Annotated in this window: 48 protein-coding genes and 4 pseudogenes (2 of these 52 only partly in view); 29 read left to right on the top strand and 23 right to left on the bottom strand. The window is 73.9% G+C overall.

Annotated elements, in window-relative coordinates:
- On the bottom strand, positions 1–381 hold the beginning of the coding sequence (locus ACN27A_RS18665) for an SDR family NAD(P)-dependent oxidoreductase (RefSeq protein ID WP_421455125.1). 381 nt of this gene lie to the left of the window's left edge; the window shows 381 of its 762 coding nt (coding positions 1–381); its start codon is at positions 379–381; the stop codon falls past the left edge of the window.
- A 182-nt stretch (positions 382–563) separates the two neighbouring features.
- Between ACN27A_RS18665 and mshA the strand changes: the two genes are divergently transcribed.
- From mshA to ACN27A_RS18650, 3 genes are all read left to right on the top strand, one after another.
- Positions 564–1928: a D-inositol-3-phosphate glycosyltransferase gene (gene mshA, locus ACN27A_RS18660; protein WP_421455122.1), complete on the top strand. Its 1365-nt coding sequence runs from the start codon at positions 564–566 to the stop codon at positions 1926–1928.
- 198 nt (positions 1929–2126) lie between these two features.
- A complete protein-coding gene (locus tag ACN27A_RS18655; RefSeq protein ID WP_421455120.1) occupies positions 2127–2654 on the top strand; it encodes a YbjN domain-containing protein in 528 nt (175 codons plus the stop codon).
- 532 nt (positions 2655–3186) lie between these two features.
- On the top strand, positions 3187–4059 hold the full coding sequence (locus ACN27A_RS18650; RefSeq protein WP_421458521.1) for a hypothetical protein: 873 nt from the start codon (positions 3187–3189) through the stop codon (positions 4057–4059).
- A 449-nt stretch (positions 4060–4508) separates the two neighbouring features.
- Here ACN27A_RS18650 and ACN27A_RS18645 read toward each other — a convergent pair whose 3' ends face one another.
- Together ACN27A_RS18645 and ACN27A_RS18640 are read right to left on the bottom strand one after the other, a co-directional pair.
- On the bottom strand, positions 4509–5912 hold the full coding sequence (locus tag ACN27A_RS18645) for an MFS transporter (RefSeq protein WP_421455117.1): 1404 nt from the start codon (positions 5910–5912) through the stop codon (positions 4509–4511).
- A 248-nt stretch (positions 5913–6160) separates the two neighbouring features.
- Positions 6161–7483, bottom strand: a pseudogene (locus ACN27A_RS18640) (MDR family MFS transporter); the annotation flags it as partial.
- A 149-nt stretch (positions 7484–7632) separates the two neighbouring features.
- On the opposite strand from ACN27A_RS18640, the gene ACN27A_RS18635 reads away from it, so the two are divergent.
- Positions 7633–8400: a phosphoglyceromutase gene (locus tag ACN27A_RS18635; protein WP_151453377.1), complete on the top strand. Its 768-nt coding sequence runs from the start codon at positions 7633–7635 to the stop codon at positions 8398–8400.
- Between the two features lie 63 nt (positions 8401–8463).
- On the opposite strand, the gene phoU is transcribed toward ACN27A_RS18635, so the two are convergent.
- A complete protein-coding gene (gene phoU, locus ACN27A_RS18630) occupies positions 8464–9117 on the bottom strand; it encodes a phosphate signaling complex protein PhoU (RefSeq protein ID WP_421455114.1) in 654 nt (217 codons plus the stop codon).
- 296 nt (positions 9118–9413) lie between these two features.
- On the opposite strand from phoU, the gene ACN27A_RS18625 reads away from it, so the two are divergent.
- Positions 9414–10700, top strand: coding sequence for a sensor histidine kinase (locus ACN27A_RS18625; RefSeq protein WP_421455112.1), 1287 nt, complete (start codon positions 9414–9416; stop codon positions 10698–10700).
- Positions 10701–10723: 23 nt separating this feature from the next.
- Positions 10724–11407, top strand: a complete 684-nt coding sequence (locus ACN27A_RS18620) for a response regulator (protein ID WP_392998164.1) — start codon at positions 10724–10726, stop codon at positions 11405–11407.
- Between the two features lie 56 nt (positions 11408–11463).
- On the opposite strand, the gene ACN27A_RS18615 is transcribed toward ACN27A_RS18620, so the two are convergent.
- The gene (locus ACN27A_RS18615) at positions 11464–12273 is read right to left on the bottom strand and encodes a hypothetical protein (RefSeq protein WP_421455108.1); all 810 of its coding nucleotides are present in this window, start codon (positions 12271–12273) and stop codon (positions 11464–11466) included.
- A gap of 74 nt (positions 12274–12347) precedes the next feature.
- Between ACN27A_RS18615 and ACN27A_RS18610 the strand changes: the two genes are divergently transcribed.
- Both ACN27A_RS18610 and ACN27A_RS18605 read left to right on the top strand, forming a co-directional pair.
- Entirely contained in the window at positions 12348–13292 is a 945-nt protein-coding gene (locus tag ACN27A_RS18610; RefSeq protein WP_357579313.1) for a Ppx/GppA phosphatase family protein, read from the top strand.
- A 77-nt stretch (positions 13293–13369) separates the two neighbouring features.
- Positions 13370–14176, top strand: coding sequence for a sugar phosphate isomerase/epimerase family protein (locus ACN27A_RS18605; protein WP_207913771.1), 807 nt, complete (start codon positions 13370–13372; stop codon positions 14174–14176).
- 110 nt (positions 14177–14286) lie between these two features.
- On the opposite strand, the gene ACN27A_RS18600 is transcribed toward ACN27A_RS18605, so the two are convergent.
- The 3 genes from ACN27A_RS18600 to ACN27A_RS18590 are packed head-to-tail and all read right to left on the bottom strand — an operon-like array spanning position 14287 to position 16316.
- Positions 14287–14859, bottom strand: coding sequence for a CGNR zinc finger domain-containing protein (locus tag ACN27A_RS18600; protein WP_421455104.1), 573 nt, complete (start codon positions 14857–14859; stop codon positions 14287–14289).
- A 19-nt stretch (positions 14860–14878) separates the two neighbouring features.
- Positions 14879–16045, bottom strand: coding sequence for a glutathionylspermidine synthase family protein (locus tag ACN27A_RS18595; protein WP_421455101.1), 1167 nt, complete (start codon positions 16043–16045; stop codon positions 14879–14881).
- Position 16046: 1 nt separating this feature from the next.
- Positions 16047–16316, bottom strand: coding sequence for a hypothetical protein (locus ACN27A_RS18590; RefSeq protein ID WP_225852019.1), 270 nt, complete (start codon positions 16314–16316; stop codon positions 16047–16049).
- Positions 16317–16447: 131 nt separating this feature from the next.
- Between ACN27A_RS18590 and ACN27A_RS18585 the strand changes: the two genes are divergently transcribed.
- Positions 16448–17368 carry a proline dehydrogenase family protein gene (locus tag ACN27A_RS18585; RefSeq protein WP_311413165.1) on the top strand — a complete coding sequence of 307 codons (921 nt, stop codon included), beginning with the start codon at positions 16448–16450 and terminating at the stop codon, positions 17366–17368.
- 1 nt (position 17369) lies between these two features.
- On the opposite strand, the pseudogene ACN27A_RS18580 reads toward ACN27A_RS18585, so the two are convergent.
- Positions 17370–17504: pseudogene (locus ACN27A_RS18580) on the bottom strand (VOC family protein); the annotation flags it as partial.
- A gap of 62 nt (positions 17505–17566) precedes the next feature.
- On the opposite strand from ACN27A_RS18580, the gene ACN27A_RS18575 reads away from it, so the two are divergent.
- The 8 genes and pseudogenes from ACN27A_RS18575 (at position 17567) to ACN27A_RS18540 (ending at position 24162) form a co-directional block, all read left to right on the top strand.
- Positions 17567–18364 (top strand): alpha/beta fold hydrolase, encoded by a 798-nt coding sequence (locus tag ACN27A_RS18575; protein ID WP_421455097.1) that lies wholly within the window; start codon positions 17567–17569, stop codon positions 18362–18364.
- Positions 18357–18935, top strand: coding sequence for a TetR/AcrR family transcriptional regulator (locus ACN27A_RS18570; RefSeq protein WP_421455094.1), 579 nt, complete (start codon positions 18357–18359; stop codon positions 18933–18935). Before ACN27A_RS18575 ends, ACN27A_RS18570 begins: the two co-directional genes overlap by 8 nt.
- A 193-nt stretch (positions 18936–19128) precedes the next feature.
- Positions 19129–20775, top strand: a complete 1647-nt coding sequence (locus tag ACN27A_RS18565) for a hypothetical protein (protein WP_421455092.1) — start codon at positions 19129–19131, stop codon at positions 20773–20775.
- A gap of 92 nt (positions 20776–20867) precedes the next feature.
- Positions 20868–21032 (top strand): annotated as a pseudogene (locus ACN27A_RS18560) (ABC transporter ATP-binding protein); the annotation flags it as partial.
- Positions 21033–21307: 275 nt separating this feature from the next.
- Complete coding sequence (locus tag ACN27A_RS18555; protein ID WP_007465625.1) at positions 21308–21517, top strand: helix-turn-helix domain-containing protein; 210 nt, start codon at positions 21308–21310, stop codon at positions 21515–21517.
- Positions 21518–21733: 216 nt separating this feature from the next.
- Positions 21734–21835: a 30S ribosomal protein bS22 gene (locus tag ACN27A_RS18550; RefSeq protein WP_007465623.1), complete on the top strand. Its 102-nt coding sequence runs from the start codon at positions 21734–21736 to the stop codon at positions 21833–21835.
- Positions 21836–21955: 120 nt separating this feature from the next.
- On the top strand, positions 21956–23029 hold the full coding sequence (locus tag ACN27A_RS18545) for an NAD-dependent epimerase/dehydratase family protein (RefSeq protein ID WP_421455088.1): 1074 nt from the start codon (positions 21956–21958) through the stop codon (positions 23027–23029).
- A gap of 275 nt (positions 23030–23304) precedes the next feature.
- Positions 23305–24162, top strand: a complete 858-nt coding sequence (locus ACN27A_RS18540) for a lysophospholipid acyltransferase family protein (RefSeq protein ID WP_421458520.1) — start codon at positions 23305–23307, stop codon at positions 24160–24162.
- 72 nt (positions 24163–24234) lie between these two features.
- On the opposite strand, the gene ACN27A_RS18535 is transcribed toward ACN27A_RS18540, so the two are convergent.
- From ACN27A_RS18535 to ACN27A_RS18525, 3 genes are all read right to left on the bottom strand, one after another.
- Entirely contained in the window at positions 24235–25110 is an 876-nt protein-coding gene (locus tag ACN27A_RS18535) for an HAD family hydrolase (protein WP_421455085.1), read from the bottom strand.
- A 127-nt stretch (positions 25111–25237) separates the two neighbouring features.
- Positions 25238–26119, bottom strand: coding sequence for a DUF5667 domain-containing protein (locus tag ACN27A_RS18530; protein ID WP_421455083.1), 882 nt, complete (start codon positions 26117–26119; stop codon positions 25238–25240).
- Positions 26120–26409: 290 nt separating this feature from the next.
- Positions 26410–27366, bottom strand: coding sequence for an ECF subfamily RNA polymerase sigma factor, BldN family (locus ACN27A_RS18525; RefSeq protein ID WP_421455080.1), 957 nt, complete (start codon positions 27364–27366; stop codon positions 26410–26412).
- Between the two features lie 555 nt (positions 27367–27921).
- Between ACN27A_RS18525 and ACN27A_RS18520 the strand changes: the two genes are divergently transcribed.
- The 3 genes from ACN27A_RS18520 to ACN27A_RS18510 are packed head-to-tail and all read left to right on the top strand — an operon-like array spanning position 27922 to position 30572.
- Entirely contained in the window at positions 27922–29655 is a 1734-nt protein-coding gene (locus ACN27A_RS18520; protein ID WP_421455077.1) for an AMP-binding protein, read from the top strand.
- A complete protein-coding gene (locus ACN27A_RS18515; protein WP_121399981.1) occupies positions 29648–29899 on the top strand; it encodes a glutaredoxin family protein in 252 nt (83 codons plus the stop codon). Before ACN27A_RS18520 ends, ACN27A_RS18515 begins: the two co-directional genes overlap by 8 nt.
- 22 nt (positions 29900–29921) lie before the next feature.
- The gene (locus tag ACN27A_RS18510; protein WP_421455073.1) at positions 29922–30572 is read left to right on the top strand and encodes an HAD family hydrolase; all 651 of its coding nucleotides are present in this window, start codon (positions 29922–29924) and stop codon (positions 30570–30572) included.
- A 105-nt stretch (positions 30573–30677) separates the two neighbouring features.
- Here ACN27A_RS18510 and ACN27A_RS18505 read toward each other — a convergent pair whose 3' ends face one another.
- Positions 30678–31331, bottom strand: a complete 654-nt coding sequence (locus tag ACN27A_RS18505) for a response regulator transcription factor (protein ID WP_132230803.1) — start codon at positions 31329–31331, stop codon at positions 30678–30680.
- A gap of 24 nt (positions 31332–31355) precedes the next feature.
- Entirely contained in the window at positions 31356–32657 is a 1302-nt protein-coding gene (locus ACN27A_RS18500; protein WP_421455070.1) for a sensor histidine kinase, read from the bottom strand.
- Between the two features lie 400 nt (positions 32658–33057).
- Here ACN27A_RS18500 and ACN27A_RS18495 point away from each other — a divergent pair, with 400 nt between their 5' ends.
- The 6 genes from ACN27A_RS18495 to ACN27A_RS18470 all read left to right on the top strand — a co-directional run bounded on the left by ACN27A_RS18495 (position 33058) and on the right by ACN27A_RS18470 (position 40310).
- Entirely contained in the window at positions 33058–33828 is a 771-nt protein-coding gene (locus tag ACN27A_RS18495; protein WP_151453397.1) for a redox-sensing transcriptional repressor Rex, read from the top strand.
- Positions 33825–35246 carry a glutamyl-tRNA reductase gene (locus ACN27A_RS18490; protein WP_421455067.1) on the top strand — a complete coding sequence of 474 codons (1422 nt, stop codon included), beginning with the start codon at positions 33825–33827 and terminating at the stop codon, positions 35244–35246. The genes ACN27A_RS18495 and ACN27A_RS18490 overlap by 4 nt, the downstream gene beginning before the upstream one ends.
- Complete coding sequence (hemC, locus tag ACN27A_RS18485) at positions 35243–36238, top strand: hydroxymethylbilane synthase (RefSeq protein ID WP_357579596.1); 996 nt, start codon at positions 35243–35245, stop codon at positions 36236–36238. The genes ACN27A_RS18490 and hemC overlap by 4 nt, the downstream gene beginning before the upstream one ends.
- Positions 36235–37815: a bifunctional uroporphyrinogen-III C-methyltransferase/uroporphyrinogen-III synthase gene (locus ACN27A_RS18480; protein WP_132230808.1), complete on the top strand. Its 1581-nt coding sequence runs from the start codon at positions 36235–36237 to the stop codon at positions 37813–37815. Before hemC ends, ACN27A_RS18480 begins: the two co-directional genes overlap by 4 nt.
- Before the next feature lie 19 nt (positions 37816–37834).
- Complete coding sequence (gene hemB / locus ACN27A_RS18475; RefSeq protein ID WP_421455062.1) at positions 37835–38818, top strand: porphobilinogen synthase; 984 nt, start codon at positions 37835–37837, stop codon at positions 38816–38818.
- Between the two features lie 964 nt (positions 38819–39782).
- Positions 39783–40310, top strand: coding sequence for a helix-turn-helix domain-containing protein (locus ACN27A_RS18470; RefSeq protein ID WP_421455060.1), 528 nt, complete (start codon positions 39783–39785; stop codon positions 40308–40310).
- A gap of 65 nt (positions 40311–40375) precedes the next feature.
- Here the strand turns inward: ACN27A_RS18470 and ACN27A_RS18465 are convergent, their stop codons facing one another.
- From ACN27A_RS18465 to ACN27A_RS18455, 3 genes and pseudogenes are all read right to left on the bottom strand, one after another.
- Entirely contained in the window at positions 40376–43654 is a 3279-nt protein-coding gene (locus ACN27A_RS18465; RefSeq protein ID WP_421455057.1) for a lamin tail domain-containing protein, read from the bottom strand.
- Between the two features lie 97 nt (positions 43655–43751).
- Entirely contained in the window at positions 43752–44768 is a 1017-nt protein-coding gene (locus ACN27A_RS18460) for a GNAT family N-acetyltransferase (protein ID WP_421458519.1), read from the bottom strand.
- A 72-nt stretch (positions 44769–44840) separates the two neighbouring features.
- A pseudogene (locus ACN27A_RS18455) lies at positions 44841–46160 on the bottom strand (lytic murein transglycosylase); the annotation flags it as partial.
- Between the two features lie 341 nt (positions 46161–46501).
- Between ACN27A_RS18455 and ACN27A_RS18450 the strand changes: the two are divergent.
- Together ACN27A_RS18450 and ACN27A_RS18445 are read left to right on the top strand one after the other, a co-directional pair.
- Positions 46502–46720, top strand: a complete 219-nt coding sequence (locus tag ACN27A_RS18450; protein WP_421455055.1) for an FmdB family zinc ribbon protein — start codon at positions 46502–46504, stop codon at positions 46718–46720.
- Positions 46721–46819: 99 nt separating this feature from the next.
- Positions 46820–49672: an ATP-binding protein gene (locus ACN27A_RS18445; RefSeq protein WP_421455052.1), complete on the top strand. Its 2853-nt coding sequence runs from the start codon at positions 46820–46822 to the stop codon at positions 49670–49672.
- 78 nt (positions 49673–49750) lie between these two features.
- On the opposite strand, the gene ACN27A_RS18440 is transcribed toward ACN27A_RS18445, so the two are convergent.
- Together ACN27A_RS18440 and ACN27A_RS18435 are read right to left on the bottom strand one after the other, a co-directional pair.
- Positions 49751–50287, bottom strand: a complete 537-nt coding sequence (locus tag ACN27A_RS18440) for a phospholipase (protein ID WP_421455049.1) — start codon at positions 50285–50287, stop codon at positions 49751–49753.
- A gap of 180 nt (positions 50288–50467) precedes the next feature.
- The gene (locus tag ACN27A_RS18435; protein ID WP_421455046.1) at positions 50468–52132 is read right to left on the bottom strand and encodes a family 10 glycosylhydrolase; all 1665 of its coding nucleotides are present in this window, start codon (positions 52130–52132) and stop codon (positions 50468–50470) included.
- Positions 52133–52454: 322 nt separating this feature from the next.
- Here ACN27A_RS18435 and ACN27A_RS18430 point away from each other — a divergent pair, with 322 nt between their 5' ends.
- Positions 52455–53948 (top strand): amino acid permease, encoded by a 1494-nt coding sequence (locus ACN27A_RS18430; protein WP_421458518.1) that lies wholly within the window; start codon positions 52455–52457, stop codon positions 53946–53948.
- 21 nt (positions 53949–53969) lie between these two features.
- On the opposite strand, the gene ACN27A_RS18425 is transcribed toward ACN27A_RS18430, so the two are convergent.
- The 4 genes in view from ACN27A_RS18425 to ACN27A_RS18410 are tightly spaced (at most 10 nt apart) and all read right to left on the bottom strand, a layout consistent with a single transcriptional unit that may run on beyond the window.
- On the bottom strand, positions 53970–54986 hold the full coding sequence (locus tag ACN27A_RS18425) for a glycoside hydrolase family 43 protein (RefSeq protein WP_421455043.1): 1017 nt from the start codon (positions 54984–54986) through the stop codon (positions 53970–53972).
- Complete coding sequence (locus ACN27A_RS18420) at positions 54983–55876, bottom strand: carbohydrate ABC transporter permease (RefSeq protein WP_421455040.1); 894 nt, start codon at positions 55874–55876, stop codon at positions 54983–54985. The genes ACN27A_RS18425 and ACN27A_RS18420 overlap by 4 nt, the downstream gene beginning before the upstream one ends.
- Positions 55877–55886: 10 nt before the next feature.
- The gene (locus tag ACN27A_RS18415; protein ID WP_421455037.1) at positions 55887–56852 is read right to left on the bottom strand and encodes a carbohydrate ABC transporter permease; all 966 of its coding nucleotides are present in this window, start codon (positions 56850–56852) and stop codon (positions 55887–55889) included.
- A gap of 6 nt (positions 56853–56858) precedes the next feature.
- Positions 56859–57263, bottom strand: partial view of an ABC transporter substrate-binding protein gene (locus ACN27A_RS18410; protein ID WP_421455034.1) — the 3' end only. 921 nt of this gene lie beyond the right edge of the window; 405 of the gene's 1326 nt are visible here — the last part of the coding sequence; the start codon falls outside the window, past its right edge — the gene reads right to left on this strand; the stop codon is at positions 56859–56861.

Genomic DNA, 57263 nt, shown 5'->3' with positions numbered 1-57263 from the left:
CGCCTCCAGCGCGGGCAGCAGCGCCTGGGTGACGCGCAGCGTGCCGAGCACGTTGACGTCGTACATCCACTGCCAGTCGCCGACCGACCCGGACTCGACCGGGTCCAGGCCGCGCGCGCCACCGGCGTTGTTGACCAGGAGGGTGACCGGGCCCAGGGCCGCCGCCGCACCGGCCAGGCCGGCCACCGACTCGTCGGAGGTGACGTCGCAGGCCACGGCGGTGGCCGCGCCCCCCGTGGCCTCGATCTCGGCCACCAGGGCGGCCAACCGGTCGGTACGCCGCGCGGCGGCGAGGACGTGGAACCCCTCGGCGGCGAGCCGGCGGGCGGTGGCCGCCCCGATCCCGCTGGAAGCTCCGGTGACGACGGCGACAGAGGTCATCCGGCCATTCTCCCCCGGGCCACCGGGGCGGGTGCGGGCGGCGTGGTGATGAGGTCCGTCACGCCCGGGCGCCGCCCCGGCGCATTACGGGTGCCCGATGGGGAAGATGACATCGGCCGGGGACGTTGTCCGAAGGGCGCCGGGCGTGCGGACGGCATAAACCGTGACAAAGGGGAGCGGACGTGGCGGAGTTGCACACCGGTGTGGGTCGTCAGCGCGGTGCGCGACCGTGGCCCCGCCCCCGGCGGATCGCGACGCTCTCGGTGCACACCTCACCCCTGCACCAGCCGGGCACCGGCGACGCCGGCGGCATGAACGTCTACATCCTGGAGGTCGCCCGGCGGCTGGCCGAGGCGGACGTCGAAGTGGAGATCTTCACCCGGGCCACCTCTGGCGACCTGCCCCCGGTGGTCGAGACGGCGCCCGGCGTGCACGTCCGGCACGTCACCTCCGGCCCCCTCGAAGGGCTCACCAAGGAAGAGCTGCCGGGGCAGCTCTGCGCCTTCACCGCCGGCGTGCTCCGCACCGAGGCGTCCCGCCCCCCGGGCCACTACGACCTGATCCACTCCCACTACTGGCTCTCCGGCCAGGTCGGCTGGCTGGCCAAGGAGCGCTGGGGCGTGCCGCTGGTGCACACCGCGCACACGCTGGCGAAGGTCAAGAACGCCCAGCTCGCCGCCGGGGACCGGCCCGAACCGAAGGCCCGCGTCATCGGCGAGGAACAGGTGGTCACCGAGGCCGACCGGCTGGTCGCGAACACCACGGTCGAGGCCCGTGACCTCATCGACCGGTACGGCGCCGACCCGGCCCGCGTCGCCGTGGTCGAGCCCGGCGTGGACCTGGACCGGTTCCGCCCGGCCCCGGGCAACCGCGACCGCGTCGCCGTCGAGGCCCGCCGCCGGCTCGGGCTGCCCGCCACCGGCTACGTGGTGGCCTTCGTCGGCCGCATCCAGCCGCTGAAGGCCCCGGACGTGCTCATCCGCGCGGTGGCCGCGCTGCGCGAGCACGACCCGGTCCTCGCCGACCAGGTGACCGTGGTGATCTGCGGGGGCCCCAGCGGCAGCGGGCTGGACCGGCCGACCGCCCTGATGGAGCTGGCCGGCACGCTCGGCGTCGCCGACCGGGTGTGTTTCCTGCCCCCGCAGACCGGTGACGACCTGCCCGCCCTGTACCGGGCCGCCGACCTGGTCGCGGTGCCGTCGTACAACGAGTCCTTCGGCCTGGTCGCGCTGGAGGCGCAGGCCTGCGGTACGCCCGTGGTGGCCGCCGCCGTCGGCGGCCTCGTGACCGCCGTGCGGGACCAGGTCAGCGGCGTGCTGATCGACGGCCACGACCCGGCCGACTGGGCCCGAACGCTCGGCCGCCTGCTGCCGGACCGGCCCCACCGCGCCGAGCTGGCCCGGGGCGCCGCGCGGCACGCCCGCAACTTCTCCTGGCACCGCACCGCCTCCGGGCTGCTCACCGTCTACGGCGAGGCGATCGCCGCGCACCGGGCCCGGCTCGCCTCCGAGCTGGCCTGCGGCCCGGCGATGTCCTGCTCCTGGTGACCACTCGCGCGCCGGCCTGCCGCCCTGCGGTCGCGCGCCGACCCTCGTTGCCTGGGCCGGCCGCTCTCGTGCCGGCCGCCGTCGCCTGCCGCTGTCGCCTGGTGTCTGCCGCTGTCGCGTTGGCCGCTGGTGCCGGCTGCTGTCGTGCCGGCCGTCGTCGTCCGGTGCCGGGGCGGTGCCGGCCGTAGAGTGGATCCGATGAGCGGGAAGAGTGATCTTGCGGCCCTGATCGAGTCGGTCTGCGACGAGCGGGAGCTGGCCTGGGAGTCGACCGGCCCGGGCTCGTACGCGGTCACGCTGCCGGGCACCCACAAGCTGAAGACGGTCTGCAACCTCATCCTCGGCGAGCACGCGCTGCGGATCGAGGCGTTCGTGATGCGCCAGCCGGACGAGCGGCGCGAGGAGCTGTGGGCCTGGCTGTTGCAGCGCAACGCCCGCATGTACGGCGTGTCCTTCTCCGTCGACGCGGTCGGCGACGTCTACCTGACCGGTCGCGTCAACCCGGCCGGGATCGACGCCGACGAGCTGGACCGGCTCCTGGGCGCGGTGCTGACGTACGCCGACGAGTCCTTCGACACGATGCTGGAGATCGGCTTCGGCAGCTCGATCCGGCGGGAGTGGGAGTGGCGGGTCAAGCGGGGCGAGTCCACCGCCAACCTCGCGGCGTTCGCCCACCTCTTCGAGCCCTCCCCGGGCACGGCCGGGCAGCCGGGCACGGCCGGGTAGTCGGTTGCCGTCGGGCTTTCCGATGCCGTCGGCAGTCGGTCGCCGTTGGGCAGCCCGGTGCCGTCGGGCAGCCTGGGTACCGCCGGGCAGTCGGCTGCCGTCGGGCCGTACCGGTGCCGCCGGGCCGACCGGGAGTGTCGCCGGCGACCGCCTCGGGCCGTGCTCGCCGGGATGGTCCTGGCCGCGCTCGTCGCCCGGGCCTGCACCACGGGTGCCCCGGTCGGAGGTTCGGACCGGTCCTGACGGGTATGCCGCACCGCGCGGTGCGGCACTGGGACCCGCCGCGCGCCGAGGACCAACTGTCGAGGAGCGTGAGCGTCCCATGGCTCAGCGGAACAGCTCAGGTCGCGGCGGGACTGCGACCAGGACGAAACGGCAGCCGGGCAACCAGACCCCGAACACCCCGTCGATCTCCGAATCCGAGATCTCCGGGATGAAGGTGGACGAGATCCGGGGGCAGCTGCGCAAGCGCGGGGTCTCCGGCATCTCCGCCCTGCGCAAGCCGGAACTGGTGAAGACGCTGGCGAAGACCCTGCGGGCGGAGCGTCCCTCCGGCGGTGCCGCGCGTCGCAGCACCGGGCCCGCCGGTCGGGCGACGGGGACACGGGCGTCCGCCGGACGGGCCGCCGCCACGAAGAAGGCGGCGTCGGGCCGGGCGGCTAACAAGGCCGCCCCGGGCCGGGCGCAGGCGGCGAACAAGGCCGCTCCGGCGAAGAAGGCGGCTGCGAAGAAGGCAGCGGCGAAGAAGGCAGCGGCGAAGAAGACGGCCCCGGCGGCGAAGAAGGCACCCGCGGCGAAGAAGACGGCCCCGGCTGCGAAGAGGGCACCGGCGGCGAAGAAGACGGCTGCGGCGAAGCGGGCTCCGGCTGCCAAGAAGACGGCGGCGGCGAGGAAGACGGCTCCGCCGGCGAAGGCCGCCGCGAAGGCGGCCCCGGCGAAGAAGACCACGTCGGCGGCCCGGAAGTCCACGGTGGCCCGCGCCTCCGCACCAGCGTCGTCGCGGGCGGGCACGACGCGCGGCGGTACGGCGACCGGTGTCCGGACCGGGCGGAGCACCTCGCGGTCGGTGCGTTCCTCGCAGCTCATCTCGTCCACCGCCGACCGGCCGGAGCGCCCTGGCCGAAGCCTGGTGACCACCAACCACGACGTGATCCGCAACTGGGCGCGGGAGCGCGGCGCCGCACCGGCGACGATCGCGGGGACCGAGCGGGATGGGCGGGTCGGCGTGCTCACCTTCAACATGCCCGGTTACCGCGAGAGCAGCCGGGTACGTGAGATCACCTGGGACGAGTGGTTCCGGACCTTCGACGAGCGGAAGCTGAACCTGATCTACCAGGAGCAGCTCCGTGACGGCCGGCCGAGCAACTTCTTCCGTACGGAATCGCCCGATCGTGAGGACGCCTGACGTGTTTGGGGGAATGGTCGACGGGTAAGCGCTGTTGGCCACCACCGAGGCCCGAAGTGACGGTACTCCCGGTGGGACACCGGAGCTGTGACCGGCGAGACAGCCCCTCCAGGTTGTCTTCGTAATCCCGGGCGAACTAACTTTATTGCACCGCGCCACGCTTGGAACCGTTCGGGGGAGCGGTGGATCGATCAGATCCGTGCACCGAGTGAGGCGCAGGGGACGGGTGGAACAACACCGTTGGGGGACGGTGGCCACCTGTTTGGACCGGCGGCGCGAGCGGGCGACGCCTACGGGGGTGGGCTTCGCCCGCCGCCGCCGGTCATACGGTGCGAACGCCCATCGCGATCACGAGTCGCGGTGGGCGTTCTGCTGTTCCTACCCCCTGCCCCTTCCCGCCCGCCGCCTGTGGTGATCATGGTTGATCTCCTAGGGCGCCGACCTGATGATCACCGCACCGGGGACGGGGTGGGGGTCGAGGAGTGGGGCAGCGGGGTGGAGAGCTGGCGGAGGGCGGCTACGCGGCGTTCGCGGGGTGGGCCGGCGAGCAGGTGGCAGCCGGCGGCCAGCAGCCCGAGCCCGCCGACGATGAGCCAGTGCCGGTCCCCGAGGTACTGGAGGCTGACCCCGCCCAGGGTGGGCGCCACGAACGACGCCGCCGGGAAGGCCAGGTAGAACACCGACTGGTAGCGGGCCCGCAGCTCGAGCGGGGCGAGGTCGGCGTTGATCTGCGCGTTGGGCGGCGCGGCGAGCATCTGGCCGACCGTCCAGACCACCGCCGCGGCCAGGTAGACCGCCACGTCGTCGGCGAACGCGAGGGTGGCGAAGCCGAGCGCCAGCAGCGCGGTGGAGACGGCCAGGACGCGGTCCTTGCGGTGCCGTTCGATCAGCCGCGGCACGAAGAGCTGCCCGAGCACGATCAGCACTCCGCCGAGCGCCACCACCGCCCCGTACGCCGACGGGCGCAGGCCGTCCGACCGCATCGCCAGGGGCATGATCGTCGACGTCTGCATGGTCAGCACGGCCAACACGAAGGTCAGGCCCACGAAGGTGAGGAAGGTGCGGTCGGTCAGCGCCGTGTGCAGCCCCGGCCGCCGCACCCGCCCCACCGGTCCCATCCGCCGCCACCCCGCCCGCTGCCCGCGTCCCGCCCGCCGCGTCACCGCTCCGCTGCCGCGGCTCGGTGCCAGCCGAAGATCTTGGACACTTTCCGTCCCGTCGGAGCGGGAAGTGTCCAAGATCGGGGCAGCCTTGGCGGCGCGGCGGGGGAGCGTCTCCGGGACCTTCCAGGCGATGACCACCGCCGCGAGCGCGGTGGCGGCGGCGTCGACCAGGAAGAGCGCGACGAAGCTCGCCTCGGCGAGGAGGCCGGCCAGCAGCGAGGCGACGGCCATGCCCAGGTTGAACGCCCAGAACTGGAGGTTGAAGGCCCGGGAGCGCCGCCGTTCGGGCACCACGTCGACGATCGCCGCCACGAAGGCGGGGCTGGGCATCGAGTGCGCCACCCCGACCAGGGCGGCGAGCGCCGCGATCATCGCCAGGTGCCGGCTGAAGGCCAGCCCGACCATCAGTCCGGCGGTGGCCAGGTGGGCGGCGAGCAGGGTGGACCGCCGCCCCCACCGGTCGGCCAGCACCCCGCCGAGCAGCACGCCGCCCGCCCCACCCAGCCCGTACGCCCCGACGACCGTGCCGGTGAGCGCCTCGCTCGCTCCCCGTGCCTCGGTCAGGTAGAGCGACAGGAAGAGCATCGCGAAGGCGCCGGCGCGGTTGATCAGCAGGCCGGCCCAGAGGTACCAGAAGGTGGCGGGGAGCCCGCCCGCGGTGTCGTCCAGCCAGCGGCGCAGGGCCCGCACCCGTCCTCCCGACAGTTCTGTTTCCTAACCGAAGCGTCCTCGACCGTAGGAAGCCGAGGGCTGCCGCGCCAGCGTGTCCCTGGTCACCGCGCTCCCGTCGGCTCCGGCGCCCGCCCCGGCCCCCTGGCCGGCAGGCCGTCGCTCCCTGCCGGGCCGACCGGCCGTCCCGGGCCGCTGTCGGGCAGGCCGTCGCCACTTGGCGGGCCGACCGGCCGCCCCGGGTCCTCGTCCGGCAGGTCGTCGTCCCCTGCCGGGCCGACCGGCTCGGCGGGGGCCGTCGCCGCCGCCTCGGCGGCCTGCGGGGCGGGCGGGCGGATCGCCACCAGCGGCACGACGGGACCGGTGCTGGCCCGCAGCAGCGTGGCCCGTCGCTCCCGGGCCGGGCCGGAGATCAGGTGGGCGAGCGCCATCAGCCCGCCGATGGCGGCGCAGCCGAACCAGAGCTGGGCGTTGCCGGCCTGCTCCCGGACCAGGCCACCGAGGACCGGCGCGACCGCGGCGGCCCCCTGCCAGGAGAGCGAGAAGACGCCCTGGTAGCGGCCGCGCAGCTCGGCGGGGGAGAGTTCGGCGATCAGGGTGGCGTTGGACGGCGAGTTCAGCATCTCGCCGACCGTCCAGACCAGCACGGTCAGGCCGTAGAACCAGGCGGTGTCGGCGAAGGCGGTGAGCCCGAACCCGACGCCCATCACCACCGACGCCAGGGCGAGCACGTGTGACCGGCTCCGGCCCCTGATCAGCCGGGGTACGAAGAGTTGGCCGACCACGATCAGCACCCCGTTGAGCGCGATGACCGAGCCGTAGGTGGTGGGGCTGAGCCCGGAGTCGCCCATGGCGATCGGCAGCATCGAGATGTGCTGGAGGAAGACCAGCGCGGCGAACAGGTTGAGCGTCACGAAGCCGAGGAAGACCCGGTCGCGCAGGATGGTGCGCAGCGCCCCGACCGGGGCGCCGGCGCCCCGCTGGCCGCCCCCGCCGGCGGGGGCCCGCCGGGTCTCGCCGACCTTGAGGAAGATGACCAGTGCGGTGATCACGGTGGTGGTCGCGTCGACCACGAAGAGCAGCAGGAAGCCGACCTCGGCGGCGAGGCCGGCGAGGATCGCCGCGCTGGCGAAGCCGAGGTTGATCGCCCAGTAGTTCAGCGAGAAGGCGCGCAGCCGGTCCTTCTCCGGCACCACGTCGATCACCATCGCGCCGAACGCGGGCCGGGCCGCCTCGGCGAACATGCCGAGCAGCAGGGCGCCGAGCGCCACGGCCCACAGTTCCCGGGCGAAGCCGAGGGCGAGCATCATGGTGGCCGCGCCGAGATGCGCGGTGAGCAGGGTGGGCCGGCGGCCCCAGCGGTCGCTCAGCGTGCCGCCGGCGGTGGTGCCCAGCGCCCCTCCGACGCCCCACAGGCCGAGCACCAGCCCCGCCTGCGACGCGGAGAAGCCGCGCTCCTGCGTCAGGTAGATGGCCAGGAAGACCAGGACGAACGAGCCGAGCCGGTTGATCAGGGTGCCGGCCCACAGGTACCAGAAGGTGACCGGTAGCCCGCCGGTGGTGTCCCGGAACCAGCCCTGCATCGTCCGCACGTCGGCGCCCCCGCCCGTAATGACCGTCTTGATTGTTGCGCCTTACAACCTAGTGGCAGGCCGGATCTCCGGGCAGCGCATTTTCCACGTGGTGGTCGTCACGACCACCGCCCGCGCGTCGCCCGGCGACGTGCGGCAGGATGATCGGCATGACTGCTAGCGAGGGGCCCACCGTCGGGACGCTGGTCCTGCTGCGGCACGGCGAGAGCGACTGGAACGCCAAGAACCTCTTCACCGGCTGGGTCGACGTCGACCTGACCGAGAAGGGCGAGACCGAGGCGCGCCGCGGCGGCGAGCTGCTGCGCGAGCACGACCTGCTGCCGGACGTGGTGCACACCAGCGTGATGCGCCGCGCGATCCGCACCGCCGAGCTGGCGCTCAACGCCGCCGACCGGCACTGGATCGCCGTGCGTCGGTCGTGGCGGCTCAACGAGCGGCACTACGGCGCCCTCCAGGGCAAGAACAAGAAGCAGACCCTGGAGGAGTACGGCGAGGAGCAGTTCATGCTCTGGCGCCGCTCGTACGACACCCCGCCGCCGCCGATCGCTGACGACGACGAGTTCTCGCAGGTCGGCGACCCGCGTTACGCGCTGCTGCCGGGCGAGCTGATGCCGCGTACCGAGTGTCTCAAGGACGTCGTCGAGCGGATGCTGCCGTACTGGTACGACTCGATCGTGCCGGACATCCTGGCCGGCCGTACGGTGCTGGTGGCCGCGCACGGCAACTCGTTGCGCGCCCTGGTGAAGCACCTGGACCAGATCTCCGACGAGGCGATCGCCAAGCTGAACATCCCCACCGGCATCCCGCTGCGCTACGACCTGGACCCGCAGCTGCGCCCGCTCACCCTGGGCGGCACGTACCTCGACCCGACCGCCGCCAAGGCGGCCGCCGCCGCGGTGGCCAACCAGGGCCGCTGACGTAGCCACGGAAAGGGCCCCTTCCCGGCGCGACGCGCGTGGGGAGGGGCCCTTTGCGTGCGCTCAGCCCGCCGTGGGGGTGGTCTGGCCGGTGATCAGGTAGACCACGTGTTCGCCGGCGTTGACGGCGTGGTCGGCGAAGCGCTCGTAGAAGCGGCCGAGCAGGGTGGCGTCGATGGCGGTCTCCACCCCGTACGGCCAGTCCTCGCCGAGCAGCAGCCCGAACAGGCTGCGGTGCAGGTCGTCCATGGCGTCGTCGTCGCCGTCGAGTTCGGCGGCGAGGTCGGCGTCGGGCCTGGCGAGCACCGAGCCGATCTTGATGGCCATCCGGTCGGCGATGGCTGCCATGTCGGTGAAGGTCGGCCGCAGCTCCGCCGGTACGGCCGGTGAGGGGTGCCGGCGCAGGGCGGTCTTGGCGACGTGGTCGGCCAGGTCGCCCATCCGCTCCAGGTCGGCCGCGACGTGCAGCGCGGTGATCATCGCGCGCAGGTCGGAGGCGACGGGGGCCTGCCGGGCGAGCAGGTCGCAGACCCGCTCCTCGACGTGCCGGTAGAGCTCGTCGATCTCGGCGTCCCGCTCGATCACCGTCTCGGCCGCCCGGCGGTCCGCGGTGAGCAGGGCGTGGGTGGCCTGCCGCATCGCGGCCCGGACCCCTTCCGCCATGTCCACCAGCAGTTGGCTGACGATCTGGAGGTCAGCCCGGAACTCGTCGCGCATTGTCACGTCCTGTGGTCGCTGGTTGTCGGTCGCCCCGCCCGGGGCCGGCGCAACGGTCGCCGGTCGCCGGCTCCGTGGCGCGGGCGAGAGTCGCTGGCCCCGGACCGGCCGGGAGCAGGTGCGCCGGCCCCGGACCGGCCGGGAGCAGGTGCGCCGCCCACGGTAGGTCGGGCGGGGAGACCCGAGGTGAACCTCGGTGAACGACGCCGGACGCGGGAGTGAACTTTGCCGGAAGCGAAGGTGATTCATCCTATTTGTGGTGGTTGCCAGGTTAACAATGACCCTACGATCGCCGGGTGGAATGGGCGGTGACGGTCGCGGTGGCCGTGGGGCTGGCGGTCGGACTGGTCGCCGGGGTGCTGCTGCCCCGGCTCGTTCCGGCGCTGCGCGAACGCGCCACGCGGGCGGGGAGCCGGTCCGGCTTCCCCCACACCTCCGGGAGGCTCCCGATAGCCGAGGATCCGCAGTCCGGCATCGGCCGCCGGACCATCGACTCCCTGCGGGCCGGCGTGGTCGTGCTCGACCCCGACGACCTGCCCGTCCTGGTCAACCCGGCCGCCCGCGCGATGGGGCTGCTCCGCACCGGCGCCACCCAGGGCTCGATCGCCGCCCACCCGCTGATCCGTACGCTCGCCGGGCAGGTGCGCCGCACCGGCGTGCGGCGCGAGATAGAGCTGGACCTGCCGCGGGGCCGCGACAACGCCGGGGTGAACCCGCTCGGGGTACACCTGCGGGCGATGGGGATCGGGGCGGGTTTCATCGCCGTCGAGGCCTCGGACGTGACCGAGTCGCACCGGCTGGCCCGGGTCCGCCGCGACTTCGTCGCCAACGTCAGCCACGAGCTCAAGACCCCCATCGGGGCCCTGCAACTCCTCGCCGAGGCGCTGCTGGACGCCACCGAGCCCGCCGGGGCGGGCGCGCCCGACCTCTCCGAGGACCTGGTCGCCGCGCGTCGGTTCGCCGAGCGCATCCAGCACGAGTCGACCCGGCTGGGCCGCCTGGTGCAGGAACTGCTGGAGCTGACCCGCCTCCAGGGCGCCGAGCCGCAGCCGCCCCCGGAGCCGGTCGCGATCGACTGGGTCATCGCCGAGGTCATCGACCGGACCCGCACCTCCGCCGCCGCCCGCCGGATCGAGGTGGCCGTCGACGCCGAACGGGGCCTGACCGTCCACGGCAGCGACACCCAGCTCGCCACGGCCGTGTCGAACCTGGTGGAGAACGCCGTCAACTACTCGGGCGAGGACACCACCGTCCGGATCACCGCCCGCGCCGCCGACGAACACGTGGAGATCTCCGTCGCCGACCAGGGCATCGGGATCGCCCCGACCGACGTGGACCGGATCTTCGAGCGGTTCTACCGGGCCGACCAGGCCCGGTCCCGGTCGACCGGCGGCACCGGCCTCGGGCTGGCCATCGTGAAACACATCGCCGGCAACCATGGCGGAAGGGTGGAGGTGTCGAGCACTCTTGGTGGTGGATCGACGTTCACCCTCCGGCTGCCCACCCGTCCCCCCGACGAGGGCCTGGCGACACCGCCGCCCGCTGGGATCGAGGCCGGTCCGGCCGAGCTCCGGCAGGCCTGACAGCACATGGAAAGGAAGTTCCGTTGAGCCGCGTACTGGTGGTCGAGGACGAGGAGTCGTTCTCCGACGCCCTGTCGTACATGCTCCGCAAGGAGGGTTTCGAGGTGTCCGTCGCCGCGACGGGGACCGACGCCCTCACCGAGTTCGACCGGACCGGCGCCGACATCGTGCTGCTCGACCTGATGCTGCCCGAGATGTCCGGCACCGAGGTGTGCCGGCAGCTCCGGCAGCGCTCGCACGTGCCGATCATCATGGTCACCGCCCGGGACAGTGAGATCGACAAGGTGGTCGGCCTGGAGATCGGCGCCGACGACTACGTGACCAAGCCGTACTCGCCCCGGGAGCTGGTCGCCCGGATCCGGGCGGTGCTGCGGCGGCAGAGCGCCGAGGCCGCCGAGTCGGGCGGGCCGACGCTGGCCGCCGGCCCGGTCCGGATGGACATCGAACGGCACGTGGTGACCGTCGACGGCGCCCCGGTCCAGCTGCCGCTCAAGGAGTTCGAGCTGCTGGAGCTGCTGCTGCGCAACGCAGGCCGGGTGCTCACCCGGGGCCAGCTCATCGACCGGGTCTGGGGGGCCGACTACGTCGGCGACACCAAGACCCTCGACGTGCACGTCAAGCGGCTGCGATCCAAGGTCGAGCCGGAGCCGTCCGCGCCGCGCTTCATCGTCACCGTGCGGGGTCTGGGCTACAAGTTCGAGCCCTGACCGGCGTACGCACGACGGGGCCCGCGCGCGGCGCGGGCCCCGTCGTCGTCGGTCGGTCAGGCGCCGTCGGCGGGGTGCGGGGCGACCATGCCCTGCCGCCTGCGCGCCCCGCACACCTCGGCCAGCTTCGCGTACGCGGGGGCGCCCACGAGCGCGGTCAGCTCCGGGCCGTAGGAGACGTACATCGGCTCGCTGCCGACGTGCGCGTCCGTGGAGGACGTGCACCACCAGTCCAGGTCGTGCCCGCCGGCGCCCCAGCCCCGCCGGTCGAACTCGGAGAGCGTGGAGACCAGCACCTTCGTGTTGTCCGGCCGCTTGACCCACTCCTGGTCGCGGCGGATCGGCAGCTGCCAGCAGACGTCGGGCTTGTATTCCAGCGGGTGCACCCCGTCGCGCAGCGCCTGCGCGTGCAGGGCGCAGCCGGCGCCGCCCGGGAAGCCGGCGTCGTTGAGGAAGACGCACGGCCCGTCCGCCTCCTGGGTGGCGGTACGCCGGGCGGAGTTCTTGCCGTCGATCGTGTCGTTCTCGGTCCAGTTCTTGAACCCGCGCCGGAAGTGTTGCCACGTCGCCGGGGTCAGCCGCTTGACCGCGGCCCGGACCCGCTGCTCGTCGTCGGAGTCGGTGAAGAACGCGCCGTGCGAGCAGCAGCCGTCGGCGGCCCGACCGGCGACGATGCCGTGGCAGCCCCGCCCGAAGACGCACGTCCAGCGGGAGAGCAGCCACGTCAGGTCGGCCCGGATGAGATGGTCGTCGTCCGCCGGGTCGGCGAACTCGATCCACTCCCGGGGAAAGTCCAGGGGCACCTCGCGGCTGCGGGGGTCGTCCGGGTCGTCCACCAGCACACGGAGTTCGATCTGGCCTGTCACCCGGCCCAGCGTACGCCCGGTGCCCCCGCCGGTCCGCCGAGCCGCGCAATCCGGTTGGCCCTAGTGTCTTCAGCATGCGACTGGGTGTCCTCGACGTCGGTTCCAACACGGTGCACCTGCTGGTGGTCGACGCCCACCACGGGGCGCACCCCTGGCCGGCGCACTCGGAGAAGGTCGTGCTGCGGCTGGCCGAGCAGATCGGCCCGGACGGCGCGCTCACCGAGGCCGGCGCGGACGGGCTGGTCAAGGCGGTCGGCATGGCCAAGGCGGCGGCCGCGGGGCTGGGCGCCGAGGACCTGATCGCGTTCGCCACCTCCGCCGTCCGCGACGCCACCAACGCCGCCGAGGTGCTGGCGCGGGTGCGCGACGAGACCGACGTACGCCTGGAGGTGCTGCCGGGGGCGGACGAGGCGCGGCTGACCTTCCTCGCGGTGCGGCGCTGGTTCGGCTGGTCGGCGGGCCGGCTGCTGGTGCTGGACATCGGCGGCGGCTCGCTGGAGCTCGCGGCCGGGATCGACGAGGACCCGGCCGTGGCGGTCTCTCTGCCGCTCGGCGCCGGCCGGCTCACCCGGGACCGGCTCCGGGTGGCCCCCGACAGCGCGGCGCCGCCGCCGGCCGAGGCCGTCGACGAGCTGCGGGCGTACGTCGACGGGCTGCTGGAACCCGTCGTCGCGCAGCTGACCGCGGTGGGCTGGGAGCGGCCGGTGGCCACCTCGAAGACGTTCCGGACGCTGGCCCGGCTGGCCGGCGCGGCGCCCTCCGGCGCGGGCCTGTGGGCGCCCCGCCGGCTCACCCGCGCCGGGCTGCGCCAGGTGCTCGGGTTCATCCGGCACATCCCGCCGGCCCAGCTCGTCGAGCTGGAGGGGGTCAGCGCCGGCCGGGCGCACCAGCTGCTCGCCGGGGCGGTGGTCGCCGAGGCCGTGCTGCGCCAGCTGGACGTGGACGCGCTGGACATCTGCCCCTGGGCGCTGCGCGAGGGCGTGATCCTGCGCCACCTGGACCAGCTGGGTCCGGTGTAAGAGGAAAGCAGTGTGATCTGGGCGGTTTGCGGTCTCTCGTCACGAGGTGTCGATGGACCCCGGCTACCCTCGATGGTGTGACTTCCCGCGTCCCCGTGCTCCTGTCCACGTCCTCGGTCTTCCCTGAGCGGACCGCGGCGGCGTTCCAGTTGGCCGCCGCGCTCGGCTACGACGGCGTCGAGGTGATGGTCTGGACCGACGCCGTCAGCCAGGACGCCGGCGCGCTGCGCGGGCTCGCCGAGCACTACGGCGTCCCGGTGCTCTCCGTCCACGCGCCCTGCCTGCTGGTCACGCAGCGGGTGTGGAGCCCCGACCCGTGGGAGCGGCTGCGCCGCTCCGCGGAGCTGGCGGCGACGCTCGGGGCGCCCACCGTGGTGGTGCACCCGCCGTTCACCTGGCAGCGGGACTACGCGCGCAACTTCGCCGACGGGCTCGCCGCGATCGCCGCCGACCACCCCGACCTGCGCTTCCCGGTCGAGAACATGTACCCGGTCCGGATGGCGGGGCGGCAGTTCGTGCCGTACGTCCCGGGCTGGGACCCGACCGAGACGGGGTACGACTCCTACACGCTCGACCTGTCGCACTGCGCCGCCTCGCACACCGACTCGCTGGCGATGGCCGACCGGATGGGGGCCAACCTGGCCCACGTGCACCTCGGCGACGGCACCGGCGAGGGCCGCGACGAGCACCTGGTGCCGGGGCGCGGCACCCAGCCCTGCGGCGAGCTGCTCTCCTCGCTGGCCGGGCGCGGCTTCACCGGCTCGGTCGCCGTGGAGGTCACCACCCGGGGCGCGAAGAGCCGCGCCGTGCGGGAGGCCGACCTGCGGGAGTCGCTGGCGTTCGCCCGCCAGCACCTCGGCACCCCGTCCCCGGTCGACGCCTGAACGCCGCGCCGTGCCGGGTAGGCGTCTGAAGGCCGCGCCGTGCCCGGTGGACGCCCGGAGGGCCGCCGCGCCGCGCCCGGCCGGCGCCCTCGCGCCGGCCGGGCACGGCGTCAGACGGTCGTGCTGAGCGATTCCTTGCTGCTCACGCTGGCCTGCTCGCCGATGGCCGCGCGCTTGCGGGCGCGGTGGGCGGCCACGTGCGAGCGGGTGGCGCAGCGTTCCGAGCAGAACCGCCGGCAGCAGTTGGACGAGGTGTCCAGGTAGACGTTGCCGCAGCGGTCGTCGGCACACACCCCGAACCGGGCGCTGCCGTACTCGCAGAGCCATACCGACAGCCCCCAGGCGGCGCCGGCCAGGTATTCGGCACTCACCGAGGCGCCCCGGCTGGTCACGTGCATGTGCCAGTCGCTGGAGTCGTGCCCGGAGATGCGGGGCTGCACCGGGAACGCCTCCAGCAGCGCGTTGAGCTCGGTCACCGCCTGGGCGTCCCGCCCGGATGTGCCGTACTCGAAGACGTCGCGCAAGCGCTTCTGCGCCCGCCGGAATGTCGCGAGGTCCCGTTCCGCCACCTCGTCGCGCATCCACGCGTTGTCGTCGGGGAAGAGGGCCCGGAGGTCGTCGAGGTCGTCCAGGCGGGCGTTGACGAGGTCAACGCCGGTCCGGGCGTACGCGTCGAAGTTCACGCCCACAACCGTAGACGACTCAGGGGACCCGTGGCGCGTCGATGTAGTGCGGCAGGAACCGCGCGTAGCCGTCGGTGATGAGGCTCGCGCTCTCCCGCACCCCCACCCCGGCCGACTCGCCGTCGACGATCCAGCTGCCCAGCACCATCCGGTTGCCGGCGAACTCCGGCAGCGCCCGGAACTCCTGGTAGCACCAGCCCTCGTCGCCGTAGATCCCCGGGTTGGTGATCTCGGTGTCGCCGGTGACGATCCGCACCGAGCCGCCCTCGCGGCCGAGCAGCGGCTTGGCCACGTACTCGGTCATGCCGCGCGGCGAGTCGAGGTACGCGGGCAGCAGCAGCTCGTGGCCCGGGTAGAGCTCCCAGAGCACGGCGAGCAGCGCCTTGTTCGACAGCAGCAGCTTCCACGCCGGCTCGATCCAGGTCGTCGGGGTGCCCGGCTCCAGCGCCAGCGGCCCGTACGGCTCGGCGAGCATCCACTCCCAGGGGTAGAGCTTGAAGCAGGTGGTGACCGGCTGGTCGGCCGCGTCGACGAAGCGGCGGCCGTCCCAGCCGAGCCGCTGGATCGGCTGGAGCGTGACCTCCAGCCCGGCCTGGCGGGCGGTCTCGGCGAGGTAGCCGGCGGTCATGTGGTCCTCGCCGGACTCCTCCTCGTTGGACCAGAGCACGTGCACCCGGCGGTCGTGCAGCCCCGCGCCGATCTTCGCCCAGGCCTCGACGAGGCGCTCGTGCAGGCTGTTCCACTGGTCCAGCTCCGGCCGGGTGTGCTCCAGCCAGTACCACTGGATGATGCTCGCCTCGACCAGCGCGGTGGGGGTGTCGGCGTTGTATTCCAGCATCTTCGGCGGCCAGCTGCCGTCGTAGGCGAGGTCGAAGCGCCCGTAGAGGGTGGGCGGCGCCTCGCGCAGCGACCGGGCCACGGCCTCGGCCGCCCAGGCGGGGATGCCGAACTCGGCGTAGCGGTTGCGCGCGACGACGTGCTCGGCCGCGGCGACCGACATCCGGTGCAGCTCCTCGGTCGCCTTCTCCAGCCGCAGCACCTCGTCCAGCTCGAACGCGTACGCGGCGGTCTCGTCCCAGTACGACATGATGCCGCCGTCGGGCAGCTCGGTGTCGACGTACACCAGGCCCTGGGAGCGGATCGTGGCGTCCCAGTCCGGGCGGGGGGTGACCGACTCCCGGCGCACCTCAGCCGCCGCAGGAGGCGAGGTGGGTGCCGAAGCCGCCCCGGTCGGGCACCGCCGCGGCGGCCGGCTCCGGCGCGGTGCGCCCGGCGGTCACCGTGGGCGCCCGCAGCGCCAGGGCCACCGTCTCGCCGCCGCCCACGGGGCCGAGGGCGCAGTCGTCATCGTCGTCGTCCGAGGACATGTTGCAGCCGGAGAGGGTGAGCGCGAGGACGGTGAGCGCGCCGAGCTGCACGGAGGCCGACCGGAGCCGGCGGCGGGGGCGTTGTTCCACGTCATCGTTGTAACCGATGGGGGCCACCGCCGTCCGCCCCCGGTCGGTGCCTGTGACGGTGTTGGGACCTGGCGACCGAGGCTGCGCCCGCTGCCCCGCGCGGGGCCACCGGCGGGCGTTACGCTCGGTCCATGCTCCGTACCGTCATCCTCGCCGCCTCCCGGTCACCCCAGGTCGAGCGGCTCGTCGCGACGGCCCCGTTCACGCGGGACCTCGTCCGCCGGTTCGTCGCCGGCGCCAAGACCGACGACGCGTTGCGCGCGACCCGCGAACTCGTCGACGACGGTCTCGCGGTCACCCTCGACAACCTCGGCGAGGACACCGTCACCCCCGAGCAGGCCACCGCCACCCGCGACGAGTACGTCGGGCTGCTCCGGCGGCTCGCCGAGGCGGGGCTCACGCCGGCCGCCGAGGTGAGCGTCAAGCTGTCGGCGCTGGGCCAGATGTTCGACGAGCAGCTCGCCTACGACAACGCGCGGGCGATCTGCGCCGCCGCCGAGGAGGCGGGCACCACGGTCACCCTGGACATGGAGGACCACACCACCACCGACTCGACGCTCGACATCCTCGCCAAGCTGCGCAAGGACCACCCGTCGACCGGGGCCGTGCTCCAGGCGTACCTGCGGCGGACGGAGTCGGACTGCCGCGAGCTGGCCACGGCCGGTTCCCGGGTCCGGCTGTGCAAGGGCGCGTACAAGGAGCCGGAGTCGGTGGCCTACCAGTCCGCGCGCGAGGTGGACAAGTCCTACGTGCGGTGCATGAACATCCTCATGTCCGGCGACGGCTACCCGATGCTGGCCACCCACGACCCCCGCCTGATCGCCATCGGGGAGGACCGGGCCCGCTGGTTCGACCGTGGCCCCGAGCGCTTCGAGTTCCAGATGCTCTACGGCATCCGCCCCGAGGAGCAGGCCCGGCTGGCCGGCGAGGGCTACACCGTGCGCACCTACCTGCCCTACGGCGAGGACTGGTACGGCTACCTGATGCGCCGGCTCGCCGAGCGCCCGGCCAACCTGATGTTCTTCGGCCGGGCCGTGCTGTCGAAGAAGTAGGTCAGCCGTTCGACCAGCCCCGGGTGCTCAGCACCAGGCGGTAGCCGTCCGGATCGGCCACCGTCACCCCCCAGCGGTCCCAGTACGGGCCGGCGGAGACCCTCGTCCCGCCGGCCCGTTCCCGTTCCCGGACGAGTTCGTGCGACCTGGTGCGGTCAGCCCTTGACGGCGTTGGCTAATTGCATTAGCTTTACAGTTATGACAGTTAGCTACGTGGAGCGGGACGGCGGGCGGATCGCCTACGAGGTGCACGGGCAGGGGCCGCTCGTCGTCCTCTCGCACGGCATGGGCGAGAACCGGGGCTCCTTCCGCCACCTGGTCCCGCTGCTCGTCGCGGCCGGGCACCGGGTGGCGGCGGTGGACGTCCGGGGGCACGGCGCGTCCAGCGCCGGCTGGCCGTCGTACGCCCCGGCGGAGGTCGGTGCCGACCTGCTCGCGGTGGTCCGCGACCTCGGCGGCGGACCGGCCACCCTCGTCGGCAGCTCGTCCAGCGCGGCGGCAGTGGTCTTCGCCGCCGCCGACGATCCCGCACTGGTCGACGGCGTCGTCCAGCTCGCCCCGTTCGCCGAGGAGCCGAAGCTCAACCCGTTCCTGCGGGTGGCCCTGGCCGCCGTGCTGCGCAGCCCCCGGCTGTTCGGGCTCTTCCACCGCACGCTCTTCCCGTGCGATCGGCCGGCCGACGACGCCGCGTACCGCAAGGCGATGGTCGCCACCCTGCGCGAGCCCGGCCGGATGGCGGCGATGCGCGGCGTGATCGCGCCGGCCGACCCGCACTGGACCGCGCGGGTGCGCGAGGTCCGGCAGCCGGTGCTGGTGCTGATGGGCACGAAGGACCCGGACTTCCGCGACCCGGGTGCCGGGGCACGGGCGGCCCGCCGGCTCTTCGCCACGGCCGAGGCACGGATGATCGACGACTCCGGCCACTACCCGCACGCCGACCAGCCGGCGCGCACCGCCGCCCAGCTCGTCGAGTTCCTGGCGGTCACCGGTGCCTAGGGCCGGGCTGACCCAGGCGAGCGTGGTGCGCGAGGCGGCCCGGCTGGCCGACGAGGTCGGCGCCGACCAGCTCACCCTCGCCGCGCTGGCCAACCGGCTCGGCGTCGCGCTGCCGAGCCTCTACAAGCACGTGCGAGGGGCCGACGCGCTCGCCCAGAAGCTCTCCGCGCTGGCCACCGCCGAGCTCGCCGACGAACTGACCGCCGCCGCCGCGGGCCGGGCCGGCGGGGACGCGCTGCGGGCCGTCGCCGCCGCCTACCGGGCGTACGCGCACCGGCACCCCGGTCGCTACCCGGCCACCCAGCGGGTGCCGGACCCGGCCGACCCGGAGCACGTCGCCGCCGGCGAGCGGGCCGTCGGGGCGATCCGGGCCACCCTGCGGGGCTACGGGCTCGACGGCGACGACGCCGTCGACGCGACCCGGATGCTGCGCAGCACCCTGCACGGGTTCGTCTCGCTGGAGGCGGCCGGCGGCTTCGGCATGCCCCGCGCCGTCGGCGCCACGTTCGACAACCTGGTCGCCGCGCTGGACGGCGCGTTCCGGTCCTGGCCCCGCGCGGACCGCAGCTGACGGCCCTGGGTTAGCCGCCGCCCTTCCCGCTGGAGCCGGCCGTCGGCGGCCGGTGGGGCTGGACGCGGCGATGCCCGGCCGGGGTGGGTGCCGTCGCCGTGCCGCCGCTTGCCGCCGCGCTCCGGGCTGTCAGGCGGCGTGGCTCGCCGGGCCGTGGTCGCCGGGCCGGCCCGATGGTCGTACCCTTCGGCGGGTGACTGACGGGCAGCCCGGAACGGACGGCCGACCGGTGACGGACGGCACGCCCGCCGCCGCGACAGAAGAGGCCGGGCCCGTTGACGGCGCCGAGCCCGCTGCCGAGGCCGGACCGGCTGACGGCGCCAAACCAACTGACGGGGCCGGGCCCACGGTCGAGGCCGAGCCGGCTGACGGCGTCGAGTCCATTGTCGAGACCGAGTCCGAGGTCGAGGCCGAGCCCGCCGAGAGGGCGGAGCCGGCTGGCCCCGCCGAGCGGACCGCGTCCGTAGAGGGGGCCGAGCCCGCCGAGGAAGCCGCGCCCACTGGGAGGGCCGAGCCCGCTGGCCCCGCCGGGACGGTCGAGCCCGCCGCGCCGGCCCTTCCGGTGGCGGCGGGCACCGTGCGGCCGTCGCGGCGGATCCGGCCGCTCGGGGTGGCGCTGGCGGCGGTCGTACTGCTGCTGGCCTGTGGCCTGCCCGCGGCGCTGGTGGCCGGCCTGGTGCGTGCCGGTGACCCGCCGGCCCCGGGGGCGTCCGCCGCACCGGCCGACGACCCCGCCACCGCCGCCGCCCGCCGGCTCGGCGAGCGGATGACGGCCGAACTGGCCCGGCAGTCCGCCGCCCTGCTCGGCGGGGACCGCGCCGGGTTCCTGGCGGTCGCGGAGCCGGTCGCGCATCCGGACCTGCGCCGCCGGTACGCCGCGCTGCGCGCGCTGCGGGTGACCGCCTGGCAGGCCGTCGCCAACGGCCTGCCCACGCCGGTCGAGGGCCGGCCGGGCGAGTGGCGGTTGCTCGTCGAGTTCCGCTACTGCTTCGTCACGCCGGACTGCCGCACCAGCCGCGTGCTGACCGGCACCCGGTGGCGGGCGGGGGAGCGCCCCCGGCTGCTCGCCGTGGAGCCGTCCCGGTCCGCCGAGACCGGCACCCGGCCCTGGGAGGTCAGCGAACTGGCCGTGGCCGTCGGTCGGCGTACGCTCGTGGCCACCACTCCGGCCCTGCGCAAGGAACTGCCCGACCTGCTGGCCCAGGCGGAGGCCGCCGCCCGGGTCGCCGACACGTACGCCGTGGGCGGCCGCACGCCGGACCGGTACCGGATCTTCTACGCGGGCCGGGGCGAGTGGCAGCGCTGGTACGGCGGCGGCCGGCCGAAGTGGACGGGCGGGTACGCGGTCACGGTCGGCGGGGGCCACCACGAGGTGGTGCTCAACGCCGACGGGCTCGTCGCCGGCGGGGTGGACGACCTGCTCCGGCACGAGCTGACCCACGCCGCGTCCCTGCCGGAGCGGGGCTACCCGGGCGAGGGCACCTGGTGGCTGGTGGAGGGGCTGGCCGAGTACGCGGGCGCCGACGGCGAGCCGATCGACCGGTACGCGGGACTCGACGAGGTGCGGCGCCTGCTCGGCGGCGGCTGGGACGGCCGGCTCGACAGCCTCAGCCCGGCCGACGACGCCCCGGCCGACCGGGTCAGCGGCAGCTACGGCATCTCCTACCTGGCGGTCCGGCACCTGGTCGACCGGTTCGGCCCGGAGCGGCTGCTCGCCTTCTTCGCGGCCGTGGTGCACGAGCGCACGCCGGTGGACCAGGCGGCCGAGCGGGTCCTCGGCGAACCCTGGTCCGCCCTGCACGACGAGTGCGTCGGGTACGTCCGGGCCGTGGTCGGCTGACGGGCCGTGGTCGGCTGACGGGCCGTGGTGGGCTGACGGGCCGGGCGGCGCCGTGGCCCCCGTCGGCGCCGGTCCGGGCGGTCCCCGACATTCATGATCGACCGCTGTCGGGCCGCGCGGGGCGACCTGACACACTGGTGCCCGCTCCCAGCGCGGAGCCCCGGTCCGCGTCCGGAAGCGGCCCGGGGCACCCGTCCGGTGGCTCCGGTGGCGCCGCCGGAGCCACCGGACGCCTTCCGCGCGGCGGCCCGGCTCCGACCGTCGCGGCGTCCACGTGCGTCGGGCAGCGTCCCGACCGCCCCGGACCCGGACGGCGTGTCCCGGACAGGGACCGATCGGACGCCGGGCGCAACAGGTTCGACAACGAACCGACCGGTCGGGTGGACACCGGCGAGAATCATGATCAGTTGTACGAAGGGATCGCGCCGGTCACAGCCGTCCCGCTACCGTACTGGTAACACGCGCGTCGCCGGTCCGGGCGGGACGAACCCGTCCGGTGGCACGCGCCGGGCATGGGATTGGTCGGTGAGCCATGGCCGGGTCGCAGTCCGACGGACGGCTGTCGGAGGTCAAGTTCCTCACCGTCGCCGAGGTGGCGACGGTGATGCGGGTGTCGAAGATGACGGTCTACCGCCTGGTGCACAGCGGTGAGCTCACCGCGGTCCGGGTCGGCCGGTCGTTCCGGGTGCCCGAACACGCGGTGCACGAATACCTGCGGGGCGCCTTTCAGGAAACCGCCTGACCCTCCCGCGGGCCGTCGTCGGAGCACGACGTAACGGGCATCGACGGGGGCGCGTTGGTCCTGCTGACGCTCTCCGGCTACCCTGGACCCCGACCGTGACCGCAGGTGCGCCCTGCCGCTTACCCCGCTGGCCCGGTCCGTTGTCCGCAAGCGGTCGCCGACGCCACACCGTGGCGTCATCCGGTCGCCCCGCACGTTGCATCGAAAGGCTTTCGTATGGGCTCGGTGGTCAAGAAGCGCCGCAAGCGCATGGCTAAGAAGAAGCACCGCAAGCTGCTGCGCAAGACCCGCGTCCAGCGTCGCCGTCTCGGCAAGTGACCGGGGCCGGGTCCCGACCCGGCTCCCGTCGTCACTTGCCAACTGTCGACCCTCGGAGGCTCAGGTGATCACGCCGCGGATGTCCCGGTTCGATCCCTCCTGCCGGGGAAGGTGCGCGACATGACCCCCGGTGGCACCACAGGTGCCCCGGGGGTCGTCGTCGTCACCGGGGTCAGCCGCTACCTCGGCGCGCACGTCGCGGCCCGGCTCGCGGCCGACCCCCGCATCGAGCGGGTCATCGGCGTGGACCAGCCCGAGCCCGGCGCCGAGTTCTCCGACCTGCTCGACCGGGTCGAGCGCGTCCGCATCGACGCCGGCTCGCTCGGCGGCCTCCTCGCCGACCTCGACGTCGACGCGGTGGTCCACCTCGCGCTGGTGACCTCGCCGGACCCGCAGCACGGCGGCCGCTCGGCGATGAAGGAACAGAACGTCATCGGCACGATGCAGCTCCTCGCCGCCTGCCAGCGCGCCCCCCGCCTGCGCAAGCTCGTGGTCCGCTCCTCGACGGCCGCCTACGGGGCGTCCTTCCGCGACCCGGCCGTGTTCACCGAGGAGACCGAGCCGCGCGAGGTGCCGCGCGGCGGGTTCGGCCGCGACATCCTGGACATCGAGGGGTACGTCCGCGGCTTCCGCCGCCGGCGGCCCGACGTCACCGCGACCGTGCTGCGCTTCGCGCCGTTCATCGGCTCGACCGCCGACACCACCCTCACCCGCTACTTCTCCCGGCCGGTGGTGCCCACCGTGTTCGGGCGGGACCCCCGGTTGCAGTTCCTGCACTTCGACGACGCGCTGGAGGTGCTGCACCGGTCGATCGTCGAGGACCATCCGGGGACGTACAACGTGGCCGGGCCGGGCGTGCTCTCCCTGTCGCAGGCGATCCGGCGGGCCGGCCGGGTGGCCGTGCCGGTGCTGGAGCCCGGCCTCTCCAGCGCCGCCGCGGTCGCCCGCAACCTCGGCTTCGGCCGCTACGGCCTGGACCAGGTCGACCTCTTCGTGCACGGCCGGGTCGTCGACACCAGCCGACTGGAGCGGGAGTACGGCTTCACGCCCCGCTCCACCGCCGCCGCCTTCGACGACTTCATCCGCGCCCACTACGGCGGTGTCGTCGTGAACCGGGACCAGTTGGCCGTCGCGGAGCAGCTCGTGCTGGACGGGATCCGGCAGGTCCGGGCTGCCGTGCGGGAGGGCTCGTGAACGAGCCGGAGGAGCGGCGCGACGGCCGCTACGACGTACCGCTGACCGTGGCCGCGCCGGACGCGGAGCCCGCGCGGGCGAACGGACACCATCGCGGCACGCCCGACGAGCCCGACACGTCCGCCACCGACGAGCCGGCCGCGCACGACGCGCCGGCCACCGCCGACGAGCCCGACCCGGCGGCTACCGACGAGCCGGCCGCCGTCGTGGCGGACCGGGCGCCGGGCGGCACGGGACCGAACGGGGCGGCACCGGCCACCGCCGGTGGGCCGGCGGTGCCGGACCGGCCCGGCGACCACTGGGACCGCAAGGTCGCCAAGGGCCTGGCGTTCCTGCGTCGTCGGCTCTCCGGCGACTACGAGGTCGACGAGTTCGGCTTCGATCCCGAGATCACCGACGCGGTCTTCCACCCGCTGCTGCGGATGCTCTACCGCGACTGGTTCCGCACCGAGGTCACCGGCCTGGAGCACGTGCCCACCGAGGGTGCCGGCCTGGTGGTCGGCAACCACTCGGGCACCGTGGCGCTGGACGCGCTGATCCTCTCGGCGGCGCTGCACGACCAGCACCCGGCCCGCCGCTACCTGCGGCTGCTCGGCGCCGACCTGGTCTTCCGGATGCCGGTGGTCTCCGAGCTGGCCCGCAAGACCGGCGGTACGGTCGCCTGCAACCCGGACGCGGAGCGGCTGCTCGGCAACGGCGAGCTGGTCGGCGTCTTCCCCGAAGGCTTCAAGGGCATCGGCAAGCTCTACTCCGAGCGCTACAAGCTGCAACGCTTCGGCCGGGGCGGCTTCGTCTCGGCGGCGCTGCGCACGGGCACCCCGATCGTGCCGGTCGCCATCGTCGGCGGCGAGGAGACCTATCCGATGCTCGCCGACATCAAGCCCCTGGCGCGGCTGCTCAAGCTGCCCTACTTCCCGGTCACGCCCACGTTCCCCCTGCTGGGACCGCTCGGCATGGTGCCGCTGCCGAGCAAATGGCTGATCGAGTTCTGCCCGCCGATCCCCACCGCGCACCTGACCGACTCCGCCGACGACCCGCTGGTCGTGTTCAACCTCGCGGACCAGGTGCGGGAGACCATCCAGCAGACCCTGCACCAGCTGCTGGAGCGGCGCCCGGACCCGTTCGGCCCCTGACGGATGCGGCCGGCCCGCGTCGCTGAGGGCGCGGGCGGCCGGTGCCGCTGACGGCGCGGCCGGCTGGTGCCGTCAGCCGTCGCGGCGGCGCCGGTGCAGCGCCAGCCCCGCGCCGACAGCCCCGGCGACCAGGCCGGCCGCCGCGGTGGACGGTACGGCGATCTTGACGGCGCGGCGGCCGGTGCGGAAGTCGCGGACGTCCCAACCACGCTGCCGGGCCTCCTTGAACAGGGCTGCGTCCGGGTTCACCGCCACGCCCCGACCCACCATGGAGAGCATCGGCAGGTCGTTGCACGAGTCGCTGTAGGCGGTGCAGCGGCGCAGGTCCAGCCCTTCGACCGCGGCGAGCTGGGTGACCGCCTCCGCCTTGGCAGGGCCGTGCATCAGGTCGCCGACCAGCCGGCCGGTGTACGCGCCGTCGACGATCTCGGCGACCGTGCCGACCGCGCCGGTCAGGCCCAGCCGCGCGGCGATCACCCGGCCGATCTCCACGGGCGCGGCGCTGACCAGCCAGACCCGCTCGCCGGCGTCCAGGTGGCGCTGGGCGAGCTGGCGGGTGCCGGCCCAGATCCGGGGCGCCATCAGCTCGTCGAAGATCTCCTCCGCGAGGCGCTCCACGTCGTCCACCCGCCAGCCCTCGACGAAGGCGAGGGCGGCCTCCTTGGCCTGCGACATGTCGCCGGCGTGCTCGGTGGCGAGCAGCCGGAACCGCAGCTGCTGCCAGGCGAACCGGGCCAGGTCCGCGGTGGTGAAGTAGTCGCGCGCGGCGAGGCCCCGGGCGAACCAGTAGATCGACGCGCCCCGCATCATCGTGTTGTCGACGTCGAAGAAGGCCGCCGCGGTCGGATCGGGTGCCGGGGGAGCGAGGGGCGCGAAGTCGGTTTCCGCCCAGCCGGCGGTGTGGCCGTGGGCGTCAGTGCTGACGGTCACCTTGCGGCTGCGGACCACGCGACCTCCCTCCGCTCGACCGGCGCGACGTGTGCTTCCGCGAGGGTAGCCGGGCGCGCGTGGCGGACGGCCGCCCATGGGGAGAACTGTGGCGTGGACGTCTCGGCCGGATCCGGCCGAGGCCGGGTCAGCGGTCGCCTGGGCAGGTGGCCGGGGCCGGGCCGAGGGCGTCGCTGCCGACGGGTGCGGGCCCGCCGCAGGCGATCGCCTCGCGCAGCGCGTCGGAGCGCTTGCGGGCCGTGTCGAGCAGGGCGAGCGAGCGGCGGGTCCGTTCGCGTTCGGCCCGGCTGGCGTCGTCGAGGAGCCCGCCGACCGCCCGGCGCTGGCCGGTGAGGAAGGAGTTGACCGCGTCCAGCGCCGCCGGGTCCGAGCGCTGCGTCGCGGCGGTGGTCAGCAGGCGTACGCCCTGGCGGGTGTCGGCGTCCATGTCGTCCAGCACCGCGCTGAAGCCGTCCTCGTTGCCGCGCAGCGCGGCCGCCTCGGCGAGCCGGGTGCGGGCGAAGTCCAGGAACAGTTGGCCCCGGCTGACGTCGGAACTGGCCAGCGCGAGCTGGGCGCGTTCGGTGGAGCGCTTCATGCCGTACAGCGCGTCACCGGGGACGGCGTTCTCGCTGGCGGCCGAGATGCCCGAGAGGGCGACGGCGCCGGCCGCGACGCCGACCAGGATGGCGCCCCGGGCGCGGGCCCGGCGGGCGGTCACCGCCGGCAGCAGCCGGTTGCGGCCGGCGTCGGCGGAGCGCCGGGACGACGGCTCGGTGGTGACGGCGGCCGGGGCACCGATGCCCTCGCGTTCGGCCGTGGCCAGGAGCATGGCCCGCAGTCCGGTGCGGAACTCAGGGTCCACCTCCACGGCGGGCGGGGCGGCGGGCAGCCGCTGACCCACCGCGACGAGCATGGCCAACTGGTCGTCGGCCCGGGAACGGACGTGGTGTCGCCGGCCCCCGTTGGCCTCGTCGAGAAGCTGCGCGAAGCGCTCCGCGCGCCGACGGGAGAAGAGGTTGCTGTCCACCGCGGGCACCTCCTCTCGCTGGTCGCGGCCGGTCGGCCGCTGTCTTCGACAGCGACCGGTGACGGCGGGACACCACGGACGAAGGTCGTGGCCGGCCGCGCTGCCGGACCTCGGGGGCCCGGGGGATGCCGGGGCTACCACCGGTCGCACCCGGAGAAACGGTCCGCACCGGACCTGGGTTACGGGGCCGGCGGAGGCGAAATCACGGAAAGTGATCGCTGTCACGGGGTCGCGACGCCAGGGACCTGCGCGTACATCGCATCGATGCACGGCGTTCCTTCTGTCCGGGACTACGGTTGGAAACCGTCCGGCAGCAGCCGGGCCAGCGCTCGTACCGCGCGGTACTGGAGCGCCTTGATCGCGCCTTCGTTCTTGCCCATCGTGCGGGCCGTCTCGGCCACGGAGAAGCCCTGCAGGAAGCGGAGCACGATGCACTCCTGCTGCTCCGGGTTGAGCTGCTTGACGGCGCTGAGCAGGGCCACGTTGGTGATGTGCTCGACGACCGCCGCCTCCGGGCTGCCCTCCGGGCCCCGGTCCTCGCGGTCGGCGTCCAGCACGTCCCCGGTGGTGACCTCCAGCCGGTAGCGGCCGGACTTGAAGTGGTCCGCCACCAGGTTCCGGGCGATGGTGACGAGCCAGGCGCCCAGGTCGCGCCCCTGCCAGGTGAAGCTGCCGATCCGCTTGAGGGCGCGCAGGAAGGTGTCGGAGGTGAGGTCCTCGGCGAGTTGCCGGTTGCCCACCCGGAAGTAGACGAACCGGAACACCGTGTCGACGTACCGGTCGTAGATCAGCCCGAACGCCTCGGACTCGCCGGCCTGGGCCCGCTCGACCAGCCCCCAGACCTCGGTCGCGGGGTCGGACGGGTCGGGCCGGCTGGGAAAGCCCGTCGAGGTGTTGACCGGCGTGGCGGCGGCCGGCACCGCCGGGAGCACCGCCGTCTCCGCGCCCGACTCGTCGGGCGCCTTGGCCGGTTCCGTGGTGCGGCGACCCTGCGCCGGCATGGTGGGCCGGGGGACGGCGACCCGGCCGCCGGCCGACTTGGCGTTGCCGCCCGGTGTCGCGGAGCGGGGCGGCGGTTCGTTCTGGTGTGGCCGGCTGCGGGTCCGGCTCGACGTGCCCTCCCCCCGGACGGCGAGGCTGCCCGTGTCGTCGAGCGGACCACGGGCGGCGGGCCGTTCGTTGAGCTGGCCGCGGATCACCGGGTTGGTCAGGCCGGCCGGCCGTTCCGCGTATCCGAAGGTGGTCACCGCGCCGCCTCCGTCCCGCCGGCCGACCACGCCGGTCGGCGCGTCGCCGTCGTGGCCCGGCCGGCTGGGCCGGGCAGGGCTGGCTCGGGGTGTGCCGACGGGCGGCAGATCCCCTTGAGGTGCTGGTCCAATGCGCTCACAGGCACGGGGGCCTCCTCGGGCTGAGGGGTGTCGACTCACGGCAAATGGGGTGAGCCGACCCGAGTGATGATAGGGCCAACGTCACCCACGCGTGGCAAGTCCGTTACACAGGGCGGAAGTATTTCCCGCCGCGCCGCACACCTGGCGGACCGGTTGTCCGTCGTGTGCGGTTGACTTTCGGATTACCTCGTGGTTACGAAAGAAATTCCAGGTCAGCGGGCGGGTCCCGGGGCGTGGGTGGCACGGTGGCGCGGGTGTCGATCCAGGACCGCCCGGGACGTCCGGCGGGTCCCGGCGTGTCCTGTGGACGGGACCGGTCGCGTCCCGCCCGCGCCCACCGGTCGTCCCGTCGGCGGGACTTGTCCGGGCCGCCGTTGCCGCCGACCGGGGTGTCCCCTTCGGCCTCCGGCGGGCATGGCCCACAGGCCCCGCGCTGTGCCAGACTCAGCCACCGTGCAGGACGCAACCGACAGCTCCGCCTCGACCCTCGTCGAGCGGCTCCACCGGGCGGCCGTCGCCCACGGCGACCGACCCGCGCTGCACTGGCGCGGGCGGACCGTCACCTGGTCCGAACTGGACGCGTCGGTGACGGCCACCGCCCACGCCCTGGCGGCCCTGGCCGGGGCGCGACCCGCCGGGCCCGGCCCGACGCCGGGCTCCGCGGACCCGCACCCGCCCCGGATCGCCGTCGCGCTCGGCAACTCGCCGGACTTCGTGGTGAGCTGCCTGGCCGCGCTGCGCGCCGGGCTGGTCGCGGTGCCGGTCAACCCCGGCCTCACCGCCCCCGAGCTGCGGCACGTGCTGGCCGACTCCGGCGCCTCGGTGCTGATCGGCACCGAGCGGGTACGCGACCTGGTCGCCGACGCCGCCGGGGATCTGCCCGCGCTCGCCGCCGTGCACACCGCGCCGCCGGTGGCCGACGCCGGTCAGCCGTTCCCCGACCGGGGCGGCGACGACCTGGCGCTGCTGCTCTACACCTCCGGCACCGAGGGGCGGCCCAAGGGCGCGATGCTGACGCACCGGGCGCTGGCGGCCAACCACGAGCAGGTCGGCCGCATCGACCCGCCCGTCGTCGGCCCGGACGACACCGTGCTGCTGGCGCTGCCGCTGTTCCACGCGTACGGGCTGAACGCGGGGCTCGGCGCGGTCGTCCACCATGGCGCTACCGGGGTGCTCGTCGACGACCTCGGCGCCGACGCGGGGCTGGCCGTGATCGCCCGGCACCGGGTCACCGTGCTGGTCGGCGTACCGTCGATGGTGGCCGCCTGGTCCACGGCGGACGCCGCCGCCCTCGCCGCGGCGATGGCGTCGGTCCGGGCCGTGGTCTGCGGCGCGGCGCCGCTGGAGCCGGCCGTCGCGGCGCGCTTCGCCGAGGTCGCCGGCCGCCCGGTGCACGTCGGGTACGGCCTCACCGAGACCGCGCCGGTGCTCACCTCCACCCTGGTCGGCGGGGAGCCCAAGCCCGGCTCGATCGGCCGGCCGCTGCCCGGCGTCGAGTTGCGGCTGGTCGGGACGGACGGGGCCGACCTGTGGCGCGACGGGGTGGCCGAGCCGGAGGACGACGCCGACGAGCTGGACCTCTCCGACGTCACGCCCGGCACCGACCCGGGCCAGGTCGTGGTGCGCGGGGCGAACGTCTTCGCCGGCTACTGGCCGGACGGCCGGGGCGGCCCGGACGCCGACGGCTGGTGGCCCACCGGCGACGTGGCGTACGCCGACTCCGACGGCGACCTCTTCCTGGTCGACCGGATCGGCGAGCTGATCGGAGTCAACGGGTTCAACGTGTACCCGCACGAGGTCGAGCTGGTGCTCTCCGCGCACCCGGGGGTGGCCGAGTCGGCGGTACTGGGTGTGCCGCACCCGCGGACCGGCGAGACTGTCCGGGCGTACGTGGTGCCGGCGCCGGGGCGTCCGGTGACCGGTGAGGAGCTGCTCGCCCACTGCGCCCGCAACCTGGCCCGGTTCAAGTGCCCGACCGCCGTCGAGTTCGTCGACGAGTTGCCGCACTCGGTGATCGGCAAGGTGCGCAAGACCCTGCTCCGGACGGCGTCGTCCCCGGCGTCCCCGGTGCCGTCCCCGGCGGCGTCGCCGGAGACCCGCCCGCCGGCCCCGGCCGGCGCCAGCACGACGGAGGAGACCGATGCGTGAGCCCCGACTCACCCTGATCACCCGCCCCGGCTGCCACCTCTGCGACGAGGCGAAGCTGGCGCTGGACCGGGTGGTGGCGGTCACCGGGGACCGGTGGACCGAGAAGGACGTCACCGACGACATCGAGCTGGAACGCGAGTACGGCGACCGGCTGCCCGTGGTGCTGCTCGACGGCAAGGAGCACGGCTACTGGCGGGTGGAGGAGGAGCGGCTGCTGCGGGACCTGACCACGCCGCAGCTGTAGTGCCGGGCGCTATGGTGCTGCCATGACGCCTGCGCGCAACCACCTGGTGTGGGACTGGAACGGCACCCTGCTCAACGACCTGAGCCTGGTGGTCGCCTGCACCAACGCCGCCTTCGCCAGCGTCGGCGGGCCCGCCGTGACCGCCGACGAGCACCGGGTGCGGTTCCGCCGCCCGATCGCCGACTACTACGCCGAGGTGCTCGGCCGGGCGGTCGACGAGGAGGCGTTCGGCCGGCTGGACCGGATCTTCCACGACGCGTACCGCACCGGGCTGACGACCTGCGAGCTGGCGCACGACGCAGGCGTCGCGATGGCGGCCTGGCCCGGCAGCCAGTCCTTGCTGTCCATGTGGTTCCACGAGGAGCTGGTGCCGACCGTGCACACGTACGGGCTCACCGGGCACTTCGTCCGGGTGGACGGGCTGCGGGCGACCGTCGGCGGCGACCGCAAGGCCGAGTCGCTCCGGCGGCACCTGTCGGAGCTGGGCGTGGACGGCCGGGACGTGGTGCTGATCGGGGACTCCGTCGACGACGCCGACGCCGCCGTGTCGGTGGGGGGCCGCGCCGTCCTCTACACCGGCGGGTTCACCGACGCGGCACGGCTGCGCGCCTCCGGCCACCCGGTCGCCGACACCCTCAGCGAGGCGGTCGGCCTGGCGGCCACGCTGCCCTGACCGGTCCCGGCCTCGTCCGGGCCCTGACCGGTTCCGGCCTCCGTCCGGGCCCCGGCGGCAGGCCGGCGGCCGGGCCGCGCGCTGGTGGCAGGGCCGGGCGGCGGGTCAGTTGCGCAGGTAGGCCAGCACGGCCAGGACCCGGCGGTGCTGCTCCGTGTCGGGCGGGAGCTGGAGCTTGGTGAAGATGTTCCGGACGTGCTTCTCGACGGCGCCGTCGGTGACCACCAGGGTCTTCGCGATCGCCGTGTTGGAGCGACCCTCGGCCATCAGCGCGAGCACCTCGCGTTCGCGCGGGGTGAGCTCGCGCAGCGGGTCGTCGCGCCGACGCCGGGCGAAGAGCTGGCCGACCACCTCGGGGTCGAGCACCGTCCCGCCGGCGGCCACCCGGTCCAGCGCGTCGAGGAACTCGTCGATCGCGGCGACCCGGTCCTTGAGCAGGTAGCCGATCCCGCCTCCGCCGCCGCCGGTGGTGGCGAGCAGGTCGTCGGCGTACGACACCTCGACGTACTGGGAGAGGACCAGGATCGGGGTGCGGGGCACCAGCCGGCGGGCCTCCACCGCCGCGCGCAGCCCCTCGTCGGTGTGCGACGGCGGCATCCGGACGTCGACGATCGACACGTCCGGCCGGTGGGCCACCACCGCCGTTACCAGCGCGTCGCCGTCGGCCACGGCGGCCACCACCTCGTGCCCGCGCTCGGTGAGCAGCCGTACCAGCCCCTCCCGGAGCAGCACCGCGTCGTCCGCGATCACGATCCGCATGCCCTGTTGTCTACCACGTACGGCTCACAGCGGGAGTTCCGCGCGGATCTTGGTGGGCCCGCCGGCCGGGCTGACCACGGAGAGCCGGCCCCCGGCGGCGCGTACCCGGTCGGCGATGCCGACCAGCCCGTGCCCCTTGGCCAGGTGGGCGCCGCCCTGCCCGTCGTCGTCGACGTCGACCTCCAGCCGCCCGTCGTGCCGGGCCACGGTGACCTGGCACTCGGTCGCCCGGCTGTGCTTGGCGACGTTTGTCAGCGCCTCGGACACCACGAAGTAGGCGGTGCTCTCGACCGCCGGGTCGAGCCGGCCGGCCGGGCTGCCCAGCTCCGGGTCCACCCGCAGCTCGATCGGGATCAGGCCGCGCCCGGCCAGTGCCGCCAGGGCGCTGGGCAGTCCCCGGTCGACCAGGATCGGCGGCGCGATGCCCCGGGACAGGGCGCGCAGCTCGGCGAGCGTCTCCCGGGTCTGGGTGACCGCCTCGTCCAGGGTGCGCCCGGCGGCCAGCGGGTCGGTGGCGAGTTGCTGGCGGGCCCGGCTGAGGTCCATCGCGAGCCGGACGAGGCGCTGCTGCGGGCCGTCGTGGATGTCCCGCTCCAGTCGGCGCAGCGCGCTCGCCTCGGCGGAGACGGCGGCCCGCTTCTGTTCCTCCAGCACGGTGATCCGGTTGCGCATCTCGGCCACGCCGGTGAGCAGGGCCCGGCCGAAGCCGGCCTGCAGCAGCGCGCAGCCCCGGGCCACGATCGGCAGGGTGATCAGGAAGAACAGCCCGATCGCGGTGTGCAGCCCGATCCGGACGACTGTCGAGTTGCCGAGGCCGAGGAGCTGGGGGAGGCCGACGTCCTCCGGGTCGCCGTGCGGCAGCGTCCAGTCGTACGCCCAGTAGAGGGTGCCGGCGACGGCGCCGGCCCACCAGACCAGCGTCACCACGAAGGTGACGATGGCCACGATCAGCTTGAGGATGCCGTGCGCCAGGTCGAGCCAGGACTGCGCGTCCCCCATCGGTACGAAGATCCGCCGCCAGGCGCTCGCGCCGGGCTCCGGGAGCCGGTACTGGGGGCGGATCCGGGCCTGGTGGAGCACGGTGGGCAGGCGGAGGCGCTCGATGTCGGCGAGGCCCCGGGCGGCGTAGAGGGTGCCGCTGAGGATCGGCAGGCCGATCACCGTCACGACCAGCCCCAGCCCGGCAGCCAGGCCGACCAGCAGGACGACGAAGCTGGCCAGGGCCAACGGGAGGCCCAGCAGCACGTAGCCGGAGTCCAGCAGGAGCTGTCGGGAGATGGTCGGCGCCGGCACGGGCTGATCGGCGGCGACGGGTACGGCGGTCATGTCACGAGGCTAGGCAGCGCGGGGTCGCCGACCCATCCCGTCGGCCCGCCTCTGCGGCGTAGGGCTGGCCCTACCGTGACCGGATCGTGGGCGAGCCGTGGGCCGCGCGATTGGTCAGAGAAGTCGTAATTGAGCAATAATCGGCGCTGCCGGCACCATCGCCACCACCCGTAGGTCGGGCGGTGGCCGGCGGCGGCCACTGGATCGATCTTGCGGAATGGAGGGGCTGGTGGAGCCGCGTCGCGAGCTGTCAAGATCGCGATTTGTGCACGCGTTCACAAGCGCCTACTCTGTAGTTCCGACGCGCCCTGCTAGCACAGCCGGCAATCTCGGTCGCCAGCGGGGATCCCGAAACGGCCGGCCGCCCGAGTTGGCCGAGGATCGCACCGCACGGAGTCTCATGAGTCAGCACCGTCACCCTGGCGCGCCCGGCCGCGCCGGTGCCGTACCGGCGCTCCCGGATCTGCCGGAGGCGACCGTCGCGCGGCTCCCGGAATACCTCCGTGCCCTGCACAACCTCGCCGAAACCGGCCACGAGACCGTGTCCAGCGAGGGGCTCGCCAGCGCCGCCGGCGTGAACTCCGCGAAGCTCCGCAAGGACCTCTCGCACCTCGGCTCGTACGGCACCCGTGGCGTCGGCTACGACGTGGCGCTGCTGGTCGACCAGATCGAGTACGTGCTCGGGCTCACCCAGCGGCGGGCCGTCGCCCTGGTCGGCGTGGGTAATCTCGGTCACGCCCTTGCCGGCTACGACGGCTTCGCCAGCCGCGGCTTCCGGATCGCCGCCCTCTTCGACGCCGACCCCGCCCGGGTCGGCGAGGAGATCAGCGGGCTGGTCGTCCGGCACATCGACGAGCTGCCCCGGGTCGCCGTCGAGGAGGCCATCGCCATCGGCGTGATCGCCACCCCGGCCCCGGCCGCCCAGGCGGTGGCGGACCAGCTCGTGGCCGTCGGTGTGACGAGCATCCTGAACTTCGCCCCGTGCGTACTCTCGGTTCCGGAGGGGGTCGACGTGCGCAAGGTCGACCTCGCGATCGAGCTGCAGATCCTGTCCTTCCACGAGCACCGCAAGGCATCGCTGACCGCGCTGCCCGCCACCGGTGGGTCCGCCCTGACCGCCCTGCCCGGGGGGCTCGCCGTCACCGACCCGCAGGAGGCGATCGGCACGTGAAACTGCTCGTCGTCGGCGCGTCCTACCGCACCGCTCCCGTCGCCACGCTGGAGCAGCTCGCGGTCGGCCCCGCGGACCTCACCCGCACCCTGGACCGCCTGGTCGCCCAGCCGTACGTGACCGAGGCCGTGATCGTCTCCACCTGCAACCGGGTGGAGGTCTACGCCGCCGTGTCCGGCTTCCACGGCGGCCTCGGCGACATCTGCGCAGTGCTGGCCGACCAGGCCGGCTGCCAGCCCGCCGCGCTCGCCAACCACCTCTACGTGCACTTCGACGCCGCCGCCGTGGACCACGTCTTCCGGGTCGCCGCCGGGCTCGACTCGATGGTCGTCGGCGAGGCGCAGATCCTCGGCCAGCTCCGGGACGCCTACCATTCCGCGACCGGTGCCGACACCGCCGGGCGGCTGCTGCACGAGCTGATGCAGCAGGCGCTGCGGGTCGGCAAGCGGGCGCACGCGGAGACCGGGATCGACCGGGCCGGCCAGAGCGTGGTGACCGCCGCGCTGGAGCTGGCCGCCGGGCACCTCGACGGCGACCTCGCCGGCCGTCCCGCGCTGGTGGTCGGCGCGGGCGCGATGGGGTCGCTGGGCGTCGCCACGCTGTCCCGGCTGGGCGCCGGGCCGCTCACGGTCACCAACCGGGGCGCCGACCGGGCCGTCCGGCTGGCCGAGGCGTACGGGGCCAGCGCGACGCCGATGGCGGAGCTGACCACCGTGCTCTCCACAGTGGACATCGTAGTGGCCGCCACCGCGGCCACCGAAGCGGTCCTCACCCGTGACGTGGTGACGCGGGCGCTCGCCGGGCGCGACCCCGGCCGGGGGCCGCTCGTCCTGCTCGACCTGGCCGTGCCGCGCGACGTGGAGGCCGGCGTCGCCGAGCTGCCCGGCGTGGAGGTCATCGACATCGACCGGATGGCGACGCTGCTCGCCGACGGGCCCGCCGCTGTCGACGCCGCCGCCGTCGAGCGGATCGTGGCCGGCGAGGTCGACGCCTTCCTGACCTGGCTGCGCGGCGCCGACGTGGCGCCCACGGTGGCCGCCCTGCGTGGCCGCGCCGACGACGTGGTCGGCGCCGAGCTGCGCCGGCTCGCCCAGCGCCGCCCGGACCTCACCGACGACCAGCGCGCCGAGGTGGCCCGGACTGTGCACCGGGTGGTGCAGCGGCTGCTGCACCAGCCGACCGTGCGGGTGCGCCAGTTGGCGGCCGAACCCGGCGGCGACCAGTACGCGGCCCTGCTGCGCGAGCTGTTCGACCTCAAGGTGCCGCAGACGTCCCCGGTCGACAACGTCCCCGACATCGTGGCCGGCGACGCCGCGCCGCCGTTCGGCCTCGCCGACGTTCCGCCACCCGTCGGCCCCGCCGACAATCCGCCGTCGACGGGTTCCGCCGACGCCCCGCCCCTCGGAGGTGAGCGATGAGCACGCCCCTGCGCCTCGGTACCCGGGGCAGCAAACTGGCGATGGCCCAGTCCGGCCACGTCGCGGAGGCCCTGACCGCCGCCACCGGCCGGCCCGTCGAGCTGGTCGAGGTGGTCACCGCCGGCGACCGCTCGTCCGCGCCGGTGCACCGGCTCGGCGTCGGCGTCTTCGTCTCCGCCCTGCGGGACGCCCTGACCGCCGGCACCATCGACTTCGCGGTGCACTCCTACAAGGACCTGCCCACCGCGGCGGCGGCCGGGCTGCACATCGCGGCGGTGCCGATGCGGCAGGACCCGCGGGACGCGCTCGTCGCCCGGGACGGCCGGACGCTCGCCGAGCTGCCCTCCGGCGCGACCGTGGGCACCGGAGCGCTGCGCCGCATCGCACAGCTGCACGCCCTCGGGATGCAGCTGGAGGTCACCCCGATCCGCGGCAACGTCGACAGCCGCCTCGCGCGGGTGCTCGGCCCGGAGGCCGACCTCGACGCGGTCGTCCTGGCCCGGGCCGGGTTGGCCCGGCTCGGGCGTACCGACGTGATCACCGAGACGCTCGACCCGATGCTGATGCTGCCCGCGCCCGCCCAGGGCGCGCTGGCGGTGGAGTGCCGGGCCGACGACACGGACCTGGTCGAGCTGCTCGCCGTGCTCGACCACGCACCGTCCCACGCCGCGGTCACCGCGGAACGGGCGCTGCTGGCCACCCTGGAGGCCGGATGCTCCGCCCCGGTCGCCGCCTACGCCGTCGTCGCCGAAGGCGAGCCAACCGGCTCGGGCGTCGAGGGTGACTTCGTCCAGGAGATCTATCTGCGCGGGGCGGTGATCAGTCCGGACGGTACGAGAGACCTCCGGCTGTCCCGCACCGGAACGCTCGCCGACGCGGCGGAGATCGGCAAGGCACTCGCCGCCGAACTCCTCGACCTCGGCGCCGACTCGATCCTCGGCCACGATGGACACGCCGGCCCGGGGACCCAGCAATTTGGGAGCACAGAATGACCCGCACCCGTAAGCCCGTAGGCCGCATCGCCTTCGTCGGGGCCGGTCCCGGCGACCCGGGCCTGCTGACCCGCCGGGCGCACGACGCTCTGGTCGACGCCGACCAGGTGGTGTACGACCGGGGAGTCCCCGAGTCGCTGCTCGACGCCGTCCGCGCCCAGGCCAGGGAGGACGCCCAGTTCACCCCGGCGGAGGGCGCGCCGGGTGACGTGGCGAAGGTGCTGATCTCGGCGGCCCGTTCCGGGCTGAACGCGGTGCACCTGGTCGCCGGCGACCCGTTCGGCCACGAGTCGGTCGTCAAGGAGGTGCAGGCGGTCGCACGGACCGCCGCACACTTCGAGGTGGTTCCCGGGGTCGGCCAGGCCGAGGGGGTGGCGACCTACGCGGGCGTGCCGCTGCCGGGCGTACGGACGGCGGCCGACGTCGAGGACGTCAGCACGCTGGACTTCGACGCGCTGGCCGCAGCCGTCGGCCGGGGCTCGCTGGCCCTTGCCGTGGACGCCGGTGACCTCGCCGCGATCCGCGACGGGCTGCTCGCGGCCGGGGTGGAGGGCACCACCGGCGTCGGGGTGACCGGCGACGGCACCGGCGAGACGCAGTACACCACCACGTCGACCGTGGACTCCTTCGTCGCGGCGGCGCTCGGCTTCACCGGCCGGGTGGTCCTCACCGTCGGCGAGGGCGTGGGCCAGCGGGACAAGCTGAGCTGGTGGGAGAACCGGCCGCTGTACGGCTGGAAGGTCCTCGTGCCCCGCACCAAGGAGCAGGCCGGCGTGATGAGCGCCCGGCTGCGCGCGTACGGGGCCATCCCCTGCGAGGTGCCGACGATCGCGGTCGAGCCGCCGCGCACCCCGGCCCAGATGGAGCGGGCGGTCAAGGGCCTGGTCGACGGCCGGTACGCCTGGGTGATCTTCACCTCCGTCAACGCGGTCCGCGCGGTCTGGGAGAAGTTCGCCGAGCACGGCCTCGACGCCCGGCACTTCGGCGGCGTCAAGATCGCCTGTATCGGTGAGGCGACCGCCGACGCCGTCCGCGCGTTCGGCATCCAGCCCGAGCTGATCCCGTCGGGGGAGCAGTCCTCCGAGGGCCTGCTGGCCGAGTTCTCGCCGCACGACGAGATTCTCGACCCGGTCGGTCGGGTGCTGCTGCCGCGCGCCGACATCGCCACCGAGACCCTCGCCGCCGGGCTCACCGAGCGCGGCTGGGAGGTCGACGACGTGACCGCCTACCGGACGGTCCGGGCCGCCCCGCCGCCCGCCGAGATCCGGGACGCGATCAAGTCGGGTGGCTTCGACGCGGTGCTCTTCACGTCCAGCTCGACGGTGCGCAATCTGGTGGGTATCGCGGGGAAGCCGCACGCCCGTACCGTCGTTGCAGTGATCGGGCCCAAGACGGCGGAGACCGCGACGGAGTTCGGCCTGCGGGTCGACGTCCAGCCGCCGCACGCCTCGGTCCCCGATCTGGTGGAGGCGCTCGCCGCCTACGCCGTCGAGCTGCGCGAGAAGCTCGCCGCCATGCCGGCGAAGCAGCGCCGTGGCTCGAAGGTGCAGGGGCCGACCGCCCTGAGGTTCCGGTAGTCGTAGCAGGAGGTCCGTGATGCCGTACCCCGAGATCCGGCCCCGCCGGCTGCGCCGCAACGCGGCAATCCGGCGGCTGGTTTCCGAGACCCGCGTCGACCCGGCCGAGCTGGTCGTGCCGATGTTCGTCAGGGAGGGGTTGACGGAACCGCGGGCGATCGCGTCGCTCCCGGGAGTGCTCCAGCACTCCCGGGACTCGCTCCGCAAGGCCGCGGCCGAGGCGGTCCAGGCGGGCGTCGGCGGGATCATGCTCTTCGGCGTGCCGGAGCGGCGGGACGCCACCGGCTCCGGCGGGATCGATCCGAACGGCATCCTCAACGTCGCGATCCGCGACGTCGTCGCCGAGGTGGGCGACGCCACGGTGGTCATGAGCGACCTCTGCCTGGACGAGTTCACCTCGCACGGGCACTGCGGCGTGCTCACCCCCGACGGTGGCGTCGACAACGACGCCACGCTGGAGGCGTACGCCGAGATGGCGGTCGCCCAGGCCGCCGCCGGGGTCGGTGTGGTCGGGCCGTCCGGCATGATGGACGGCCAGATCGCCGTGGTACGCCGAGCGCTCGACGCCGCGGGCCACCAGGACGTCGCCGTGCTGGCGTACGCCGTGAAGTACGCCTCGGCCTTCTACGGCCCGTTCCGGGACGCGGTGGAGTCGGCCCTGGAGGGCGACCGCCGCACCTACCAGCAGGACCCCGCCAACCTGCGGGAGTCGCTGCGCGAGGTCGAGCTGGACGTCGCCGAGGGCGCCGACATGGTGATGGTCAAGCCGGCCCTGCCGTACCTCGACGTGGTGTCGGCGGTCCGCGCGGCGGTGGACGTCCCGGTCGCCGCCTACCAGGTCTCCGGCGAGTACGCGATGGTCGAGGCGGCCGCCGCCAACGGCTGGATCGACCGGGAACGGGTGATGCTGGAGACGCTCACCTCGATCCGTCGGGCCGGCGCGCAGATCATCCTCACCTACTGGGCGGTCGAGGCCGCCGGACTCCTCCGCCAGCGCTACTGACCCGACCCGACCCACCCAGCGCGGCGCGGCTTGGTCCCGTGCGGCCCGGCCTGATCCGGCGCGCCTGGTCCTGCCCGGCGCGGCCTGGTCTGGCGTGCCCTGGTCCGGTCCGACCCCTTCGGTCTGCGACCCGTTCGGGCAGCGGAGCGGGTTCCGGTCGAGCCAACTCATTCCTCCGCTGCCCGTCTCGGGACACTCGCCGGACCTTAGCCTGCCCACTCGCCGTCCAGTGCGATGTGCTGGTGCGTGGCGTTGTCGTCCCTTGCAGGCATACGCAGACGTCAGTGCTAGTTGCCCGCTTCGAGTAGACGCCCGCTCCGCATGCCAGCATTCCTGGCCGTAACGCTGGGTACTCGACCCGCGCCCCGGATCCCACCGTCCCTCGGACGCTTTGCTCTGCATCCATATATGCGCCAGTAACCCCGAGTGCCTGTTGCATATGAGGATGCAGAGCAAAGGGCGGGCAGAGGTTCGTCGCTCCTGAGGACAGCCCACACGGAACTCGCTGGTCATGGCGTTGTGGCCGTTGGCGGCGATGATCGAGGGTCGTTCAGGGCCGGATTTGCCATCACTTAGCGTAGGCGGCTGTGGAAAGACCGCTTCTGTTACGGTGCGTTACTGCCGGGCTGGGTTCGCCCAGGGGGTGTGGGGGAAGGACCGGTCGTCGGTTTTCCACAGGCGGCTGAGTTATCCACAGGCGGAGCGGGCGGCATTGCGGGAGAGGCATCGCAGCCGGGAGCGTGACGGGATGATTGAGCTTCCCGCCGAACCGGAAATGGACCGGGAGCCCGACCGGCCGGCTGGCTCCGACCAGTTGTCCCGTGCCGCCGGGCCGTCGGGACCCGCAGGACCGTCAGGCGGCACTGGGCCGTCGAGTGCCGTTGGGCCGTCGAGTGCCGTTGGGCCGTCGGGCGGTGACCAGGCGGCGGGTACCGATCAGGGGGCGGGATCGCGCGAGCCGCCCGTGCTGCTGACCGAGCCGTTCGACACCCCGTGGCCGGCTGCGGGCATCGTCCGGGCGGTCCGGCGGCATGCCAGCCTCAGCCAGCGGGAGCTGGCCCGGTGGTCCGGGGTGAACCATTCCACCGTCGGGCGGATCGAGGCGGGCCGGATGGTGCCGAGCATCCTGCTCCTGCGCCGCATCATCGGGGTCGCCGGGTTCCGGCTGGCCGTCGTCGACGAGTTCGGGCGGGTGCTGAAGCCGATGCGGGACTGGCAGGACACCCGCGACGGCGCGGGGCGTCGCTACCCCTCGCACCTGGACACCATTCTCGACCCCGAGCCGGGTGAGTGGTGGGCGGACATCTACGGGCTGGCCCGCCCGCCGGAGACGTTCTACCGCGACCGCCGGGTCCGCGACGCCATGCGGCGGCGCAGCCAGTGGGAGGTGCGGGTGGCGAAGTACCGCAGCGTGCCCCCGCCGCCGCGCGTGCCTCCACCGCCGCGCGTGCCCCCGCCGTCGCGGCTGCCCGGCCCGGGCTTCCCGTGGTGAGCGGACGGCCCGCCGGCCAGGACGTTCCTGGGCGGCGGGCCGTCGGTGTGGGCGCCGGTGTGACGTCAGTCGTCGTCGGTGATGGTGCCCACGGCGAGAGGATCGGCCAGCCGCAGGCCGGGCACCCCGGCCACGACCAGGTTCACCTTCTCGTCGGCCTCCTGCTTCCGGTCACCGCGTACGGTCACCGGGAAGGCCAGCGACGTCTGCCCGGCGGCCAGGACCTTGCAGCCGACGTACGGGTCGTAGTCGGCGCCGGCCTGGGCCGTGGTGCCGTAGGTGGCGGCACAGAGCAGCACCGGCTGGGACAGCGGGCGCGACACGGTGACCGTGAAGGTCAGCGGCCGGGTGCCCCGGTCGCCCTCGACCACCGAGGCGTCGCCGACGCTCAGCGACGCCCGGGAGCGGAAGCGGGCCACCTGCGGGTCGTGGTCGCTGGAACCCCGGCTGCCGTCGGCCGCGTGGTCGGCCGGCCAGTCGGCGTTGACGTGCGCGGCCCGCATCTCCACCAGGTCCCGGTGCAGCGCGCCGTTCACGAACAGGTGGTCCAGCGTCTGCGCCTGCCCCTCGAAGCTGTACGAGTAGGCGGACGACGGCGCGTCGGCGAGCAGGTCGTCCCACAGGTTGCGCATGCCCGCCTCGTACAGCGGCCCGAGCTGGTCCGACGGGGCGGGATCCGCCGCTGTCGCGATGGGATCGTCGGGACGGGGGAAGACGTTCAGGTCCCCGCCGTAGACCACCCGCGCGTGCGGGTCCGACGCCTCGATCGCGGTGACGATCGCGGCCCCGTACGCGGCCTGCTCCCGGCGCTGCCCGACCCGGCTGTCCGGCCCGGACGAGTAGTGGTTGCTGGCGGCCCAGAGCGTGTAACGCTCGGCGGAGCCGGGCGCGGCGGCGACCGTGAACTTGCCGAGCTGCGGTGCGCGGGTGAAGACGTTGTTCCCGTCCTTGCCGGTGGACGTGTCCACGTCGTCCGGAAGCACCGCGTTGAGCGCCTTCGGGTTCTGCACGTCAGCGTTGCCCGGCAGCGCCGCCCCCCGGTACTCGACGGTCGGCGCCGAGCCCAGCAGCGGGTCGCCGGCGGTGGGCGCCGCCAGCGACACCCGGTCGGTGCGGAACAGGAACGCCGCGGTGATGCCCCGGGCGTCCGCGCCGGTGCGGTCGTACGCGGCCTGGTAGGCGGGGCCACCGGCGGCCGTGATGGCCAGCGCCAGGTCCTGGAGGCTGTCCGGCGCGCCGTCGGCGTTGTCCGTGCTGCCGCAGACCAGCGCGCCGCCGGAGACCGAGCAGATGTCCTGGTCCTCGGCCTCCTGCACCAGGATCAGGTCCGGGGAGTGCAGGTCGGTGGTGATCTGGTCGGCCAGCGCGACGAGCTGCTCGCGGTACTCCTGCTCGCTGCCCGGCACGTAGTCGAACGGCGGGCGCACCCCGGTGCAGCCGGCGTTGCCGGCGAAGTCGCAGCCGTCGAACGGGTCGTCACGGTAGTCGTACAGGTTCTCGACGTTGTAGGTCGCGACCGCCAGTTCCTCCGACCGGTTGGCCGGCTTCGGCGGGTTGTTCGCCGACGGGTCGGCCCCGCCCGTGAACGCCGCCGACTCCACCTGCACGCCGTACTTCTCGAACGAGTAGTAGAGCCCGCCGACCGCGTCGGCGGTCAGCGTGTCGAACGTGCGCGCGGGCGGGAGCAGCGCGGCGCTGTCGCCCGTGCTGCCCTTCACGCCCATGCTGCCGAGCAGGACGCGCTGCCCGTTGCCGTCGTCGAAGCGGCGGGTCGGGTCGTTGTCGAGCGGGTGCGCGTCCCGGAACACCCGGCGGGCGTACGGGTCGGCGCGGTCGAGCAGCGGGTCGTCCCGGTCGATCACGAAGATCTCGGCGTCGGCGGTGGAGGCGAAGACGTTGCGCCCGCTCACCGCGCCGCTGCCGGCACGTACCCGCAGCCGGGCGCCCTCGTGCCGCTCGAAGAAGCGCTGCGCCGCCGCCACCTCGACCGGCGGCACGGCGTCGGTCACCTGGACCTCGGCGTTCACGTCCACGCCGGAGGCGATCCGGCGCACCAGCGACGCGCCGGAGAGCTGCGTGAAGTTGAAGTACTCGGAGACCCGGGCGCGCAGCACCACCTCGTCGCCGACCGTCGGCACGTAGCCGCCGATCAGGGAGGTGAACGAGCCCATGAAGACGAAGATGCCATCCGAGCTGGTCGGGTCGCCGTCGGTGGCGTCCTTGCGGCTCTGCAGGAAGAACCCGTGCTGGTCGCGGCCCGACGAGTCGCGCGCGAGGGTCCGCTGGGTGATCACGCCGCGTACGTCGTACAGCGTGCTGCTGGTGCCGTTGCCGGAGGCCGGCGCGAGCGGCGACCGGTCGGCGGGGCCGGCCTCGCCGTCAGTGGTCGGGCCCTGCACCTCGCCGACGGTCAGCTCCCGGGTCACCTGCACGGCCAGGGTGCAGGTGGCGGTGTCGCCGTCCGCGTCGGTAGCGGTCAGCACCACGGTGTACGCCCCGGCGGCCAGGTCGGCGCTCGTGCCGACCGTGGCGCGGGCGGTGCCGCCGACCGCGTCGGCCGGGGTGACCGCCGAGCGGCTGACGGAGCCGGTGGCCGGGGTCGGGCTGACCGAGGTGACCGCCAGGTCGACGATCCGGTCGTCCGGGTCGGTGGCGGTGACCTCACGGGTGGCCGCCGTGCCGGCCGAGGTCACCAGCGCCGGGCCGCAGGTGAGCGTGGCAGGCGCGTCAACGGGACCACCCCCGTCGACGGTGTGCGCGCCGAGCCCGTCGAACGTGTCGACGGGGAAGCCGGCCCACTGCGCGGCCGGGTCGAACGCGTCGGAGGGGTCGGTGTCGCCCGAGGTCACGGCGGCCGACCGGCGCAGCGTGTTGTCGGCGGTGCTGGTGAGGCCGGTGCCCCACTCGGTGCCCGGGTCGACGCCGACCTGGCCGATCGAGTCGAGCACGGTGCCGCCCCGACGCAGCACGATCGCGTCGTCGCCGTTGAACAGGCTGGCACTGGTGGTCTGGTCGGCCCGGTCCAGGATGCCCGGCGCGGCCGAGGCGGCGGCGAGGACGAAGGCGTCGCCGGCCGCGACGGTGCCGGTGAGGGCCACGTTCGTCGGCGTGGTGGAGCCGTTGAAGTGCAACTGGAGCTGGTAGCCGCCGGCGGCCAGGTCGACGGCGGCGCCGGTGCCGTTGAACAGCTCGATCGCCTTGTTGTTCGACGAGCCTTCGACGTACTCGGAGATGAAGAGGTCGGTGGGCGCGGCGCTGGCCGCGGTGGGTGCGACGCCGACAGCCGTGACGGTCACGGCGGCGGTGGCGGTCGCGAGCGCGGCAAGAGTGCGGCGCGGGCGCATGAGGCCTCCACGATGGGTGGATGGGGAACTAACGCACGTTAAGGGGCGGTGCTGACCGCCGTCCATCCCCCACCGGACAGTTTCGTGAACGTTCCGGTCAGCGTCCGGCGTCGAGGCGGTGCACCAGCTCGGCCACGTCGATGCTGTATTCGCACCACTCGCGGTCCGGGCGGTAGCCCAACTCGGCGTTGACCTTGAGCATGGCCTCGTTGGCCTGCGCGTTCCAGGTCTGCACCTCGGTCAGCTCCGCCTCCGCCGAGCGCAGCTCCATCAGCATCCGCGCCTTGATCGCCCGGTCGATGCCGTAGCCCCGGTGGTCCTGCACGACGATGGTGTCGTACTGGTCGGCGCGGGTGGGGTGCTGGACCGGCACGACCACCTCGGTCAGCCCCGCCACCTCCCCGGTCTGCTCGTGCAGGGCGAGCACGATGTAGGGCTTCATGCCCCGCCGGTGCAGGCAGTCCAGACTGTCGCGCAGCCGCTGCGGGTCGTAGGAGCTGGGGCGCAGCTCGCCGTCCTCGACGTCGCGCACCTCCGCCTTGGCCCGCGCGTACGCCTCGATCAGCTCGTCCGGCGGGCCGCCGGGGTGGAACTCCAGGTGGTAGCCCGCGCCGATGCCGGTGGCCATCTCGGACAGCTCGGCCCAGTCCACCCCGGACAGGTCCAGCACGCTGCGGGTCTCGACGTACTCCTTCGAGAAGCCGAGCGACTCGTAGAAGGCGACGGCCGGCGTGTCGCCGACCACCTCGACCCCGATCGACTGGAAGCCCTCCTGGTAGACCCGCCTGGCGGCGGTCAGGACCAGGTCCCGCCCGAGGCCAGTGCGCCGCTCCGCCGGGTGCACCAGCACCTCCAGCACCCCGATGTCGCCGAGCAGCAGCACGTGCACGTGGCCCAGGATCGCCCCCGGGCTGCCGTCGGCCCCCGGCTCCGCCTGGGCGACCCAGGAGATCCGCCGCTCGCCGGGCATCACCTCGGCGAGGTATTCCCGCATGGAACTCTCCCGCCACGGCGGGTCCTGCGGCAGATCGGCCGCCAGGACCGCGTTCAGCGTGTCCAGCAGCGACGCGATCTCGGCGGACGACGCGGTCCTGGGGTCCCACTCGCGCACCATCACCCGTCTAGCTTGCCGCTAACCGCTGCCCGGGGGAAGTGTCCAGTTCTCCAATGTATGCAGACGATCACTTCACGTGCGGCTCGCCTGTCCGTACCGGTTGGCGGTGTCGTAGACGTCCTGGGCGTACCGGCGGACGTCGTTGTAGGACAGGATCGCGTTCCACCAGTCGGCGGGGATGGTCAGGTTCCGGCCGCCCTTGCAGAGGTAGTTGCCGGCGGCGAGGGCGGCGTCGTCCAGGTCGTGCGGGTCCTTGACACCGTCGTTGTCGGCGTCGGCGCCGATCTCCTGCCAGGTCGTCGGGATGAACTGCATCGGCCCGACCGCTCGGTCGAGGACCGGGTCCTTGTCCATCACGCCGCGGTCCGTGTCGGGGATCCGCATCCGGCCGCCCTGCCCGTCGAGCGGCAGACCGATGATCTCGGGCAGCGCCTTGCCGTCCTGGCGGAGCGTCGCGTTGTTGGCCTGGCCGTGCCCCGACTCGACGAACCCGATGGCCGCCAGGGTGGTCCAGCTCAGCCCGCAGCTGCGGTTGGTCTGGGCGAGCACCGCCTCGGCGTAGCCGTACGCCTGCATGGCCACCGGCGAGATGCCGACCTTCGGCCCGACCTGGGCGGCCCAGCCGGCCAGCGCGTCCGACGGCCGGCCGGTGATCCCGCCGGGGAGCGGACCGGGCGGCACCGTCCCGCCGGGCAGCACCGTGCCGCCGGGCAGTGGCGTCTGACCGGGCAGCACCGTGCCGCCGGGCAGCGGGGTCCCGCCGGGCAGCGGCGCCTGCGGAACGGTGGTCGGCGCGGTGGAGGTGGTGTCGACCGCGACCGGGCGGGGTCCCCGGGCCGTCGCGGGCACCAGCAGCGCACCCGCCGCAGCCGTCGCCGCGACCAGGGCGAGCAGGAACACCCCGGGCAGGGTGAGTCGCCCGCTGGGCCGCCGCGACCAGTCCCGGGTCGCGCGGGCGGCACCCATCGCGATGCGGTGCGGCGGCCGGCGTACGGCGTGCGCGAACTGCACCCGGCGGCGCCGGGGCCCGGTGGCCGGTTTCGTGGCGGGCACGTCGACCTTCGTCTCCGCGAGGTCGCCCGTGGCCGACGCCGCGCCGGCGTCGGCACCGGTCTTCGCCCCGGACCCGCTCGTGGCGGCCCCGGCCGCGCCGCCGGCCTTCGTGGAGGGGGCGTTTCCGTCGCCCGGCTTCGCACCCGTGCCGGCGCTGTCGCCCGGCTTCCCGGTCGCGGCCGCGCTGTCGCCCGGCTTCCCGGTCGCGGCCGCGCTGTCGCCCGGCTTCGCGGCCGTGCCGGCGCTGTCGCCCGGCTTCTCGGTCGTGGCTGGCTTCGCGTCGGCGGTCGGCCCGTCGCCCGACTTCGCCTCTTCCGCCGACTTCGCTCCGGCGGTGGGTTCGGTGACCGGCCTGGTGCCGGCGGCCGGCTTCGCGTCGTCGGCCGGCTTCGCCTTCTCGGCGGTGGGCTCGGTCGCCGGCCTGGTGCCGGTGGGCTCGGTCGCCGGCTCGGCCTCGGTGGCCGGCTTCGTGTCGCTGGCGGCGGTGGATCTCAGCCAGGGGCGGCGCGGACGCGGTAACCGCGTCGCGGGTTCGGGCGCGGCGCCGGAACCGGCGAGCGGCCCGTCGATCGGTGCCGCCGGCCGCAGGGGCCGAAGGGTCGTCCTGTCCTCGCCGTCCACCACAAGTTGAGTATCACCCATGTCCCCCCGTACGTCAGGACCGGTCGTACCCTGGTGCCATGCCCCGGTACGAGTTCCGTTGCCGCGCCTGCGGCGACACCTTCGAGGTCAACCGCCCGATGTCGCAGGCCGCTGAGCCGGCGTCCTGCCCGCAGGGGCACGCCGACACCGTCAAGCTCCTTTCCACCGTCGCGGTCACCGGCCGGGGCGGCGGTGTGGCCGGTGGCGCGCCGGCGCCGGCCGGTGGGGGTTGTTGCGGCGGTGGCTGCGGCTGCTGACCTGCGGGCCCGCAGTCGGCTCCGGCCGACCGTTCTCACGATGCGTGATGGTCCGGTATCAGGCAGCATGAGTCCGACGTCACGGGCGGAGGTTCCACCATGTCGCCACGGATCCACCTTCCGAGCGGGTTGGTGACCTTCGTCTTCACCGACATCGAGGGTTCCACCCGGCTGGCCCAGCTGCTCGGCCCGGACTACCGCCCGGTGCTGCGGGAGCACCGCCGCCTGCTGCGCCGCACGATCGCCGCGACCGAGGGCGCGGAACTGCTGACCGAGGGGGACTCGTTCTTCCTCGCCTTTCCCGACGCGACCGCCGCGCTGACCGCCTGCCTGACCGCGCAGCGGGCGCTGGCGAGCCACGAGTGGCCCACCGCCGACGCCATGCCCCGGGTCCGGATGGGGCTGCACACCGGCTGGGCGGAGCCGCGCGACGGCGAGTACGTCAGCCCGGAGGTGCACCGCGCGGCCCGGATCGCCGCTGCCGCCCACGGCGGCCAGGTGCTCTGCTCGGCGTCGACGGCGCGGCACGCGGAGCCGCTGCCGCCCGAGGTGTCCCTGCACGACCTGGGCCTGCACCGGCTGCGCGGCTTCGACGACCGGGAGCGGCTCTTCCAGCTGGTCGCCCCCGGCCTGGAGCGGCAGTTCCCGCGGCCCCGCACCGCCGACGCGTCCGCGCACAACCTGCCGACCCCGGTCACCTCGTTCGTCGGCCGGCAGGCCGAGCGGACCGAGCTGAAGCGGCTGGTGGAGGCGCACCGGCTGGTCACCGTCCTCGGCGCGGGGGGCGCGGGCAAGACGCGGTTGGCCGTGGAGCTCGCCGTCGACCTGGTGGAGTCGCATCCGGACGGTGTCTGGTTCGTCGACATCGCCGCGGTCACCGACCCGGGGCTGGTGGCGTTCGAGGTCGCCGCCGTGCTCGGTCTGCGTCCCGAGCCGGGCCGCCCGATGGTCGACACGCTTGTGGAGTACGCGGCCGCGCGCCGGATGCTCGTCCTGCTGGACACCTGCGACGCCCAGCCGGCCGCCTCGGCCGACGTGATCTCCCGGCTGCTGGCCGGCGGGGTGGGCGTCCGGGTGCTCGCCACCAGCCGGGAGTCGTTCGGCCTGCCGGGCGAGGTGGTCTGGCGGATCCCGTCGCTGTCGGTCGACCCGCCGGTGGGCGGGGCGGAGAGCGACGCGGTCGCGCTGCTGCTGGACCGGACGGCGGCGGCCCGGGGCGGCCGGCCGCCGGACCCGGGGGAGTCGGCCGACCTGCGGCGGGTGGTACGGCGGTTGGACGGGCTGCCGCTCGCCATAGAGCTGGCCGCCGCCCGGCTGCGGGTGCTCTCCGTCGGGCAGCTCGCCGAGCGCCTCGACGACGTGCTGGGCACCCTCGACGCGGGCCGGGCGGATCCGGACTCGCCAATGGACCCGGACCCGCCGGTGGAGCCGGACCGGGCGGGCGGTCGGCCGGAGACGGTGGACCTGGTGGCGGCGGCCGTGGGGATGGTGCCGCCCAGCCCGGCCGTCCGGGCGGTGCAGCGTTCCGCCACCGAGCGGCACCTGACGATGCAGGCCACGGTCACCTGGTCGTACCGCACGCTGGGGCCGCGCGCCGCCCGGCTGCTGCGCTGGCTGGCGGTCTTCGCCGGCCCGGTCGACCTGGCGACGGTGGAGTGGCTGCTCGGCGACGACCCGCTCGATCCGCTCTCGGTGCTTGTCGACAAGTCGATGGTGCTGGCGGAGCCGCACGCCTCGGGCAGCACCTACCGGATGCTCGACCCGATCCGGGCGTACGCGGCACGGCGGCTGGCGGAGGCGGGGGAGGAGAGGTCGGCCCGCAACCGGCACGTGGCGTGGTCGACGCACGCGATGGAGCGCGCCCACCTGGGCCCGGACGGGCGGCCGGTGACCCTGTCGCTCTACGCCCTCGACCCGCTCGCCGGCGAGCTGCGCGCCGCGCTGCGCTGGTGCGCCACCGGCGGCAGTGCCCGGGCCGGCCTGCGGCTGGCCGGGGGCCTCGACCAGTGGTGGCGGGAGCGGGGCCTGGCCCGGGAGGGGCGGCTCTGGCTGTTCCGGCTGTACGGGCGGATCGCCGAGACGGGGGAGCGGATCCCGGACGCCGAGCTGGCGGCGGCGTACCACATGCACTCGCTGCACGCCGGCGCGGACGGCGAGTTCGCCGAGGAGCTGCGCTACTCCCAGCGGGCGGAGGCGGCGGCCCGGCAGGCGGGCGACGCCGGCCTGCTCGCCCGGGTGCTCGCCGGGCGGGCGGCCCCGCTGGTCGACATGGGACAGTTCGCGGAGGCGGAGCGGATCTGCCGCGAGGTGATCGACTGGGCGTCCGGGCAGGAGGTGCTCGGCGACGCGCTCTTCGGGGTTTTCAGCCTGGCCGAGCTGCTCTGGCGGCGGGGTGCCCTGGACGAGGCGGCCGAGCTGCTGGGCGCGGCCCGCCCGGTGGAGGCGGCCCGCCCGGTGGAGCGGGGGCGGCGTTCGGTCGACATGCTGCTCGGGATGGTCGCCCTGGCGCGCGGGGACCTGGTCGCCGCGCACGAGCATCTCCAGGTGGCGCTGCGCTCGCGGATGAGTCACGGCTTCCACGGTCGGGCCTGCGACACGCTCAACGCGATGGCCGTGCGCTGCGCGGCCGGCGGCGACGGGCTCACGGCGGCCCGCCTGTTCGGCGCGGCGGGGGCGACCCGGGCGAGCATGCGCTGCGCCCCGGGCATCTACGGCGGGTACTGGGCGCAGCGGCAGGGGGAGCTGCGCCGGGAGCTGGGCGACGCGACCTTCGACGGCGCGTACGGCGAGGGGACCGAGCTGGGGCTGGAGGAGGCGGCGGCGTTGGCCCTCGCCGTCGAGCATCCGGACCTGGCGGTCGGCTCGGCGAGGTTCGGCGCCGGTCACGCCCGCGTTGCTCCCCGGCAGTCCGTCGCCCCGGACCGTCGCCGTCACCACACCGGCCACGCCTGACGGCGGGTTGGGGCCCGCCGGTCGGGGTCCGCGTCATCGGGCTGGCCGGGGACGCAAACCCCTGGCGTACGGGCGCGGTCAGCGCAGGGCGGCGCGGCTCTCGGCGTCGGCCTTCATCCGGGCGGCGCGGTCGATGTCGGCCTGCTGCACGGCGGCGAGCGAGCCGAAGGCCTTGACGGCCTGGTAGTACGTCCAGGCGAGGCTGGTGCAGGCGGGCCGGACGGCGGCGTTGTACGTGGCGCAGACCCGCTTCAGGTCGGCGTAGAAGGCGTCGTCGAGGCGGGCCTTGTTCGCCGAGAACCGGCCCATCGCCTTGTAGTTGCGGTAGCCGAAGTCGTGCCGGTAGCAGGAGAGGTTGAACGTGAAGCCGAGCGGGTTGTCCGGGCTCGACGAGCAGTAGTCGGTCGACCAGTTGAATCCGTACGCCGCCCAGGCGCCCTGGTTGAGCCGGCCGGAGTTCCAGGAGCTGTAGCTGGAGGCGCTCGTCTGCGTCCAGTTGGAGAGGACGGACAGCTTCTGCGAGGTCGTGACGGCGGCGGCGGGGGAGGAGACCCCGAAGACGAAGAGCATCGTGAGCGCGGCCGAGGCGAGCAGGGTGGTGAGGCGTCTGGGCACGGGTACCTCCGCGGGGGATGTGCGGGCGGGACGGGGGGTTACCGGCGGGTCACCGGAGTGCCGAACAGTGTCGATCATGAATGGTTCCGGGGGATGCGGTGCCCACCGACATTTGGTGACAGGCGTCGAAACAGACGAATGCCCCGGGTGCCAGGGGCACCCGGGGCATTCGGTGTCACGTCAGCGGACGAACGCCGGCGGGCTGGCCGGGCTCTCGTTCGCCAGTCGGTCGAGCGCGGTCACGTAGTAGGTGTACCGCTTGCCGGCCTCGGCGGTGGTGTCCACCCAGGACTGCGTACGGCTGCCCGCGTCGGCGCGGACCGTGTCGACGAGGTGCGCCGCGTCGGCGAAGTCGCACCGGCCGGCCAGGCCGGTCCCGTCGAAGCGGTAGACCGCGTACGACGTGGCGGTGCCGAGCGGGCCCACGCCGTCAGCCGGCTGGAACCAGTTCAGGCGGACCCCGTCGGACTGTCGCGCGGCCTTGGTGACCACCGGCATGAGCAGCGGCTTCTTCGGCAGGTGCGTCATGGTCGGGATCAGCGCCGGGCGGGAGTAGTGCTCGGCGGCGTAGATGTCGGTCGCGCCGAGGCGGTTGGCCCGCACCTGCACGGCCGAGAAGTGGACGTTGCCCAGGACCTCCGGGTACTGCCGGTTCAGCGTCAGGTGGTTGGACAGCTCCTGCGGGTTCATCCAGAAGGAGCCGTAGGCCGGGTCACCGCTCTTGTAGTCGGCCTGCCCGATGTAGAGCTGCACCCGGGTGCCCTTGACCACGTCCGCCCACCACGGCACCAGCCGGGTGTAGTCGGCGGCCGGGTACTGACCCATGTACCAGTAGAGCTGCGGCACGATGTAGTCGATCCACTCCTCCTTGACCCACTTGCGGGTGTCGGCGGAGATGATGTCGTACGACTGGCTGCCGGTGGTGTCCGAGCCCAGCGGGTCGGCCGACTGGTTGCGCCAGATGCCGAACGGGCTGACGCCGAACTTCACCCACGGCTTCTCGGCCTTGATCTTGGCGTTCATCTCCTGGATCAGCAGGTTGATGTTGTCCCGCCGCCAGTCGGCCTTGTCGGTGAAGCCCCGGTTGTGCGCCGCGAAGGTGGCGTCGTCCGGCACCTGGTGGGTGCCGCTCGGGTAGGGGTAGAAGTAGTCGTCGAAGTGCACGCCGTCGACGTCGTACCGCTTGACCGCGTCCATCATCGCGGTCTGCACGAACTCGCGGACCTCGGGGATGCCGGGGTTGTAGTAGAGCCGGCTGCCGGCGACCCCGGCCGGCGGGTAGGCGAAGGTCCACTCGGGGTGCTCGCGGACCGGGTGGTTGGGCGCGAGCTGGTTGATGTCGGCGCCGGCGCCGCCCGGGGCGGGCATGGAGACGCGGTACGGGTTGAACCAGGCGTGGAACTCCAGGTTGCGCTTGTGCGCCTCGGAGACCACGAACTTCAGCGGGTCCCAGCCCGGGTCCTCGCCGCGGACCCCGGTCAGGTACTCCGACCAGGGCTCGTGGGGCGACGGCCAGAACGCGTCGGCGGTCGGCCGGATCTGGACGACCACGGCGTTGTGGTTGAGCCGCTCGGCGAGGTCGAGCAGCTGGCGGTACTCGGCCTGCTGGGCGGCGACGCGGTCCGGCGACGTCTGGGACGCCTTGCTCGGCCAGTCGATGTTGACGACCGAGGAGATCCACATGGCCCGGAACTGCCGCTTCGGCGTGGCCGGGTCGGTGACGCAGGAGGTGGTGGAGGCGGCGGTGGTCGCCGCGTCGGGTGCCGCGCTCGCCGGGGTGGCGGCGACGAGCGCGCCGAGCAGTGCGGCGGCCAGCCCGGCGGCTCCGAGCCGAGTTGCCTTCATGCGGTGTGTCCCTTCGTTGGGGCTCCCGTGTCAGGGGTTCATCGCGGCGCAGACGGCAAGATTCGCCGTTGACATTCTGCCGCTGGTAGGAAATTTTCACACCTCACGGGCTCTGCGCAAGAGTCTGGGCGCGATCGATCCGTCCGTCCACGCCGGCTCCTCCTAGTGGTCGGGCTCACGGGACGCGCCGTGGCGGAGCACGCACGGCGGGTGCTGGCCCGAATGGCCCGAGACGTGGGGATTGAGGGGGGTCCACCCTGGGTAGCAACGCCGGTCACCGGCCGCCACCAGGGTGGTCCGGACGGTGGGAGGGGTGAGCGCGGTGTCCGTGCTGCGTACCAAACCGATCGGGGACGTGATCGCGCAGAGCGAGGCCGACGGGGAGAACGGCGGGCCCGGCCTGAAGCGCCGGCTCGGCGCCCGCGACCTCACCGGCTTCGGCATCGGCATCGTGATCGGCACCGGCATCTTCACGCTCACCGGCATCGAGGCGCGCGACAGCGCGGGCCCCGGCGTGGTGATCTCGTTCGCCATCGCCGGCCTGGTCGCCCTGCTCGCCGCCCTCTGCTACGCCGAACTGGCCTCCAGCGTGCCGACCGCCGGCAGCGCCTACACCTACGCGTACGCGACCATGGGCGAGATCGTCGCCTGGATCATCGGCTGGGACCTGCTGCTGGAGTTCGCCCTCGGCGCCGCGGTGGTGGCGCGCGGCTGGTCCGGTTACCTGGCCGAACTCGTCGGCCTGCCCACCGCCTGGTTCGGCGAGGAGGGCAGCGTCGTCAACGTCGGCGCGATCGGCATCGTGCTGCTGCTCGGCGTCGTGGCGATCGTCGGCATCCGCGAGTCGGCCCGGGTGACCAACCTGCTGGTGCTGGTCAAGGTCGCCATCTGCGTCTTCATCGTGGTCGCCGGCCTGTTCTTCGTGAAGGCCGCCAACCTCACCCCGTTCATCCCGCCGGCGCAGCCCGCCGACGGCAGCGAGGACGGCATCAAGCAGCCCGTCACCCAGGCGCTCTTCGGCCTGGAGCCCTCGGTGTTCGGCTTCGTGGGCGTGCTCAGCGCCGCCGCGGTGGTCTTCTTCGCGTACACCGGCTTCGAGGCGGTAGCCAACCTCGGTGAGGAGACGAAGCGGCCCCGCCGGGACCTCACCCTCGGCCTGCTCGGCACGCTGCTGATCTCCACGGTGCTGTACATCGGCGTCTCGCTGGTGGTGGTGGGCATGGTGCCGTACGACCAGATCGACCGGGGCGCCCCGATCGCGGCGGCCTTCAACGCGGTCGGCGCCGAGTGGGCCGGCATCCTCGTCTCCATCGCCGCCGTCGCCGGCCTGACCAGCGTGATCCTGGTCGACCTCGTGGCCATGGGCCGGATCGGCTTCGCCATCAGCCGCGACGGGCTGATCCCGCCGTCGATCGCGAAGGTGCACCCGCGCTGGGGCACCCCGTACCGGATCTCGGCAGTCATGACGGTGGCGGTCGCGCTGCTCGCCGGCTTCCTGCCGCTGTCGGCCCTGGCCGACCTGGTCAGCATCGGCGCGCTCGCGGCGTTCGTGCTCGTCTCGATCGCGGTGCCGGTCCTGCGCCGCAAGCGCCCGGACCTGGACCGGCCGTTCCGGGTGCCGTTCTCCCCGGTGCTGCCGATCTTCTCGGCGCTGGCCTGCTTCTACCTGATGCTGAACCTGTCGGTGGAGACCTGGCTGCGGTTCGCCGCGTGGATGCTGCTCGGCGTGGTGATCTACTTCGGCTACGGCTACCGCCGCAACCGCCTCGCCCGGCGTTCCTCGTCCCCCGACTCCCGGGAACCGGCTTCCGTCTGATCTCGGAAACCCGGCCGGTCGTCAGGGTTTCTGCTGCGGCCCCGCCGTCGGGCCCTTGACGGTGGGCTTGCCGTCGGTCCAGACGACCTCGTCGAGCCAGACGTGGCGGCCCGGGTCGACGGTGCCCTCCTGGCCGGGCGGCCAGGCGTGGTAGAGCAGCCAGGTGCGCCCGTTCTCGACCACCATCGAGGCGTGCCCCGGCCCGGAGGCGACCTCGTTGGTCTTCAGGATCGGGTTCTCCGGGGCCTTCACGCACGGCCCGGCGGGCGACTCGCAGATCGCGTAGCCCTCCGCGTACTCGGCCCGGTCGTAGGCGTTCGCGGCGAAGAACAGGAACAGCCTGCCGTCGTGGCGGTGCAGGAACGGGCCCTCGATGAGGGTGCCCTCCCACGGCTCGGTCTGCTTCAGCAGCTTCGTCGGCTCGCCGACCAGGCGCAGCCCGTCGTCGGAGAGGCGCTGCGACCAGATCCAGGTGTCCACCCCGATGGCGTTGCCGTCGTTCTTCCACAGCAGCCAGAGGCTGCCGTCGGCGTCCCGGAACGGGCTGGCGTCGATCGCCCCGCCCATCTCGGCCTGGCAGATCAGCGGACCGGTCGAGTCGTCCCGGTACGGCCCCTGCGGCGCGCTCGCCACGGCCCGCCCGACGCACTGCCGCCCCGACTCGCGCCCGGCGACCGTGTAGTAGAGCAAGAACCGGCCCGGGGCCAGCTCGATCGCCTCGGGCGCCCAGGTCTTCCCGGCGTCCGCCCACGCCGGCAACTCCGGCAGCGCGTCCCCGGCCGGGGTCCAGTCGACCAGGTCCGGGGAGGTGAGCACCGGGACGTTGCGGCCACCGGCGTTCGTGTGGAACAGGTACCAGGTGTCGCCCACCCGGATCGCCTGCGGGTCGGGCGCGTCGGTGCGTACGACCGGGTTGGTGAACATGCGCGCGTCGTCTCCCGTGCTCGAAGGTCCTTCTCCACCACCGCAACCGGCGGCGAGCAGCGCGGCGGCGAGCACCGCCGCCGCGCCGCGCCGCCGGGTCGTCCCGACCGTCATCCCTTCAGCCCGCTGCGGGAGACGCCCTGGATGATGTGCCGCTGGGCGAGCACGAAGAGGATCAGCACCGGCACGCTGGCCAGCACCGCCCCCGCCATGATCACCGGGTAGTCGGTGACGTAGGAGCCCTGGAGCAGGCCCAGGCCCGGCGGCAGGGTGAGCGTCTCCGGGCTGAACAGCACGAAGATCGGCCAGAGGAAGTCGTTCCAGTTGGTGAGGAAAGACAGCACCGCCAGCGTGGCCAGCGCCGGCCTGGACAGCGGCAGCACCACCTTCCAGAAGATCTGCCACTGGTTGGCCCCGTCCAGCACCGCGGCCTCCTCCAGCTCCCGGGGCAGGGAGAGGAAGAACTGCCGCAGGAAGAACACCCCGAACGCGCTCGCCGCCCCGGGGACGATCACCACGGCCAGGGTGTCGATCCAGTCCAGCTCGTCGACGATCAGGAAGTTCGGGATGATCAGCGAGGTCGGCGGGATGAACAGCGTCCCGACGATCAGCGCGAAGAGCACCCCGCGGCCGCGGAACCGCATCCGGGCCAGGGCGTACGCGGCCATCGAGGCCGTCGCCAGCACCAGCAGCGCGTGCGCGGTGGCGGCCAGCATGCTGTTGGCGAACCAGCGCAGCACGGGGTTGGCGGTGTTGCTCAGGACCTGCTCGTAGCCGTACCCGGAGATCGGGTCCGGCAGCCAGGTCGGCGGGATCTGCTGGGCCCCGGTGTAGGTCTTCAGCGAGGTGATGACCATCCACCCCAGCGGCAGCAGGAAGACCAGGGCGAGCGCGACCAGGGTGGCGTAGAGCGCGGTCCGGCGCAGCGCGCTCCCCGGGGCACGGCGGGTCGCCGGGGCGCGCGTCGGCGCGGGGGCACGCGTGGTGCGCGTGGGCGTCGTCATGGCGGTCCCCTCAGTCTTCCCGGTAGCGGAAGAGGCGGAAGTTGGCGATGCTCACGACCGCCAGCATCAGCGCGAACACGATGCTCATCGCGGCGGCACGGCCGGCGTCGTTGTCCCGCAGCCCCTCCTCGACGATGAACCAGACCACCGTGCGGGTCTCCGTGCCCGGCGCGCCCTGGGTGATCAGGAACGACTGGCCGAACACGTTCGCCGAGGCGAGCACCGTCGTGGTGATCACGAAGAGCAGCACCGGACGCAGCCCGGGGAGCGTGACGTGCCGGAACCGTTCCCAGGCGCTCGCGCCGTCCACCTTCGCCGCCTCGTACAGCTCCTGCGGGATGTCCTGGAGCCCGGCCAGGTAGATCACCGCGTTGAAGCCGGAGGTCCACCAGACGGTCACCCCGACCAGCGAGACCCAGGCCCACGGCACGTCCGTCACCCACGGGGTGTCGGCCGGCAGCCCGACCATCCCGGCGATCCGGTTGACCAGGCCCAGGTTGGCGTCGAGCAGGAACCGCCAGAGCAGGCCGATCACCGCCACGCCCAGCACGTACGGCGCGAAGTAGATCGCCCGGAAGAAGGTCCGGCCGGGGAACGAGCGGTTCAGCAGCAGCGCCAGCCCGAGCGGGACGACCACCAGCAGCGGCACCGCGAAGACGGTGAAGATCGCCGTCGCCCGGACGCTCTGCCACCAGTCGCCGTAGACGGCCGAGTCGCTGGAGAACAAATCCTTGTAGTTGTCCAGCCCGACGAAGGGCCGGTTGGGCAGCTGGAAGTCCCACTGGTGCACGGAGAGCCAGAGGCCGAGCAGGATCGGCAGCAGCCCGAAGACCCCGAACAGGAGCAGGTACGGGGCGAGGAAGAGGTACGGCGTCGCCCGCCCGGCCCGGCCCGCCCGGGCACCGCCACGGGGGGCGTCGGCCGCCGGGGGCGGCGCGTCAGCACGCGCCGCCCCCGCCTCGATCACGTCCGCCACGGGGACTCAGCTCCCGTACTTCTTGCGGTTGTCCTCCAGCTGCTTGTTCGCCTTGGCCACCCCGTCGTCCAGCGCCTGCTTCGGCGACTTCTTGCCCAGCGCCGCCTCGTTGTACGAGTTGTAGAAGGTCGTCATGACCTCACCGAGGCCCGGGGCCGCCGGCGGGAAGGCCGCGTACTCCAGCTCGGGGGCGAGCGCGTTGACCTCGGTCAGCGCCTTGAAGTCGGCGCTGTCCCGCACGGCCTTGCGGGCCGGGACCTGGCCGCCCTTGGCCCAGTCCAGGGAGTGCTGGCTGAGCCAGTTGATGAAGACCTTCGCCGCGGAGACCTTGTTGGCGTCGTTGGCCCGCTGCTTGACGATCGTGAAGTTGTGCGAGTTGGCCCAGGCGGCCGGCTGCGTGCCGATCTGCGG

Source organism: Micromonospora sp. WMMD737 (assembly GCF_049179055.1).
GTDB lineage: Bacteria > Actinomycetota > Actinomycetes > Mycobacteriales > Micromonosporaceae > Micromonospora > Micromonospora reichwaldensis.
The sequence above is the reverse complement of the archived record's forward strand: the minus strand, read 5'-3'. Positions and strand labels throughout refer to the sequence as shown.

Coding starts and splice junctions, on each gene's coding strand:
- phoU (WP_421455114.1), bottom strand. CDS start 9,117: ATGCGCGACGAGTTCCGGGCTGACCTCCAGATCGTCAGCCAACTGCTG.
- ACN27A_RS18495 (WP_151453397.1), top strand. CDS start 33,058: ATGAGTCAGCACCGTCACCCTGGCGCGCCCGGCCGCGCCGGTGCCGTA.
- ACN27A_RS18425 (WP_421455043.1), bottom strand. CDS start 54,986: ATGACGGTCGGGACGACCCGGCGGCGCGGCGCGGCGGCGGTGCTCGCC.
- ACN27A_RS18445 (WP_421455052.1), top strand. CDS start 46,820: ATGTCGCCACGGATCCACCTTCCGAGCGGGTTGGTGACCTTCGTCTTC.
- ACN27A_RS18520 (WP_421455077.1), top strand. CDS start 27,922: ATGGCCCACAGGCCCCGCGCTGTGCCAGACTCAGCCACCGTGCAGGAC.
- ACN27A_RS18550 (WP_007465623.1), top strand. CDS start 21,734: ATGGGCTCGGTGGTCAAGAAGCGCCGCAAGCGCATGGCTAAGAAGAAG.
- hemC (WP_357579596.1), top strand. CDS start 35,243: ATGAGCACGCCCCTGCGCCTCGGTACCCGGGGCAGCAAACTGGCGATG.
- ACN27A_RS18555 (WP_007465625.1), top strand. CDS start 21,308: ATGGCCGGGTCGCAGTCCGACGGACGGCTGTCGGAGGTCAAGTTCCTC.
- ACN27A_RS18450 (WP_421455055.1), top strand. CDS start 46,502: ATGCCCCGGTACGAGTTCCGTTGCCGCGCCTGCGGCGACACCTTCGAG.
- ACN27A_RS18510 (WP_421455073.1), top strand. CDS start 29,922: ATGACGCCTGCGCGCAACCACCTGGTGTGGGACTGGAACGGCACCCTG.
- ACN27A_RS18505 (WP_132230803.1), bottom strand. CDS start 31,331: ATGCGGATCGTGATCGCGGACGACGCGGTGCTGCTCCGGGAGGGGCTG.
- ACN27A_RS18435 (WP_421455046.1), bottom strand. CDS start 52,132: ATGAAGGCAACTCGGCTCGGAGCCGCCGGGCTGGCCGCCGCACTGCTC.
- ACN27A_RS18515 (WP_121399981.1), top strand. CDS start 29,648: ATGCGTGAGCCCCGACTCACCCTGATCACCCGCCCCGGCTGCCACCTC.
- ACN27A_RS18420 (WP_421455040.1), bottom strand. CDS start 55,876: ATGACGACGCCCACGCGCACCACGCGTGCCCCCGCGCCGACGCGCGCC.
- ACN27A_RS18655 (WP_421455120.1), top strand. CDS start 2,127: ATGAGCGGGAAGAGTGATCTTGCGGCCCTGATCGAGTCGGTCTGCGAC.
- ACN27A_RS18575 (WP_421455097.1), top strand. CDS start 17,567: ATGACAGTTAGCTACGTGGAGCGGGACGGCGGGCGGATCGCCTACGAG.
- ACN27A_RS18585 (WP_311413165.1), top strand. CDS start 16,448: ATGCTCCGTACCGTCATCCTCGCCGCCTCCCGGTCACCCCAGGTCGAG.
- ACN27A_RS18480 (WP_132230808.1), top strand. CDS start 36,235: ATGACCCGCACCCGTAAGCCCGTAGGCCGCATCGCCTTCGTCGGGGCC.
- ACN27A_RS18545 (WP_421455088.1), top strand. CDS start 21,956: ATGACCCCCGGTGGCACCACAGGTGCCCCGGGGGTCGTCGTCGTCACC.
- ACN27A_RS18500 (WP_421455070.1), bottom strand. CDS start 32,657: ATGACCGCCGTACCCGTCGCCGCCGATCAGCCCGTGCCGGCGCCGACC.
- ACN27A_RS18465 (WP_421455057.1), bottom strand. CDS start 43,654: ATGCGCCCGCGCCGCACTCTTGCCGCGCTCGCGACCGCCACCGCCGCC.
- ACN27A_RS18610 (WP_357579313.1), top strand. CDS start 12,348: ATGCGACTGGGTGTCCTCGACGTCGGTTCCAACACGGTGCACCTGCTG.
- hemB (WP_421455062.1), top strand. CDS start 37,835: ATGCCGTACCCCGAGATCCGGCCCCGCCGGCTGCGCCGCAACGCGGCA.
- ACN27A_RS18460 (WP_421458519.1), bottom strand. CDS start 44,768: ATGGTGCGCGAGTGGGACCCCAGGACCGCGTCGTCCGCCGAGATCGCG.
- ACN27A_RS18635 (WP_151453377.1), top strand. CDS start 7,633: ATGACTGCTAGCGAGGGGCCCACCGTCGGGACGCTGGTCCTGCTGCGG.